Below are 57,358 nucleotides of genomic sequence, written 5' to 3' on the forward strand. Positions count from 1 at the left end.
AAGCTGCGCAGCCGTTCGGCCACCAGCGCCGAGGTGCGCGTTTCCTGGAACGCCAGTTCCGGATGGGCATGGATATCGCGCCGCAGCGCGGTCAGGTCGGCGTGGGCGCGTTCGATTTCGTCTAGGGTTTTCATGGCAGTGCTCGGTTTTCTGCGGGAAAAAGGCCTTGTATCCGGGTTTTGTAGCATACCGTCGGGAGCGCGCCCCCCGCGAAGGCGCCTTCACGCAGGTGTCAAGGCAGCGCCCGCACGGCGGTGTCAGACACCCCTTGCGGGATACTTCGCCAAGACGCAGGCCCGGGCCGGGGTGTCTGACACCTGGCACACCTGGGACGCCCGCGCACCGCTACGCGGCAGGCGGGCCGCCCATGCCCGGCTGGTCGTTCAAGTGGCAGGCGCTGGCATGGCCGGGCGCGATGTCGCGCAGCAGCGGCCGCTCGACCGAACAGCGCGGCATGGCGTGCGGGCAGCGCGGATGGAAGGCACAACCGGTGGGCGGGGCCAGCGGCGAGGGCAGCTCACCCTTGATCGGCCGGTAATCGCGCCGCCCCGGCCGCAGGTCGGGCAGCTCTTTCAGCAACGCCTGTGTATATGGGTGGTTGGCGCGCGAGAACACCGCCTCCGCAGGGGCGAGCTCGACGATGCGCCCCAGGTACATGATGGCCACGCGGTCCGAGATATGGCTCACCACGCTGAGGTTGTGGCTGATGAACAGATAGGTCAGGTCCAGCTCGCGGCGCAGGTCGGCGAACAGGTTCAGCACCTGGGCCTGGATCGACACGTCGAGCGCCGCCACCGCCTCGTCGCACACGATAACCGACGGCTTGAGCGCCAGGGCGCGGGCGATCCCGATGCGCTGCCGCTGCCCGCCCGAGAACTGGTGCGGATAGCGCTGGGCATATGCCGGGTCCAGCCCGACTTGGCGCATCAGGCCGGCCACGTAGTCCGCCTTGTCGCCCGGCCGGATCAGCCGGTGCGCCACCGGGGCCTCGCCGATGATGTCCAGCACCCGCATGCGCGGGTTCAACGACGCGTAGGGATCCTGGAAGATCATCTGCACGCCCAGTTCGTAGGCGCGCCGCTCGGCGGCCGGCAGTTGCGCCACCGGCCTGCCCTTGAAATGCACCTGCCCGCCGGTGGGCGGCAAGATGCCGGACACCATCCGCCCCAGCGTCGATTTGCCGCAGCCCGATTCGCCGACAATGCCGATCACTTCGCCCGCGCGCACGTCCAGGTCGACCCCGGCCACCGCCTGTACCACCAGCGTCTTCAGGCCGGCGCCGAACAGGTTGGCGATACGGCCGGCCAAGTCGACCGGCTGCACGAAATGCTGCTCCACCTGGCGCAGCGACAGGATCGGCGGCGCAGCGTCCTGCGGGGATGCCAGGGGCGGCGAAACAGGCGCGGCGGTCTGCACTACGGTTCTCCTGCGTGCCAGCAGCGGGCCCAATGGCCGGGGCGGTGCTCGACCGCCTCGGGCGCCTGCAAGCAGGCTTCGGTGGCGCGCGCGCAGCGCGTGCGGAAGGCGCAGCCTTGCGGCAGGTTCAGCAGCGACGGCGTCATGCCAGGGATAGGGTCCAGCGGCTGGCCCCGCGTGCGCGGCGTGGGAATCGAGGCGATCAGGCCGTGCGTGTATGGATGCAGCGGACGGCCGATCACATCGGCCGTCGTCCCGGTTTCCACCACCCGGCCGGCATACATCACCGCCACCCGATCGGCCAGCCCGGCCACCACCGCCAGGTCGTGAGTGATCCAGATCAGCCCGGTGCCGGTCTCGCGGCACAGCTTCTGCATTTCGTACAGGATCTGGCCCTGGATGGTCACATCCAGCGCCGTGCTGGGCTCGTCGGCGATGATCAGCCGCGGCGCGTTCAGCAAGGCGATGGCGATGGCCACCCGCTGGCGCATGCCGCCGGACAACTGGTGCGGATAAGCGCGCAGCCGCTCCTGCGGCGACGGGATGCCGACCTTGGTCAGCACTTCCAGCGCGCGCGCCCGCGCCTCGGCGCGCGTGGCGCGGCGGTGCGCCAGCACGGTCTCGATCATCTGGGTGTCGACGCGCAGCACCGGGTTCAGCGTCATCATCGGATCCTGGAAGATCATCGCGATATCGCTGCCCCGCAGCGCCCGCCAGCGCTGCGGCGTGGCCTGCCGCAGGTCCTCGCCATTGAGGCGGATCTCGCCTTCCACCACGCGCCCCGGCGCGTCGACCAGCCCCAGCAGCGAGAACCCGGTAATACTCTTGCCCGAGCCCGACTCGCCCACCAGGCCCAGGATCTCGCCCGGACGCAGCGCCAAGTCCACGCCGTCGACCGCCTTGACCACGCCGGCGCGGGTGAAGAAATGGGTCTTCAGCCCGCGCACCTCGAGCAGGAGCGGGGCGGCGGCCGGGGCGGAGTCGGGTCGGTCCATGAAGCGTTCCGTCACGCCGCGTTGTGCGGGTTCAGCACATCGCGCAGGTGGTCGCCCACCAGGTTGATGGCGACGATGGCCATGGCCAGCGCAATGCCGGGGAAGAACGATATCCAGTACAGGCCGGACAGCAGGTATTCGAAGCCGTTGGAGATCAGCATGCCCAGCGACGGCTCGGTCACCGGCACGCCCACGCCCAGGAACGACAGCGTGGCTTCCAGGGCGATGGCATGCGCCAGGTCGATGGTGGCGATCACGATCAGGGGCGGCATGCAATTGGGCAGCACATGGCGGAACAGCACCCGCCCCCAGCCCAGCGACATGCAGCGCGCCGCCTCGACATACTCCTTGCCGCGCTCGACCAGCGCCGCGCCGCGCGCGGCGCGCGCGAAGTACGCCCACTGCACCACCACCAGCGCGATGATCACCTTGTCCACACCCTTGCCCAGGATGGCCAGCAGGATCAGCGCCACCAGGATGGCCGGGAACGACAACTGGATATCCACCGCGCGCATCAGGAAGGCGTCGATCCTGCCGCCGAAATACGCGGCGATCAAGCCCACCGTGGCGCCAATGGCGAAGGCCGCCAGCACCGAGATCATGCCCACCATCAGGCTGGTCCGCATGCCGTAGAGAATGGCCGAGAACACGTCGCGCGCCTGCCCGTCGGTGCCCAGCCAGTAGGTCATGCTGCCGTCGCCGCTGACGCTGCCCGGCGGCAGCTTGGAATCAAGGATGTCCAGCGTGGCGATGTCGAACGGGTTCTGCGGCGCAATCCACGGCGCGAACAACGCCGCGCCCACCGTCACCAGCAGCAGCGCCACACCCAGCAACGCCAGCTTGCTGGCGCAGAAATCCGCCAGGAAGCGGCGCAGCGGCGTCTCCACGGGCGCGGCGCGCGCCGGCGACGGGGCGGCGGGAGTGGCGGGTGTAGTCATGCGCGGCGCTCCAGGCGGACCCGTGGATCGAGCACGGTGTAGATGATGTCCACCACCAGGTTGAGCATGACCAGGAAGAACACGATCAGCATCAGGTACGCGACCACCACCGGGCGGTCCAGGTTGATGATGGAGTCGATCAGCAGCTTGCCCATGCCCGGCCACGAGAACACGGTTTCGGTCACCACCGCGAAGGCGACCACCTGGCCGAATTCCAGCCCCGCCACGGTCACGATGGGAATCAGGATGTTCTTCAGCAGGTGCACGCCCAGCACGCGCTTTTCCGGCAGCCCCTTGGCGCGCGCGAACTTGATGTAATCCATGGGCAGCGACTCGCGCGTGGCCGCGCGCGTCACCCGCACGATCATGGCGCACTTGGCCAGCGCGATGGTACAGGCAGGCAGGATCAGGCTGGCCCAGCCGTCCAGCGTCAGCACGCTGAGCGGCACGCCGAACACCGGCACGGTGGCGCCGCGGCCGCTGGCCGGCAGCCAGCCCAGTGTCACCGCGAACAGCATGATCAGCATCAGGCCCACCCAGAAGTTGGGCAGCGAGAACCCCAGCACCGAGCCCGTCATGATCGCGCGCGACCCCACCGCCCTGGGCCGCAGGCCCGCCAGGATGCCGAGCGGCACGCCGATCAGCACCGACAGCAACATGGCCACGGTGGCCAGTTCCAGCGTGGCCGGCATGCGCTCCAGGATCAGGCGCATGGCCGGCTCGCCGGTCAGGAAGCTGTTGCCGAAGTTGCCCTGCACCGCGTGGCCGATGAACACCAGGTATTGCATCCACAGGGGTCTGTCCAGCCCCAGCGACACGCGGATCGCCTCGCGCTGCGCGTCGGTGGCCTCCGGGCTGGCCAGCATCGAGACCGGGTCCCCCACCAGGTAGATGCCGGCGAACACGAGCGCCGACATCACCAGCATCACGACCAGTGTCTGCAGCAGCCTGCGGATGATGGTGGCCAGCACGTCCGCGCTACCCGGGCCCTATTTGTTCAGGGTCGCGTATTGCACCAGGGTGGTCTGGTCGGGCCGGCCCTCGTAGCGGATATCGTTCTTCATGGCCCATACCGACAGCTCGAAATGCAGCGGCAGCAGGGCGTAGTCGTCCATGGCCAGGTTGCTGGCCTGCTGCAGCAGCTTGGCGCGCTGGTCGTCGTCCATGGTCGAGGCGGCTTCGCGCACCAGCTTGTCCATTTCCGGATTCGAATAGCGGCCGCGGTTGGTGGTGCCTTCGCCCGCATCGGGGTTGCGGGTCATCAGCAGCGAAGTCAGCGGGTTCGACATCTCGCCGCTGGTCGCCGACCAGCCCGCCATGTAGGCGCTGAAGCCATAGCTGTCGCGCTTCTTGAAGAACACCGGCGGCGCCAGGGCCTCCACGCTGGTCTTGACGCCGATGCGCGACCACATCGACGCCACCGCCTGCGCGATCTTCGAGTCGTTCACATAGCGGCCCGAAGGCGCGCCCAGCGTGATCGCGAACCCGTCCGGATAGCCCGCCTCTTTCAGCAGCGCCTTGGCCTTGTCGGGATCGGCCTTGGGCGCCTCGGCATGTTCTTTGGACGAGCCGAACATCGGGTACGGCAGCGCATTGCCGGCGGCCTTGGCCACCCCGCCCATCACCCGCTCGACGATGGCGTCGCGATTGATGGCCAGCGACAGCGCCTGGCGCACGCGCTTGTCCTTCAAGGGATTCTTGTCCAGGCCCGTAATGCCCGGCGTGGGCTCGGCATGCTGGTCCATGGCCACGTACATCACCCGCACCGATGGCGTTTCCTCGACGAACAGGTCCTTGTTCTTCTTCAGGTTGGGCAGGTCGTCGGTGGGAGGATCCTCGATCATGTCCACGTCGCCCGCCAGCAACGCGGCCACCCGGCCGGCGGCGTTCGACATGGGGCGGTAGATGACCTTGTCCCAGTCCGGCTTCTTGCCCCAGTAATGCTCGTTGCGGGCGAACACCAGCTCGGCGCCGCGCTTCCAGGACACGAACTTGTAGGGGCCGGTGCCGACCAGGCCATCGCCGCTGTTCAGCTCGGTGGTGGTCTTGCCCTCCGGCGCGGGGCCCGAGGCCGCCTTCTTCGAGAGGATGGGCAATTGCGCCAAGTTGATCAGCAGCAGCGGCGCCGGCGCCTTGGTGGTGATGCGCAGCGTCAGCGGATCGACCGCCTCAGCCTTGGCCACCGAGCCCAGGTAGAGCGTGAAAGGCGACGGGCTGTTCGGCACCTTGGGAATGCGGTCGTAGGTGAATACCACGTCTTCCGCCGTGAATGGCGTGCCGTCCGAGAACTTGACGTTCGGGCGCAGCTTGAAGGTCCAGACATTGCCGTCCACCGTCCAGGATTCGGCCAGCGCCGGCTGCGGCTGCAGCTTCGCGTCGGCGCGCACCAGCGGGTCGAACAGGGTCTGGGAGATCTGCGTATTGGGCGTCAGCGCATGGTATTGCGGGTCCAGCGAGCTGGGCTCGGTCTTCAGCGCCACGACCAGGTCGCGCGCCGCGGCGGGCGCCAGCGCGCCCAGCGCCAGGACCGTCGATAGCGTGCCGCCAGCCAATAAACGTAACCACTGAGATGCCATGGTGCTCTCCCGAGTCTGGTTGCTGCAGGTTGGACCGCCGGCACACCTTAACCAGCAAATGCGCGGGCACGCAACAGTTATATTCCCTTATTGCCGTCCTGATTCCGTCGAGCTCATGGCCCCTTCCACGCCCGTTCCCATCGCCGCCATCGCCACCGCCCCGGGCCGCGGCGGCATCGGCGTCGTCCGCGTCTCCGGCCCCGACCTGTCGGCCCTGGCGCGGCGCCTGTTCGGCCGCGACCTGGCGCCGCGCCACGCCCACTACCTGCCGTTCACCGCCGACGACGGCGAGCGGCTGGACGAAGGCATCGCGCTGTATTTCCGCGCCCCGCAGTCGTACACCGGCGAAGACGTGCTGGAACTGCAGGGCCACGGCGGTCCGGCTGTGCTGCGGCGCATCCTGGACCGCTGCCTGCAGGCCGGCGCCGACCTCGGCCTGCGCCTGGCCGAGCCTGGCGAATTCACCCGCCGCGCCTTCCTGAACGACCGCATGGACCTGGCCCAGGCGGAAGCCGTGGCCGACTTGATTGATGCATCATCGGTCGCCGCCGCGCGCGGCGCCATGGCCTCGCTGTCCGGCGACTTCTCCGCGCGGGTCAACGAATTGTCCGACCGCATCGTGCACCTGCGCATGCTGGTCGAGGCCACCCTCGACTTCCCCGAGGAAGAAATCGACTTCCTGGAAAAATACCAGGCGCGGCCGACCCTGCAGGCGCTGGCGGCCGACCTCGACGCGCTGATCGCCCAGGCGCGCCAGGGCGTCATCCTGCGCGAAGGCCTGCACGTGGTGCTGGCGGGCCGGCCCAACGTCGGCAAGTCCAGCCTGCTCAACGCCCTGGCCGGCGACGAAGTCGCCATCGTCACGCCCATCGCGGGCACCACCCGCGACAAGGTCGTGCAGGAAATCCACATCGACGGCGTGCCGCTGCACATCGTCGACACCGCCGGCCTGCGCGAGACCGAGGACACGGTCGAGAGCATCGGCATCGCCCGCACCTGGAAGGAAATCGAGCGCGCCGACGTGATCCTGCACCTGCAGGACGCCACCCAGCCGGGCGATGAACTGGACGCGCAGATCGTGGCGCGGCTGCCGGCGCGCACGCCGCTGCTGACGGTATTCAACAAGGTGGACCTGCTGGACCGGCCGTTCGTGGCGGAGGCCGGCCAACTGGGGATTTCCGCGCGCGAAGGCGCGGGGCTGGACGAACTGCGCGCCCGCCTGCTGGCGCTGGCCGGCTGGAACCCCGGCGCCGAATCGCCCTGGCTGGCGCGCGAGCGGCACGTGCGCGCGCTGCAGGAGGCGGCGCAGCACCTGGCGCTGGCGACCGAGCATGCGGCGCAGGACGACCGCGTGCTGGACCTCTTCGCCGAGGAACTGCGGCTGGCGCACGACAGCCTGAGCAGCATTACTGGGCGCTTCACCAGCGATGATCTGCTGGGGGAGATTTTTTCCAGTTTCTGCATCGGGAAATAGCCCGAAAGCGACGAGGGGACGGACACCCGACCGGTGTCCGTCCCCTCATGCCAGGCGCGGGCGCCGCGAAAACTACCCCGCCCCCAGCATCGCTCGCAGCCCCCGCGCCAGGGCTTCATGGAACCGCTCGGGATCCTGTATCTGCGGCGAATGCCCCAGCTCCGGAAAGCGCACCAGCCGCGCCCCCGGGATCGCCTTGGCGGTCGCCGGCCCCAGCGCCGCATAGTTGCCCAGCGTCGCGGCCACTTCCGGCGGCGCGGCGTCCTTGCCCGGCGCGGTGTTGTCCTGCTCGCCGATCAGCAGCAGGGTCGGCACGCGCAGTTGCCCGAACTCGTGCACCACCGGCTGGGTGTACAGCATGTCGTAGGTCAGCGCCTGGCTCCAGGCCACTTGTTCGCGGCCCGGCCCCTGGTACATGCCGGCGGCCATTGCCACCCAGCGGTCGTAGGCCGGCTTCCAGGTGCCGGCGTAGTAGGTGTTCTGCTGGTATTTCTTGATGCCCTCGAAGCTGGTCTTCAGCTCGCGCGCGTACCATTCGTCCACCGTGCGATACGGCACGCCCTTGGCCTTCCAGTCTTCCAGGCCGATGGGGTTGACCATCACCAGGGCATCCACCTGGTCCGGGTACATCAGCGCGTAGCGGGTGGCCAGCATGCCGCCCATGGAATGCCCCATCACGGTGGCGCGCTCGATGCCCAGCGTCTGCAACAGGGCGTGCGTGTTGGCCGCCAGCTGGTGGAAGCTGTACTGGTACCCGGCCGGCTTGCTGGATTTGCAGAAACCGATCTGGTCGGGCGCAACCACGCGGTAGCCGTCGCGCGACAGGGCGCGGATCGTGCCTTCCCAGGTGGCGCCGCAGAAATTCTTGCCGTGCAGCAGCACCACGGTGCGGCCATTGGGCTTCTCGGGCCGGATGTCCATGTAAGCCATGGACAGCGCCTGCCCCTGCGATTCCAGCTTGAAGTGGCCGACCTTGTAGGGGTAGTCGAAGCGTTCGAGCATCGGCCCGTAGTCGGGCACGCGGGCCTGGGCGTGGGCGCCGGCGGCCAGCAGCAGCGCCGAAGCGGCGAGAGCGAATCTGTACATGCGAACCTCTTTATGTTTGCGAACCGAGCGGGTCTGACATCGCCCCGGTCCGATGGTTCGGGCGCGCCGCCACGCTGCGCCCGCCGGCCAGGCCCGCTACCGGGAGCGGCCGCGCCCGACCATGGCGACGATGATGGCGCGCAGTTCGTGCTCGGCCTGGCGGGCCGATATCTGCCCCTGCGCCGCCGCGTTGGACAAGCCGTTGGCAGCGCCCAGCATGCCCCACAGCCCGGCGGCCGGCAGCTTGCCCCCGGGCGCGTGCGGCGCCAGCACCAGCCGGCATTTCTCGATGAAGGCGAGCTCGTACTCGCGCTTGACGGCTTCCAGTTCGGGCGACCCCGCCAGCGCCGCGATCACGCCCGGGATCTCGCGGCCCTGACGCAGCACGCATTCCACATATGACGCGGCGATGACGCCGGCGACTTCTTCCAGCACCGGCGGGCAGGCCTGCAGCGCCGCGTCCATCAGGGCGTTCTGGCGCGCGTCGAACGCTTTGTACAGCGCCACCAGCAAGCCCATGCGGGTACCGAAGTGGTCATAGACGACCGGCTTGGTCACCCCCGAGCGCTCGGCCAGCCGGCCCAGGCTCAGGGCTTCGCTACCCTCGTCGCCGATCAGTTGCCAGGCGGTGTCCAGCAACTGCTGGTGGCGTTCGTCGCGGGAAAGCCGGCGGCGCGGCGGGATTGCGGTCATGGGCAGCGATTCATGGAAACAGGGGCTTGACTGAACTATATACCGACAGTAACCTACCATAGGTAACTTACTAAAAGTATATTATGCTGCCCGCCGGCGGCCTTCCACGGAGCCCCTTATGCATACCCTCATCGTCGTCTCGCATCCCAACCCGACCTCGCGCACGCACGCGGTGGCCGCCGAAATCGCCGCGGGCATCGCCGAAGCCGGCGCCCACCACAGCACCGAACTGGCCGACCTGGCCGCGGAGGGCTTCGATCCGCGCTTCGGCGCGGGCGATGTCGCCCACTACCGGGAAGGGGCCGCCACGCCGCCCGACGTCGCCGCCGAGCAGGCGCGCATCGATCGCGCCGATGCACTGGTGCTGGTGTATCCGGTGTACTGGTGGTCGATGCCCGGCCTGCTCAAGGGCTGGATCGACCGTGTCTTCGCCAGCGGCTGGGCGTATGACGAACCGCCCGGCGGCGGCATCGTGAAGAAGCTGCAGCACCTGCCGGTGTACCTGGCGGCCATCGGCGGCGCGGACCTGCGCACTTATGCCCGGCACGGCTATTTCGGCGCCATGAGGACCCAGATCGACCATGGCATTTTCGATTACTGCGGCGCGCCGGTCATCCGTTCCGAGCTGCTGGTGGACTCGCACCAACCCGACGCGTCGGCGCTGCTGGCGACGGCGCGCACCCTGGGCAGGCAGGTGGCGGCGCGCGCGCCGCGCCTGGAGGCGGCCCGGGCCGCCTGATGCCCCATGGCGGTGCGCCGGCGCCCCGCGGCGGCCGCCATGCACCAACCTGGCGAACCGCCGCGCCGCGCGCGAGCTCCCAAGGCGGCGGCGGCCGGCCGGCGCGTGCCCATGGCCCGCCGGCTCCTCATGTCCGCGCCCGCGCCTGGCATGCATGTTGCTTGATCCTGGCTGACGAACTCCGTTCGGCACACAACGCGTGCAGTCCCAGGCAACGGCGCCTTTGACCTTCCCGGTCAGGGCGCCGCTTTGCTTGCCGCAACGGGATTCTCTTCCTTCTTCCCGATACAGGCAGCCGACATGTCCTACCTAGTTCCTTCCGAATTCGTCACCAAGATGGTGGACGCGGGCGAATCGAAAATCTACATGGCCACCCGCGACACTTTGATCCGCGCCTACATGGCCGGGGCGATCCTGGCGATTGCCGCGGTGTTCGCGGTGACCGTCAATGTGCAGACCGGCTCGCCCATCCTGGGCGCGGCGCTTTTCCCGGTGGGTTTCTGCATCCTGTACCTGATGGGCTTCGACCTGCTCACCGGCGTCTTCATGCTGACCCCGCTGGCCTGGATGGAGCGGCGGCCCGGCGTGACGTGGCGTGCCATCCTGAAGCACTGGGGCCTCGTGTTCGTCGGCAACTTCCTGGGCGCGCTCACGGTGGCGCTGCTGATGGCCATCGTGTTCACCTATGGCTTTTCGATCCCGCCCGGCAAGGTCGGCGAGGTGATCTCGCACATCGGCGAGAACCGCACGCTGGGCTACAAGGAGTATGGCGCGGCCGGCATGCTCACCATTTTCATCCGCGGCGTGCTGTGCAACTGGATGGTATCGCTGGGCGTGGTGGGCGCGATGATCTCCACCACGGTCAGCGGCAAGGTCATCGCCATGTGGATGCCGATCATGCTGTTCTTCTTCATGGGTTTCGAACATTCGGTGGTCAACATGTTCCTGTTCCCGTCGGCGCTGATCATGGGCGGCAACTTCTCCATCATGGACTACCTGGTGTGGAACGAGATCCCGGTGGTGCTGGGCAACCTGGTCGGCGGCATCTCGCTGACCGGCCTGACGCTCTATACCACGCACATGAAGACCGCGCCCAAGCGCCGCTTCAACTGACCGGGCCGATGGACAGGCCCGCGCACCGTCCCGCGGCCGGCGCGCTCGCGGTCGCCGTGGGACAGTATTCCGACCGCGGGCGCAAGGCGATCAACCAGGATTTCTTCGGCCTGTGCGCGCCGCAAGCGCCGCCGCTGGACGTCAAGGGCATCGCCATCGCGCTGGCCGACGGCATCAGCAGCAGCGACGTCAGCCACATCGCCAGCGAAACGGCGGTCGCCAGCTTCCTGGAGGACTACTACTGCACGCCCGAGACCTGGCCGGTGCGGAAATCCGCGCAGCGCGTGCTGAGCGCCGCCAACGCCTGGCTGCATGCGCAGACGCGCCAGAGCCGGTACCGCCATGACCAGGATCGCGGCTACGTGTGCGCGATGAGCGTGCTGATCCTGAAATCGACCACGGCGCACATCCTGCACGTCGGCGACGCGCGCATCTTCAGGCTGCGCGGCGCGACGCTGGAGCAACTGACCGAAGACCACCGGCTCTGGGTCTCGCGCGACAAAAGCTACCTCAGCCGCGCGCTGGGCCTGTCGCCGCACCTGGAAATCGACTATCACACCCGCCGGCTGGAGGCCGGCGACGTATTCATATTGGCCACCGACGGCGTCTACGAGCACGTCGACGCGGCGTCGGTGGTCGAAGCCATCGCCACGCACGCCGCCGACCTGGACCGCGCGGCCGAATCGCTGGTCGACCTGGCCTATGCCTGCGGCAGCGACGACAACCTGACCGTGCAGATCGTGCGGGTCGAATCGCTGCCCGGCCCGGATACCGGCGAGCTCGGCCGACAGGCGGCCGCCTTGCCTTGCCCGCCGCTATTGCAAGCCGGCGACGAACTGGACGGCTATCGCATCGTGGAGGAGCTGCACGCCAGCAGCCGCAGCCACGTCTATCGCGCCATCGACGGCGAAACCGGCGCCGCGGTGGCCATCAAGATTCCTTCGCTCGACTTGCGGCACGACCCCGCCTACCTGGAGCGTCTGCTGATGGAGGAATGGATCGCGCGGCGCATCGACAGCCGCCACGTCGTCAAGCCGTGGATAAACGGGCGGCCGCGCCGTTATCTGTACACCGTCAGCGAATTCCTGCAAGGCCGCACGCTGGCGTGCTGGATGCGGGCCCATCCCGCACCCGCGCTTGAAGACGTGGCGGCGATCATCGAGCAGGTGGCCCGGGGCCTGCAAGCTTTTCACCGCCAGGAAATCCTGCACCAGGACCTGCAGCCGCACAATATCCTGATCGATGCCGCGGGCACGGCCCGCATCATCGACTTCGGCGCCGCGCGCGTGGCCGGCATCGCCGAAATCGCCCTGGCCGGCCCGGCGCCGCAGGTGCCGGGCGCGGCGCCCTATGCGGCACCCGAGTATTTCCTGGGCGAGCCCGGCTCCACGCGTTCCGACATCTACTCGCTGGGCGTGCTCGCCTACCAGATGCTGACCGGCCGCCTGCCATACGGCGCCGAGGCGGCAAGGGCGGCCACCCGCGCCGCGCAGCGCCGGCTGCGCTACACCTCGGCGCTGGACGAAACGCGCGCCATTCCGGCCTGGGTCGACAAAGTGCTCGCCAAGGCCGTACACCCCGACCCCGAGGCGCGCTACCAGGAGCTGTCCGAATTCACCTACGCGCTGCGCCACCCGCAGGCCAGCGCCCACCTGGGTGAACGCCCGTCCCTGCTGGAGCGCCATCCGGTGGCCTTCTGGAAAGGGTTGTGCCTGGTGCTGGCGGCGCTGCTCATCGCGCTGCTGGCCCTGCGTTAACGCCCGGCTTACTGCCTGCGCTCGGCGGACTGGTTGTTCAGCAGCAATGCGCGGCCGGCGAACAGGCCACCGGTGACCTCCAGCTGGAAGCGCTCGGCGTCGCGGCGGCGGATGTCGTCGGCGATCTCGTCGGACGCCTCCGGCGTGGCGCCCAGGGCCAGCGTGGCCTGGCGGCCCAGCATCATGGCCGATTCGAAGGTCTCGCGGACCTGGTAATCGACATCGGCCTTGTGCAGCGCCAGGGCGTGCTCGCGATCGAACGCGCGCGCCAGCACTTTCGAATGCGGGCAGACGGCCTTGATGCGCTCGACCATCTGCGTGACCGTGGTCGTGCCGTTGGCGCACACCAGGATCGCCTGGGCATGCTTGGCCCCGGCGGCATGCAGCACGTCGGTGCGCGTGCCGTCGCCGTAATAGACCTTGAAGCCGAACTCGGCGGCGCTGCGGATCATCTCCGGGTCATTGTCGATGATGGTGATCTCGGCGCCCAGCGCCAGCATGTGCTGGCTGGCGATCTGGCCGACGCGGCCGAAGCCGATCACCAGGGCGCGGCCCACCTGGTCCTGGGGCGTCTCCAGGCCCTCGGCCGACGCGCCGGCGCGCGGCGCCCAGCGCTTGTGCGCAATGACGGCCAGCGGCGTAAGCGCCATCGACAGCACCACGATGGCGGTCATGTTGGCATTGACGGCCGGGTCGATGACGCCATTGGCCAGCGCGGCCGAAAACAGCACGAACGCGAACTCGCCGCCCTGCGCCATCAGCACGGCGCGATCCAGGGCCTCGGCCGGCGAACTCCTGGCCAGCCGGGCCGTGCCGTAGATGCACAGCGCTTTCACCGCCATCATGGCCAGCACCCCGGCCACGATCAGCGGCGCATTGCGGGTCACCACTGTCAGGTCCAGCGACATGCCCACGCTCAAGAAGAACAGGCCCAGCAACAGCCCCCGGAACGGCTCGATGTCGGCCTCCAGCTGGTGGCGGAAGGTCGATTCGGACAGCAGCACCCCGGCCAGGAATGCCCCCATGGCCATCGACAGGCCGCCCCATTGCATCAGCAGCGCGGCGCCCAGCACGACCAGCAAGGCGGCGGCGGTCATGACTTCGCGCGCCTTGGCCCGCGCCAGCAGCCGGAACAGCGGATTCAGCAGCCAGATGCCGGCCACCACCAGGGCCGCCACGGCGCCCATGCCGGTGGCGACATCCAGCCAGCGGGCCGCCGCCGAGGCGGTTTCATGCTGGCCGCCCTGCGGAGCGATGAACGCCACGATGGCCAGCAACGGCACGATCAGCAAGTCCTCCAGCAACAGGATGGAGACAATCTTCTGCCCGCGCGGCGTGGCCATGTCGCCGCGCTCGCCCAGCACCTGCATGACGATGGCGGTGGAGGTCAACACAAAACCCATGGCGCTGACGAACGATACCGCCAGCGAAAAACCGAACGCCATGCCCACGCCGGTCAGCAGCAGCCCGCACAGCAGCACCTGCAGGCTGCCCAGGCCGAAGATCTCGCCGCGCAGGTCCCACAGGTGCGAGGGCCGCATTTCCAGGCCGATGATGAACAGGAACATCACCACGCCCAGCTCGGCGGTGTGCAGAATGGCCTGTGGGTCGCGGAACAGGCCCAGGCCGAACGGCCCGATGACCAGGCCGGCGGCCAGGTAGCCCAATACCGATCCCAGCCCCAGGCGCCGGAACAGGGGCACGGCCACCACGGCCGCGCCCAGCAACACCACGACTTTGGACAATTCGCCCGCGCCGGCCTCTACCGCCATGTTTTCCCCTGGTGTCCCGGCGCCGCCGGGTTAATCGTCGGCGACCAGCCCGTGCTCGACGGCGTACACGGCGACTTGCACCCGGCTGGTCAGGTTGAGTTTCTTCAGGATATTCTGGACGTGGATCTTGACCGTGCTTTCGGCAATGTCGAGCTGCCGGGCAATGACCTTGTTGCTGGCGCCATGCGCCAGGCATTGGACGATTTCCCGCTCGCGGGCGGTCAGGCGGGTGCGTTCGCCGCCCGCCGCCGCGCCGCCGCCCTGGGCGGCCTGCTCGCGAAACCGGTCGACCAGCTTGGCCGTCATGTTGTCGGCAATGACCGGTTCGCCGCTGGCGGCGCGGCGGATCGCCGCCGTCAGCGCATCGGCGTCGATGTTCTTGACCAGGTAGCCGCTGGCCCCGTCGCGCAGGGCCTGGCTCAGCTCGTCCGCCTCTTCGGAAACGGTCAGGATCACCACGGCGCTGCCCGGCACGTCCTGCACCAGCAACTGCAAGGTTTCCAGGCCGGACAGGCCCGGCATGTTGAGGTCGAGCAGGATGACGTCCGGCAGGAACTCCTTGGCGCGCTTGACGCCTTCCAGGCCGTCGGAGGCCTCGGCCACCACCTGGAAGTCGGGCTGCCGCTGCAGCAGCAGCCGCACGCCCGAACGGAACAGGCTGTGATCGTCGATGAGCAGAATGCGTATGGCCATGGAATAGCGGAAGCTTTCAAGCCGCCCGGCGCTCGGTACGCGGCAGTACCAGCCGCACGGTGGCGCCGGCGCCCGGCCGGGACGTCAGTTTTATCACAGCGTTGAGCCGCGCGGCTCGCTCGCGCATGATGTGCAGGCCGATGTGGGATTCTCCCCGCTGCCCGACTTCCTCCGGATCGTACCCGACGCCGTCGTCGGCCACCTCCATTTCGAAATCCCGGTCGTTGCGCAGCGACACCCGCACGTGGCTCGCCTGAGCATGCTTGCGCACATTGGACAAAGCCTCCTGCAGGATGAACAGCACCTGCAACTGCTGCTCGGGAGCCAGGGGCCTATCATTGCCGTACTCGGCATCCAGCTCCACCTCGATGCCGGTCTGGCGCTGGAACCGCAGCACGGCTTCTTCGATGGCATCGGGCAATTCGCCCTGGTCCAGCTTGGTGCGGAAGTTCACCAGCAATTCGCGCACGTCCTGGTAGCTTTCCTCGACGCCGGTGCGCAGCAGCGGCACGATCTCCCGCAGGTCGGCCTGGTCGCCGCGCGCCACGGCGTCATCCAGCAGCTGCAGTTGCAGCTTGAGGAAGTTCAGGCCCTGCGCGATGCTGTCGTGCAGCCCCTGGGCCATCAGGTTGCGCTCGCGCACCACCGCCAGTTGCCGCGCCTTGGCGTCCAGGCGGCGGTTCTCCAGCGCCACGCCCAGGTGCTGCCCGAGCGTCTCGAGCAACTGGGTTTCGGCCACGGAAACCTGCCGCTCGCGGCGGAAATGCAGCGAGAACGAGCCCAGCACCTCGTCGCGGGCGACGATACGGAATACGGCCAGGCTGACGAAGCCTTCGTTGGCGCAATGCAGGGCGCCGGAAGCCGGCGCGACGCCGCGCAGGTCGCGGATGACCTGCATGCCCTGCTGCGTCGCCACCCCGCAATAACAGCCATCGGCCCGCATGCAGCGCTCGGCTTCGGCCAGCTCGGCCGACAGGCCTTCCGCCACCAGTATGCTCAGGCGCTCGTCGGAAGTGTCCAGCGCGCGCACGCTGCCCCCCTCGGCGCCGAACTGGCGCATCACGCGCTGCAGGAAACCCCGGCACATGGCTTCGATACTATTGGGCTGGTTCAGGAACGCCGCCATGTCGTACAGGGCGCCGATGTCGCGGTTCTGCGCCTCCAGCTCGGCGGTTTTCTGCCGCACCCGGTCTTCCAGGTCGCGATAGAGAGTTTCCAGCTTGTCGGCCATCAGGTTGAACCCCTGGGCCAGCAGGCCGAACTCGTCGCGCGTCTCGACCGGCAGGCGGGTGCTGAATTCGCCGGCGGTCATGCGCTGCAGCCCATCGCGCAGCCGCAGCACCGGCGAGATGATCCATAAATACAGCAGGTAGATCATCGCCACCGTGCCCACGCTGCCGATGCCGGCCAGCACCCCCTGGGACAGGCGCAGCGAGGCGGTCTTGTCGGCGTTGTCGAGCTCGATCATGCGCACCAGCTTGTCGGCCTCGGCCACGAAGACCGGCATGGCGGCCAGGTAGGCGGTCATGTCGTCATCCCGCTGCGCCCGCGCCGCGGCGGGCTTCAAGGTGTCGTTCCAGAATCGCGTGACGGTGCCCAGCTGATCGCGGATGTCGGGGTCGGCCGGCAGGAACAGCGGTCGCGACGGGTTGCCGCGCGCCAGCAGGGCCAGGGTATCGTCCTGCGCCTGCACGATGGCGTCGACGCGTTCGGCGCGGTCGGGGCCCGGCTGCATCAGTTCGACACTGACGCGATTGGCCATCATGCGCAGGCTGCCGGTGTCGTTGATGGCGGCGCCGGCGCCTTCCAGGCCCCACGACAACCAGAGCGTCCAGGCCACCATGCTCAGCACCACGGCCAGGGCAAACAGCGAACTGGCGATAATGCGGGTGGGCAAGCGGTCCCGCAGGGTGGGCAGGCCGTCCGGTCCGACGGGAAATTCAGAAGCAGTCATGGCGCGATGCCAACGAGTGGACTCCTTCAGTGTAGCTTTTTTCATGGTGCGAAAGCCGTCCGCCGGCCTGCGCCGGGCAGGAGGTCAGACCATTGGCAGAAAGGCGTCGGCGCGCGGCGAATACGCCAGCAATGTGCCCGCGTCCAGGTCGAAATACCAGCCATGCAGGCCGATGGCATCTTGTTCCATGCGGCGCTTGACGGGTCCGAACGCTTCGAGGTTGCCCAATGAAATAAGTATGGACGCCTGTTCGCAGGCGCGCCGCTGCTCGGCCTCGCTGGCATGCGGCAACTGCCGCATGACGCGTGCACGGGCCGGCTCGGCGATATTGACCCAGCGTCCGATGTAGTCTTCGGCGCCTTCGTGACCCAGGCGCTGTTCCATCAGCGCGCGGATGCCCCCGCACTGGCTGTGGCCCAGCACGATGATGCGCCCCACGTGCAGTTGCTCCACGGCGAACTGGATGGCCGCCAGGACGCCCTGCTGGCCGCCGTCGCTCCCGGACAGCGGCACCAGGTTGGCGACGTTGCGCACCGTGAAAATGTCGCCGGGATCGCAGCCCAGCAGCAGAGCCGGGTCGACGCGCGAATCGCAGCAGCCGATCAGCAGGGTGCGCGGGCATTGCCCCCGGCGCAAGCCGCGGAACAATGCGGGGGAATCGTCGAAATACTGTTGATGGAATCGCTGGAAGCCATTGATGAAGCGTTCCAGGTCATGAGTGTGGGTGGCGGGCTCCATCAGTGAAGCTCCTCTGTTGAACGCGCTAGCCTCCGGTCTGCGCCATGAACCGGACGATGCGCTCGGGCCGCGCATTGAAATCGTGTTTTTCAGGCTTGCCAGCCACGGCGGCGACAATGGCCCTGGCCAGCTCGGCGTCGCTGGCGCTCTGGCGCAGCAATGCGCCCAACGGCACGCTGGCCTCGTCCCCGAGGCACGGATACAAGGTGCCGTCGGCTCCCAGGCGCACCCGGTTGCAGGCGGCGCAGAAGTGCTGCGAGATCGGCGTGATGACGCCCAGCGTGGCCTGCCGGCCGTCGGCGCTCCAGTAGCGCGCCGGGCCCGCGCCCGGCGCCTGCAACAGCGGCACCAGGCCATGGCGGGCCGCCAGGCGTGCGCCAAGCCGGGACAAGTCCATGCCGCGCGTGCGCCGGCCGGTATCGCCCACTGGCATGGGTTCGATCAGGCGCAGGATGAACTGTCGTTCGGCGGCGTAGGCCAGCAGGCGCTCGGGCCCGGCCATGGGCGTGCCGGCCGGCACCACGGCATTGAGCTTGATAGGCGCAAAGCCGGCGGCGCGGGCCGCCTCCAGCCCGCGCAGGACATCGGCCAGGCAGTCGCGTCCGGTAATGCGGGCATAGGCCGCGGCGTCCAGGGTGTCCAGGCTGACGTTCAGCCGCTGCACGCCCGCGGCGCGCAGCGCGGCAGCGTGACGCGCCAGGCGAGTGCCGTTGGTCGACAAGGACAGGTCGGCCAGCCCCGGCAGCGCCGCCACCGCGCGCGCCAGGTCCGCCAGGCCGCCGCGCGTGAGCGGCTCGCCGCCGGTCAGGCGCAGCTTGCGCACGCCCAGGCCGGTAAATACGCCGACCAGCCGCGCCATCTCGGCATGGCTGAGCCAGCGCGCAGGCACGTCGAAACCCTTGAAGTCGGCGGGCAGGCAGTAGAAGCAGCGCAGGTCGCAGCGGTCGGTCACCGATACGCGCAGGTAATCGATGCGGCGCTGGAAACCATCGACGAGAGTGGCGGGCACGTCCATGGCGGCCTGGCTCACTGCATCAGCGCGCCGTCGGCGCCTTCGAGTTCGATGCCTTCGATACGGGCGCGCCCCACCAGCAGGCGCAGGTACTGGCGCCATGCCGTATCGCGGCTGGCCGCGCCGAGGGCCAGCGCGATGCGGCCCGCCACCTGCGGATACGGCAACGGGCGCCCGGGAACGTAGCGCCTGACGCGCACGATGTGCAGCCCGTGGCGGGTCTCCACCAGCCGCGGCAGGATGGTGCCGGCCGGCATGCCGAAGACGGCGCGCTCGAATTCCGGCACGGTGTCGCCGCGCGCCAGCTGCCCCAGGTTGCCGCCGACGGCGGCAGATGGGCAGTTCGACAGGGCCCGGGCCCGTTCGCCGAAGCGCCCGGGCTCGGCCAGGACTTCCTGCAGGACCGCTTCCGCCCGCGCGCGCAGGCGGTCGAGATCGACGTTCGGCGTCACCTGGAACAGGATGTGGTCGGCCTCCACCAGCTCGCCCGCCGAGAACTGGCCAGGGTGGGTGTCGTAGTGGCGGCGGCAGGCGGCGGCATCGGGCTCGGGCACGCTGGCCTGGGTACGGAGCAGGGCATCGATCGTGCTTTCTTCGTCCTCGCCGGCCAGCCCCAGCCGCCGCGCCTCGTCCAGCAGCACGCGGCGCAGCACCAATGCGGTAATGGCGCGCCGCTGCGGGTTGTCCGCGTCGGCATGATGAGGCAGTTCTCGTTCTAGTTCGGCATCGGTGAGTTCGACGCCGTTGACGATGACAGGCATATTGCTCTCCATGCCGCGCCGCCGGCGGGCCGGCGGCGCGGCGGTTCAACGCGGGCGCACCAATTGCCAGGCACGGCCCAGGTAGCCCAGCGAGGCGAAGCCGCTCCAGACGTGCACCAGCCGCGTGAACGGGAAGATGACGAACAGGGTCAATCCCATGAACAGGTGAGCCTTGAACAGCAGCGGGGCGTCGGCGATGTAGCTGGCGGCATCGCCCCGGAACGTGACGATGTGCTGGGCCCAGGTCATCAACAGCACCATCATGTGGCCATCCATGTGGCCGGCCGACACGACGATGGTCGACAGGCCCAGCAGCAGCGTGGCCAGCAGCCACAGCAGCAGCAGCTTGTCGCCGGGCCGCGTCACCCGCGCGATGCGCGGATGGGTCAGGCGCCGGTACAACAGGATGAGCAGCCCCGCCAGGCATATGGTCCCCATGACGCCGCCGGCAATCATGGCCACGGCCTGCTTGACGGTGTGCGAAACCCCCAGCGTGTCCCACACCACGACCGGCGTAAGCAGGCCCACCAGGTGCCCGAAGAACAGGCCCAGGATGCCCACGTGGAACAGGATATTGCCCAGCCGCAGCGAGCCGCGATACAACAGCTGCGAGCTGTCGCTCTTCCAGGTGTACTGCTCGCGCTCGAACCGGGCCAGGCTGCCGAACAGGAAAACGCTGAGCGCAATATAAGGATAGATGCCGAATAGGAACTGATGGACGGTATTCACGGACGGTCTCCCGGGCGATTAGTGGGCGCTGCGCGTGCGCGGGTGGAAATGCACGACATGCGTGCCGGCCGATGCGTGCGGCAGTAGCGGCTCGACGCCGTCGGCGCCCACTCCGTAGGCTTCCATGGCCTCGTCCATGTCGCGCACGGGAGGCTCGGTCTGTTCAAGCGGCACCACGTCCGTCATGCCGCGCAGCACGGCGAAGATCGTCGAGTACGGGCTGCCATGGCGCGCCAGCCTGGCGCCGATCGCGGCCAGCACGTGGATCGCTTCGTCGAGCAGCTGCCCGGCCTGGCGGGCATCGATCAGCCCGAGCAGTTCCAGGAACAGCGGCACGTAATCGGGCAGCTCGGCTGCGCCAGGCTCGAAACCGTGGCGCCGGTATTCCTGCAGCAGGTCCACCATGGCCTGGCCGCGGTCGCGGCTTTCGCCGTGCACGTGTTCGAACAAGTGCAGCGAATGCGACGGGTTGCGATCGAATGTCGCGACGTAGTTCTCCTGCAGCTCGATCAGGCCGTGTGTCTTGAGGTAGTCCGTCAACGGCGAGAGCTGGTCCTGCGCCTCGGGATAGGCATCCAGCCGGTCGTCGATCTCGAGCAGGGCATCGACGAGATCCTGCTCGGGGTAGGCCAGCAATGCGGAAAGAATTCGGTAAAGGCTCATGTCGGATGCTCCATGCTCAAGCCAGGGCTGATTTCTTGCGCGACTTGGGCATCTCGATGAATATCTCGCTGCCCTGCGGCTTCTTGCCGAACAGCGCGCCCTCGGACGTACCGCCCGAGCAACCATTGCCGAAGGTGAACCCGCAACTGCCCTTGTCGTTGAAGCTGTCCTCGACCATTTCCTTGTGGCTGGACGGCACGACGAAGCGGTCTTCATAGTTGGCGATCGCCAGGATGCGATACATGTCGCGCACGGTGGCCCGGTCCAGCCCGACATCGTCCAGGATGCCGTCATCGCGGTCGCCGTGCACGGCCTCGGCGCGCTGGTACGCGCGCATGGCCAGCAGGCGCTCGAGCGCCTGGCGCACCGGCGTCTCATCGCCGGCCGTCAGCAGGTTGGCCAGGTAGCGCATGGGAATGCGCAGGCTCGATACATCCGGGATCACCGCCGTCTTGCCCACGGTCTTGTGCGGCATGTTGCCCGCCTCGGCCGCCGACTGGATCGGCGACAGCGGCGGGATGTACCAGACCATCGGCAGGGTGCGGTACTCAGGATGCAGCGGAAAGGCAATCTTCCACTCGCAGGCCATTTTGTAGACCGGCGAATGGCGCGCCGCCTCGAGCCAGGACTCCGGAATGCCCTGCCGGCGCGCTTCGGCGATGACGTCGGGCGAATTCGGGTCGAGAAACAGGTCGAGCTGCGCCTGGTACAGGCCGCGCTCATCCGCCGTGGCGGCGGCGCTGTCGATGCGGTCGGCGTCGTACAGCAGCACCCCCAGGTAGCGGATGCGGCCCACGCAGGTTTCGGAGCACACGGTCGGCTGGCCGGCCTCGATGCGGGGGAAACAGAACGTGCACTTCTCGGCCTTGCCGCTCTGCCAGTTGTAGTACACCTTCTTGTAGGGGCATCCCGAGATGCACATGCGCCAGCCGCGGCATTTGTCCTGGTCGACCAGCACGATGCCGTCGTCCTCGCGCTTGTAGATCGAGCCCGACGGGCAACTGGCCACGCAGGCCGGGTTCAGGCAGTGTTCGCACAAGCGCGGCAGGTACATCATGAAGGTGTTCTCGAACGTCGAGTACATCTCCTTCTGCACGCCTTCGAACAACGCATCGCGGCTGCGCGAACTGAACTCGCCGCCCAGGTCGTCTTCCCAGTTCGGGCCCCAATGGATCTTCTCCATCTTCTTGCCGGTCAGCACGGATACAGGGCGCGCGGTGGGCGGCGTCTGGCTCAGCCTGGCCTGCTGCAAGTGCTCGTAGTCGTAGGTGAACGGTTCGTAGTAGTCGTCGATGGCCGGCAGGTTGGGATTGGCGAACAAGTTGGCCAGGATCTTCAGCTTGCCGCCCTGGCGCGGCTCGAGCCTGCCGGCGGCGTTGCGCGTCCAGCCGCCGTTCCAGCGCGACTGGTTCTCCCATTCCTTGGGGTAGCCGATGCCCGGCTTGGTTTCGACATTGTTGAACCACGCATACTCGACGCCGTCGCGGCTGGTCCACACGTTCTTGCAGGTCACGGAGCAGGTATGGCAGCCGATGCACTTGTCCAGGTTCAGCACCATACCGACTTGGGCACGGATTTTCATTTTGCGCTTCCTTCCTCGAGCTGCTGGTGGCCCAGCGGGCCTTCCATCCAATCCACTTTCTTCATCTTGCGCACCACCACGTACTCGTCGCGGTTGCTGCCGACCGTGCCGTAGTAGTTGAAGCCATAGGCCTGCTGCGCGTAGCCGCCGATCATGTGGGTAGGCTTGAGCACGGCGCGCGTCACCGAGTTGTGGATGCCGCCACGCATGCCGCTGGTCTCGGCGCCCGGCACGTTGATGATCTTTTCCTGGGCGTGGTACATCAGGCACATGCCGACCGGCACGCGCTGGCTGACCACCACGCGCGCCGTCAGCGTGCCATTCACGTTGAACACCTCGACCCAATCGTTGTCGACCAGCCCGGCCTGCTTGGCCTCGACCTCGGATACCCAGACGTGGGGGCCGCCGCGGCTGAGCGTCAGCATGCGCAGGTTGTCCGAATAGGTGCTGTGAATACCCCATTTCTGGTGCGGCGTGATCCAGTTCAGCACCAGTTCATGTTCGCCGTTCGGATAACGGCCCAGCATCGGCGCCACGGTGCGCGTGTCGATGGGCGGCTTGTAGGCGCAGAAGCCTTCGCCGAAATCGAGCATCCAGCGGTGGTCCTGGTAGAACTGCTGGCGGCCGGTCAGCGTGCGCCATGGAATCAGCTCATGCACGTTGGTGTAGCCGGCGTTGTAGCTGACCTCCTCGCTTTCCAGGCCGGACCAGGTCGGCGCCGAGATGATCTTGCGCGGCTGCACCTGGATGTCGCGGAAGCGGATCTTGTCATGCTCGCGACCTACCGCCAGGTGGGTGTGGTCGCGTCCGGTGATCTTACCCAGCGCTTGCCAAGCCTTGACCGAGACGTGCCCGTTGGTTTCCGGAGCGAAGGTCAGGATCATCTCCGCGGCGTCGATGGCCGTCTCCAGGCGCGGCCGCCCTTCGCTGATGCCGGGCTCCTCGACACGGCGGTTGAATCCCGCCAGCTCCTGCACCTCATGCTCGGTGTCCCAGGTGATGCCCTTGCCGCCATTGCCCAGCTTGTCCAGCAGCGGCCCGACCGACGTGAACTTGCGGTAGATGTCGTTGTAGTCGCGCTCGACCACCGTCATGGCGGGCGCGGTCTTGCCCGGCACCAGGTCGCATTCGCCCAGTTTCCAGTCCTTCGGCTCGAAGGCCTGCCCCAGCTCTCCCGGGGTATCGTGCAACAGCGGCGTCAGCACCAGGTCCTTGCGCTTGCCCAGGTAGGGCCCGCCGATCTCGCTGAACTTGCGCGCGATGAGCTTGTAGATTTCCCAGTCGGTCTTGCTTTCCCACAGGGGCTGGACCGCTTCGGACAGCGGATGGATGAACGGGTGCATGTCCGAGGTGTTCAGGTCGTCCTTTTCGTACCAGGTAGCCGTGGGCAGCACGATATCGCCGTACAGGCAGGTCGTGCTCATGCGGAAATCCAGCACGGTCAGCAGGTCGAGCTTGCCTTCCGCCGCTTCTTCGCGATATCGCACCTGCGCTGGCTTGATGGCGTCGGCCTCGTCGCCGAACACGGCGTTCTGCGTGCCCAGCAAGTACTTCAGGAAGTACTCGTGGCCCTTGCCGCTCGAACCCAGGATGTTGGACCGCCAGACGAACATGTTGCGCGGGAAATTGGCGGGATCATCCGGGTCGTCGCAACTCATCTGCAGCTCGCCGCGCTTCAGGCGCGCGGCCGCATACGCGACCGGATCCTCGCCGGCCGCCTCGGCCTGCGCCGTGACCTCCAGGGGGTTGGTCTGCAGCTGGGGGGCCGAGGGCAGCCAGCCCATGCGTTCGGACTTGGCGTTCAGGTCGATCATGCTGAGCCCGGCGTAGCGCGCCGCGTCCGCGGTAGGCCCCAGGATGTCGCCGACCGGCAGCTTTTCATGGCGCCACTGGCTGGTGTGCGCATAGAAAAACGACGTGCCGTTCATGTGGCGCGGCGGACGCGACCAGTCGGTGGCGAACGCCAGCGGCGCCCAGCCGAATTGCGGCCGCAGCTTTTCCTGGCCTACATAATGAGCCCAGCCGCCGCCGCTCTTGCCTACGCAGCCGCACATCATCAGCAGATTGATGATGCCGCGGTAGGTCATGTCCATGTGGTACCAGTGATTCAGCGCCGCTCCCACGATGACCATCGACTTGCCCTGGGTGTCGTGGGCGTTCTGGGCGAATTCGCGCGCCACCTGGATGACCAGGTTGCGGGGCACCGAAGTGTGCTTTTCCTGCCAGGCCGGGGTATACGGAACGTCGTCGTCGTAGGACGCGGCCACATTGGCGCCGCCCAGCCCGCGGTCGACGCCGTAACTGGCCATCTGCAGGTCGTACACGGTAGCCACGCAGGCCTGGCTGCCGTCGGCCAGCGTGATGTACCGCACGGGCACGTTGCGCACCAGCACGCTGCCGTGCTCGCCGCCGAAGTAGGGGAAGCCCACGCCGACCACGGCATCATGGCGGTCGATCAGCGACAGGGCGGGGTCCACCTTGCGGCCGCTGCCGCCATCATGGGGCTCGAGGTTCCAGCGGCCCGCCTTGGCGCCTGCGTCGACCGCGGCCTCGCCCCAGCGAAAGCCGATGCTGCCGTTGGGCACGACCAGCTCGCCGGTCTGCGCATCGACGAGCAGCGTCTTCCAGTCGGGGTTGTTGTGCTGGCCGAGCGCGTCGTCCAGCTGCGAGGCGCGCAAGAAATGGTCGGGCACCAGGCAGCCGTCGCGCTCGCTCAACTGCACCAGCATCGGCATGTCGGTGTAGCGCTTGGCATAGTCGCGGAAGTAATCCGACGCGCCGGCGTGGTGGAACTCTTTCAGGATGACATGGCCCATGGCCAGCGCCAGCGCGGCATCGGTACCCTGCTTGGGCGCCAGCCAGATATCGCCGAACTTGACCATTTCGCCGAAGTCGCTGGACACCGCCACCGTCTTGGTGCCCTTGTAGCGGACTTCGGTGTAGAAGTGCGCATCGGGCGTGCGGGTCTGCGGCACATTGGAGCCCCAGACGATCAGGTAGGTGGAGTTGTACCAATCCGCCGATTCCGGCACGTCGGTCTGTTCGCCCCAGATCTGCGGGCTGGCCGGGGGCAGGTCGCAGTACCAGTCGTAGAAGCTCAGGCAGGCGCCGCCGAGCAGGCTCAGGTAGCGCGCCCCCGCCGCGTAGCTGACCATCGACATGGCCGGGATGGGCGAGAAGCCAATCAGGCGATCGGGCCCGAAACGCTTGATGGTGTAGGCATTGGCCGCCGCGATGATCTCGGTGGCGGTGTCCCAGTCGGCGCGCACGAAGCCGCCCAGGCCGCGCACCGACTTGTAGCGCCTGGCCTTGATCGGATCCTGGCTGATGGATTCCCAGGCCGCGATGGGATCCATGGTCTTGCGCGCCTCGCGCCACATCTCCATGAGGCGGCCGCGGATCATCGGGTATTTGACGCGCTGCGCCGAATAGACGTACCAGCTATACGAAGCGCCGCGCGGACAGCCGCGCGGCTCGTGGTTGGGCAGGTCGGGACGGGTGCGCGGGTAGTCGGTCTGCTGGGTTTCCCAGGTGATCAGGCCGTTCTTGACGTAGACCTTCCACGAGCAGGAACCCGTGCAGTTGACCCCGTGCGTGGAGCGCACGACCTTGTCGTGCTGCCAGCGGCTGCGGTAGGCGTTTTCCCAGGTACGGTCTTCGTTGACCACTTCACCGTGGCCGCCCGCGAAAGTGGATTTCACCCGCGACATGAATTTCAGTCGATCGAGGAAATGGCTCATTGTGTTCTCCGTGTACGCCGATGAGGCCGGCGTGTACCAGTTACTACTCTATTGAGGGTGGGCGCCCCCCACCATTCACCGCTGGTAGAGGGTGGCCACATCAAGCGGACTAGTCCTGATGAGTCGAAATGACTAGTCATCGGAAGATCGGCTCAGCACGGCACCGGCGCATTGCGGCGCGCGTAGTACCACCAGGTTATGCACAGGCAGCTGATGTAGAAGACGATGAAGCAGTACAGCGCCGCGCTGACGCTGCCGGTCATCTCGAGCGAGGTGCCGAAGCTGCGGGGGATGAAGAAGCCGCCATAGGCGCCGATGGCGCCGGAGAAGCCCAGCACCGCCGCGGACTCCTTGCCGGCGTCCATCAGGGCCTGCTTTTCGGCCTGCGGGCCTTGCCCGCGCGCCGCCTGGGTGCGCTCATGCAGGAAGATCACCGGAATCATCCGGAAGGTGGAGCCGTTGCCCAGGCCCGTCAGGGCGAACAGGACGATGAACATGGCCAGGAAAGCCGGGAAGTTGCCGGCGCTGCCTTGGCCGGGCACGAAAGCCAGCACGCCCAGCACGGCGCCGATCATGCCGGCGAATACCAGCAAGGTGACCCGGGCGCCGCCGATCTTGTCGGAAATCCAGCCCCCCAGCGGCCGCGTCAGCGAGCCCACCAGCGGCCCCAGGAACGCGTAGGTGACCGGGTTGACGCCCGGGAACAGCGCCTTGGTCAGCATGGCGAAGCCGGCCGAAAAGCCGATGAACGACCCGAACGTGCCGATGTACAGCCAGCACATCAGCCAGTTGTGCTTGCGCTTGAAGATAACGGCCTGGTCGGCGAACGAGGCGCGGGCGTCGGCAATGTCGTTCATGCCGAACCAGGCGGCCAGCGTCGACACGAGGATGATGGGCACCCAGATGAAGCCGGCATTCTGCAGCCATATCTGGTGTTCGACGCCGTCCACGACGAAGCGTTGCGGGTCGCCGCCCAGGGCGCCGAACACGCCCATGGTGATGATGACCGGCACCACGAACTGCACCAGCGACACGCCCAGGTTGCCGATGCCGGCATTCATGCCGGTGGCGAAGCCCTTTTTCTCCTTGGGAAAGAAGAAGCTGATGTTGGCCATGCTGGAACTGAAGTTGCCGCCGCCGAAACCGCACAGCAGCGCCAGTGCCAGCAGGGTCGGGTACGACGTGGTCGGGTCGCGCAGCGCGAAGCCCATGCCGAGGGCGGGAATGAGCAGGGTGGCAGTGGAGATCGCGGTCCAGCGACGGCCGCCGAACACCGGCACCAGGAACGAATAGAAGATGCGCAACGTGGCGCCTGACAAGGCCGGCAGCGCCGTCAGCCAGAACATCTGGTTCTTGGACAACTGGAAGCCGGCCTTGTCCAGGTTGACCACGACGACGCTCCACAGCATCCAGATGCAGAATGCCAGGCTGAGCGCCGGTATGGATATCCACAGGTTGCGGTTGGCGATGCGGGCGCCGGTACTGCGCCAGAAATGCTGGTTTTCCGGTTCCCAGCGGGTCAGGACATAGCTACTGGACATGATGCTCTCGCGGGCTGGTGGGCCGGACGGCGCGCCGTCCGGCAGGGATGGGAAAATGAGTGCCGAGGGCGGTATCAGGCGGCGCGCATGGCCGGCTGGCGCATCTCGGGCCGGAAGCTGTAGTGCATCCAGATGAGCGAGACGCACACCGTGCCGTACATCAGCATGAAGGCGCTGGAACGGATGCCGGTAAGGTCGAGCAGGGCACCGAACAGGATGGGCAGCACGAATCCGCCCAGGCCGCCGGCCAGGCCGACGATGCCGGACACGGCGCCGATGTTGCTGTCGAATTCATCCGAGATGAACTTGAACACCGAGGCCTTGCCGATCGCCATGGCGATGCCGACCACGAACATCAGGATGGTGAACGTGGTGGGCCCGAGCGCCAGCGAGAATTCGCGCGCGCCGGTGTCGGTCTGGATGATGAAATGCGTCTGGGGATAGCTGAGGATGAAGAAGGCGACCCAGCACACCCACATGACCCACCAGGTGGTGCGGTAGGCGCCGTATTTGTCGGATATCCAGCCGCCCACCGCCCGCAGCACGCCGCCAGGCAGCGAGAAGCAGGCCGCCAGCAGCGCGGCGATCTTCATGTCGAAGCCGTATTCGCCGACGTAGTATTTGGTCATCCACAGGGCCAGCGCCACGTACCCGCCGAATACCACCGAGTAGTACTGGCAATAGCGCCACACGCGCGGGTCGCGCAGCATCGCGATCTGGGCCGACAGGCTCGCCCCGCCGCGCACATTGTGGGCAGGGTTGGTGGCGGAGAACAACCAGAAGAGAACGGCGGTGACCAGCAGGGCGATGGCGTAGACCTTGGGGACGATCACCCAGGCGCCGCCGGCCGCGGCGATGAGCGCCGGCGCGACGAACTTGGTGAGCGCCGAACCGGAGTTGCCGGCGCCGAAGACGCCCATGGCCAGGCCTTGCCGGCTGCGCGGGAACCAGCGCGCCACGTAGGGAGTGCCCACCGAGAACGATCCGCCGGCCAGGCCGACGAACAGGCCCAGCAGCAGGAAGTGCCAGAACTCGGTGGCATAGGCCAGCAGCCAGATCGCCGGCACCGATACCAGCATCAACAGGAAGAACACGATGCGGCCGCCGTAGCGATCGGTCCAGATGCCCAGCGGCACGCGAATGAGCGACCCGCTGAGGACCGGGGTGGCGGCCAACAGGCCAAATTCGGTTTCGGACAGCCCGAGCTGGTTCTTGATCGGGATTCCCAGCACGGCGAAGATCATCCATACCGCGAAACAGATCGTGAAAGCGAACGTGCTCGAGATCAGGACACGGGTCGCGGCTCCCGTGGAAGACTGGTTGGCCATGATTGCTTGCTCATGTCATTGGACATGCATGCAAGATAGGCTCGCGACGGGTGCATGCATATTCGCCGAGAGACCTGCCAGGCCCCTGCAATGTGACTAGTCCTTGCGGCGCCATACGGGTATGCTCGCCGCAACGACAGGCCATCAAAACCGGAGGACGCCCATCTTGAAGACGCCCCATGACGACCCGGACGCCGTAGTCCGGTTCTGGCGCGAAGCAGGTCCCGAGCGGTGGTTCCGCAAGGACGCCGCCTTCGACCAGGTTTTCCGCGAGCGCTGGCTGGATTTGCACATGGCCGCCGCGCGGCGTGAACTCGATCACTGGGAAGCCAGCGCGCCGGGCGCGCTGGCGCTGCTGATCCTGCTCGACCAGTTCCCGCGCAATGCGTTTCGCGGCACCGGGCACATGTACGCCACCGATCCGCTGGCCCGCTACTACACGCGCCGCCTCTTGAAGGCCGGCCACGATGCCCGCATCGAAACCGGCATGCGCGTATTCTGCTACCTGCCCTTGTCGCACTCGGAAAACCTGGACGACCAGCGGCAGTCGGTGGCGCTGCAACGCAAGCTGGGCGAACCGTGGCTTTACCACGCCGAAGACCACCTGCGCATCGTCGAACGTTTCGGCCGCTTCCCGCACCGCAACGCGCTGCTGGGACGAGACACCACGCCCGAAGAGCAGGCCTTCCTGGACGACGGAGGGTTTGCCGGCTAGTGCCCGGCGCGCGCGGCCTTCCACGCCGCATACGGACCCGGCAGGCAGACGGCGCACGGCCGATAGCCGGCCGCCAGGGCGGCAGCCTCATCGGCGAAGAACACCCGATAGCGCACGTAGCCGCCGCGCGCGATGGCCTGCCGGGCGGAGCGGCAATCCAGCCGTCCATAGATGCGCGTGCCGCGATGTCCGCCGAGCGCGCCGGGCCGCTCGCTGCAGTACTGCCGCCCGTCCGGGCCGGTCAACCGCCATTGCCGGGCGGGCGTGGCGGGCGCCGGGCCGCGGCTCATGCCGCGGCCTCGTCCAGGGCGTTCGCCTCCCGGCGCAACAGCTCGCGCTTGCGCTCCACCCCCCAGCGATAGCCGGAAACATCGCCGTCGCGCCGGACAATGCGATGGCATGGTATGGCCACTGCCAGCGGATTCGCCCCGCACGCCTGGGCGACTGCCCTCACGGCCTTGGGTGCGCCAATGCGGCGCGCGATATCGGTATAGCTCGCAGTCTGGCCGGGCGCGATGTCGCGCAGCGCTTGCCAGACGCGCTCCTGGAAAGCCGTGCCGCGCACATCCAGCGGCAGGTTCAGGCCCAGGGCCGGCGCCTCCACGAACCCCACCACCTGTGCAACCAGCTTCTCGAACTCCGGCTCGCCGCCACGCAGCCGGGCGCGCGGAAAGCGGTCTTGCAGGTCGCGCACCAGCCGCTCGGGATCGTCGCCCAGCCAGATCACACAGACACCGCGCTGGCTGCGTGCCACCAGGATCGAACCAAGTGAACACTCACCTACGGCGAAATCTATATCAGTATTAGGCCCGCCAGCCTTGTAGTCGGCCGGGCGCATGCCCAGCAAGCGTGCGGATGCTTCATAGAAGCGGCTGTTGGAATTGAACCCGGCGCCATAGATGGCATCGGTCACGGTACCTGGCCCGTTCAGTTCCTGGCGCAGCCGATGGGCGCGGTACGCGTCGGCATAGGCCTTCGGGGTCAGGCCAGTCTCGGCCCGGAACAAGCGGTGAAAGTGAAAGGTGCTCAAACCCGCCTGCCGGGCCAGGGCTTCCAGGCTGGGCGGCGTCTCGGCGCTCTCGATATGCCGGCAGGCTTGCTCCACCAGCGCCGTGCGACGGGCAGCGGCGCTGCCGCGGTCAGCCGCGGCGCGGCGACTGGGGCGATAGCCGGCCGCTTCCGCGGCTTGCGGCGTATCGAAGAATTCGACGTTCTCGCGGCGCGGCAGGCGGGCCGAACTGCTGGGCCGGCAATACACTCCAGTAGTACGCACGGCGTAGACGAAACGGTGGTCGGCGCGGGCATCGCGCGACTGCACGGCCGCCCAGCGGGCGTCATCGGTTTCATAGTCAGGGGCTTGCATGGCGGATCCTGGAATAGGCATATCTGCACTGTAGACCGGAATTCAATCGCAAGGATCCTGGTTCTTGCGATTGAATTCCAAATTCTGAAAGTGAGCATTCACCCCATAAAAATATGCGCCCCAGCTCCCGATACCCGCCCTGTGGATAACCTCTAAGATGCGCCGCTGTGCACAGTGTGTGGACCCTGGTTGAACAAGCCGCCCATTTCCATCCGGCCCGAAAAGTTGTTCAACTTGCGTCCTTGCGCCAAACAGAAGTCCTGCACACCCAAAAAACGTCGCAAGCACATGAAATAGAATCGCTTTTTCGAGTTGATGCAGTTATCCACAGGCCTTATTAATCATCATTCTTTATATAAAGAAGAAAAGAGGAGAAAAACATCTATGCCCACCAGCGCCATCCCCATGCCTGAATTCAACCCATGCGTATCCTGCTGATAGAAGACGAAGCCGAGCTGGCGCGCTGGCTGTCGCGCAGCCTGGCCCGCCATGCCGGCTTCGTGGTGGAATGGGCCGATGACGGGTTATTGGCGGAACGCCGCCTGGCAGTGGAAGAATTCGACGCGGTCATCCTGGACCTCGGCCTGCCGGGAATGGACGGCCATACCTTGTTGTCCAAGATTCGCGCGCGCGATGACCGTACCCCCGTGCTGGTACTGACCGCGCGCGACTCGCTGGCGGAACGGGTGGGTACGCTGCATGAGGGCGCCGATGATTTCCTGCCGAAACCGTTCGTGCTTGAAGAACTCGAAGCCCGGCTGACTGCGTTGATCCGCCGCAGTCGCGGCCGCGAACATCCGCGCTTGTCGCTGGGCAACCTGGTGCTGGACACTTCTACACAGCGTTTCACGGTGCAAGGCCAGCCTTTGCAGTTATCCCCACGCGAACATGCCGTGCTGCGCGTGCTCATCCAGCGCAGCGGCGAACCGATGAACAAGCAGCAGATCCTCGACCGTATCCAGACCGACGATTCCGACATCAACCTGGAAGCGATCGAGGTCCTGGTGCATCGCCTGCGCAAAAAACTCATCAACACCGGTGTACAAGTCGTCACGCTGCGCGGCATGGGCTACTGCCTGGAGGCCGTGGTTGAAAAATAGGCTCCGGGCGTGGCTGCAGGCGACGCCCAACCGCACTCTCAAGTCGCTGCTGTTGTGGTGGCTGATCCCGGCCCTGGTCTTCATCATGCTGATGGCGCTGTGGCTGTCGAACCACCAGCTGCGCACCCAGGTCGACCTGGCCTATGACCGTTCGCTGTCGGGCGCCCTGCGTTCCATCGACCACAACATATCCACAGCCAGCGGTGGATTAGCCATGGAACAGCCGTATTTGATGCTGGAATTCTTCGAGTTGACGGCAAATGGCAGCGTGTATTACCGGGTCGCCACCGAGGACGGCCTGGCGGAAATCGGCAGCCCAGGCCTGCCGCTGCCGGAAAAACCGCTCATTTCCGGTCAACCTCAATTCTTCTACGCCGAATACCAGGGGGAACAGGTGCGCGTGGCGGCCCTGGCCCGGCCAATGGACCCGCCGCTGTACAACGACCACGGCGGGCGCGTCATCGTGCAAGTGGCCGAAACGCTCGAATCGCGCCAGGACTTCCTGGACCGCGCGCTGCTGCGCGCGCTCGAACGCGACATCGTGGTCATCCTGATTGTCATCCTGGTGGTGGTCTGGAGCGTGTTCATGGCGGTCCGTCCCCTGGAACGCTTGCGCCAGGATGTGGAAAACCGGTCTACAGACGATTTAAGCCCCGTGAGCGCGTCGGACATCCCAGGTGAGGTCGTACCCCTGGTCGACGCGATTAATCTCCACATGGCCCGTTTTGCGGCCCAGGCGAGGCTGCAGCGGCAGTTCCTGGACGACGCATCGCATCAACTGCGGACGCCGCTGTCGGTCCTGCGCACCCAGACGGCCTATGCGTTGCGTGAAACCGACCCCGAAGAAGTCCGGGCCGTGTTGCTGGCGATGCAGGAAGGCCTGGACCGGGCGGTGCGCACCACCAACCAGATGCTGTCGCTGGCGCGCGCCAAGGACGCCACCCTGGCCGAAGGCGGGCTCGCGCCGGAACGCGTCGACCTGGCCGAAGTTGCCCAGGCGGTCATCCGCGCCCTGTTGCCCGCGGCGCGGGCGCGCCGGCTGGACCTGGGGCTGGAAGCCTCCAGCTTGCCGGTCTGCATCCAAGGGGTCGACTGGCTGCTGCGCGAGGCGCTCAGCAACCTGGTCGACAATGCCATCCGCTATACGGCGCCCGGCAGCCAGGTCACCGTGCGCGTCTATGCCGATGAACGCTACGCCCGGGTCACCGTGGAAGACAGCGGTCCCGGCATGTCGGCCGAGGACATCGCCCGGGCCAGTGTGCGGTTCCGTCGCGGCGCCGCCGGCAAGAACCGGCCCGGCGCCGGCCTGGGGCTGGCCATCGTCGGCACTATCGTCGAGATCCATGGCGGCAAGATGGTGCTCGAGAACCGCACACCGCTGGCCGGCCTGCGAGCGGCATTGGTATTTACCCTAGGTTCGTTCCGGAATGCTGCGGCGCGGCATGAAATTGCCGGGTTCTGAAAGCTTCCGGAAAGCCTGCGTTGGTTACGGTTCTGATCCGTTGGCCCTTGGTCCGCCTGCAGCGCGCCAGGCCCGCTTACGACGACATCTAAAAAGCGATTCACGGAGACCGCAAGATGCATACTTTCCTGAAAGCCCGCCTGGCGGCGATTCTGGGCGCTTGTGCGCTGTTGACAGGCATGGCCGTCCAGGCCGCCGAGGAACCCCGCCGGCCCGAATGTATCGCCCCGGCCCAGCCCGGCGGCGGTTTCGACCTGACCTGCCGCCTGGCCACCGAAGGCCTGAAGCAGAGCGGAGCCCTGAAAGAACCGATGCGCATCGTCTACATGCCGGGCGGCATCGGCGCGGTGGCCTACAACAACATCGTGGCCCAACATCCCGACGAGCCGGGCACCATCGTGGCGTTCTCGGGCGGTTCGCTCCTGAACCTGGCGCAGGGCAAGTTCGGCCGCTACAACGTCGATGACGTGCGCTGGCTGGCCGGCATCGGCACCGACTACGGCGTGGCCGTGGTGCGCGAAGATTCGCCCTACAAGACGCTGAAGGACCTGATGGATGCTTTCAAGAAGGATCCCACCAAGATCGTCCTCGGCGCCGGCGGCACCGTGGGCAGCCAGGACTGGATGAAAGCCGCGCTGACCGCCAAGGCGGCCGGCGTGGATTTCCGCAAGATGCGCTTCGTAGCCTTCGAGGGTGGCGGCGAAACGGCCACGGCACTGCGCGGCGGGCACATCCAGGCCTACATGGGCGATGCGGCCGAAGCGTTCACCATGCTGGAGGGCGGTGCGCCCATCCGCGTGCTGGCGGTGTTCAGCGACGAGCGCCTGCCCGGCAAGCTGAATTCGGTTCCCACTGCCAAGGAACAGGGCTACGACATCGAATGGCCGATCATCCGCGGCTTCTACGTCGGTCCCAAGGTCTCGGACAAGGACTACCAATTCTGGGTCGAGGCCTTCAACAAGACCATGGCCTCGCCCGAGTACGCCAAGCTGCGCGAGCAACAAGGGCTGTTCCCGTTCAACAAGACGGGTGCCGAGCTCGACGCGTACGTCAAGGAGCGCGTGAAGATGTACCGCGAATTGGCCGACAGCTTCGGGCTGATCAAGAAGTAAGACACGGGGCGGCGCCGGCCGTCCTGGTTCCATGCCGCCGCGTTCAGGCTACATGAGGCGCTCTTTGCGTCGACGGCGGCTTTGCGATCTCTGGAAACCGGATCATGAATGATCGAACCCTGGGCATACTCGCCCTGATCCTGGCCGCCTTCATGACGTGGGCGGGCTGGGACATCGAAGCTCCCTTTGCCTACGAACCGGTGGGCCCGCGCGCCTTCCCGCTGCTGGTCGCCCTCATCATCGGCCTGTGCGGCTTGCGCCTGGCCATCAAGGGCGGCAACGCGGTGGAAGTCAATTCGGCCGGGGCCAATGGCCGCATCGCGCTGATGGTCCTGTACGCCGCGGTCTATGCGTTCCTGTTCCAGTGGCTCGGCTTCGTCATCGCCACGGCGTTGATGACCGTCCTGGTGGGGCGCCTGTTCGGCGGCTCGTGGCTCAAATGCGCCATGGGCGGCGTGGTCATGGGTGTCTTCTTCTTTCTGTTGTTCGACCACGCGCTCGATGTGGTCCTGCCCACCGGTCTGCTGGGAGACCTGCTATGAGCGGCATTCTCGATCATCTCTCCATCGGTTTCGGCGTTGCGTTTTCGCTGACCAACCTGCTGGTGGCCGCCATCGGCTCGTTCATCGGCACCATGGTCGGCGTGCTGCCCGGTCTCGGGCCGATCAATGGCGTGGCCATGCTGATTCCCATCGCATTCGCGATGAACCTGCCGCCGGAAACCGCCCTCATCCTGCTCGCCGCCGTCTACGTGGGCGCGGAATATGGCGGGCGCATCACCTCCATTCTGCTGAATGTGCCGGGCGAAGCCAGCGCGATCATGACGACGCTCGACGGCTATCCGCTGGCGCGGCAGGGCATGGCCAACGTGGCGCTGTCGCTGTCGGCATGCTCGGCATTCTTCGGCGCCATCGTTTCGGTGACCGGCATCATCCTGCTGGCGCCGCTGCTGGCCAAATGGGCGCTCGCGTTCGGGCCGGCCGAGTACTTCGTGCTGATGGTGTTCGCCTTCTGCTGCCTGACCAGCCTGCTGGGCAAGCAGCCCATCAAGGGCGTGCTGGCGGCCATGATAGGCCTGGGTATTTCCACCATTGGCGTCGATTCCAATTCCGGCGTGTATCGCTACACCTTCGACTCCGTGCACCTGGCGGACGGCATCGATTTCGTGGTGGTGGTGATTGCATTGTTCGCAGTCGCCGAGATGCTGGAAATGCTGGAGAAAGTCGCCGCCGGACACAGCGTGGAAGTCAAGCCGAGCGGCCGCAAGCTGTTCAACCTGAAAGAGTTGGCGTTCACCTGGTGGAGCATCGTGCGCAGTTCGCTGGTGGGCTTTGGCGTCGGCGTCCTGCCTGGCGCCGGGGCCAGCGTGGCCGCCGCCGTGGCCTATTCGCAGGAAAAGCGCATCATCGAGAACAAGGATCCCAACGCGAAGTTCGGCAAGGGCGACATGCGCGGGCTGGTGGCGCCCGAATCGGCCGCCACGGCATCGGCCATCGGCTCGTTCGTGCCGATGCTGACGCTGGGCGTGCCGGGTTCGGGCACCACGGCCGTGATGATGGGCGCGCTGACGCTGTACAACATCACGCCCGGGCCGGTGCTGTTCGACACCAAGCCCGAGCTGGTATGGGGCCTGATCGCCTCGCTGTTCATCGCCAACGTGCTGCTGTTCCTGATGAACGTGCCCATGGTGCGGGTGTTTTCCAAAGTGCTGTCGGTGCCTGGCTGGCTGATGGTGCCCGGCATTCTCAGCATCAGCTACATCGGCGTGTATGCGATCAACGCCGGCACCTTCGACCTGCTGATGGTGGTCGGCATCGGCACCATCGGCTACTTCCTGCGCAAGTTCGGCGTGCCGATGGCGCCGCTGGTGCTGGGGGTGGTGCTGGGCGACATGATGGAGCAGAACCTGCGCCGCGCCCTGTCGATTACCAACGGCGATATTTCGGTGCTGTTCGAGAGCTCGGTATCGATCGGCCTGTGGATCGCCGCCGCCGCTGTGGTGGTCGTTCCGCAGTTGCTGCGCAAACTGCGCGAGGGGCGGCAAACGCACAAGGCGGCCGCCTGATCCCGCTTATTCGCAATAAATTAGGGCCGGAAGAGATTCTTCCGGCCCTTTTTTGTGTGGCAGCGAGCATCTATACGCGCTGCAGCCGCTCGATCGCCGCATCCAGGGTGTCGTCTTTCTTGGCGAAGCAGAAGCGCACCAAATGATGGTTGGATTGTTCGGCCTCCGGGTGCTGGTAGAAGGCCGACACCGGGATGACCGTCACACCGTGCTGCACGGTCAGCTCGCGGGCGAAGTCGGCTTCCGATTGCCTTGATATGGCGCTGTAGTCGGCCAGCATGAAGAACGTGCCGGGGCTGGGCAGCGGCTTGAAGCGCGTGCCGGCCAGGCCCGCGGCAAGACGGTCGCGCTTGGCCTGGTAGAACGTCGGCAAGCCGCTGTAAGGAGCTGGATCGCGCATGTATTCCGCCAGGGCGACTTGCATGGGCGACGATACGGTGAACACCATGAACTGGTGCACCTTGCGCAGCTCCGCGCTCAATTGCCGCGGCGCGCAGCAATAGCCCACTTTCCAGCCGGTGGTGTGGTAGGTCTTGCCGAAGGACGAGATCACGAATGCGTGTTCCGCCAACAGCGGCCGCCGTGCCAGGCTGGCGTGCGGCTTGCCATCGAACACAATGTGTTCATAGACCTCGTCGGACAGCAGCAATACGCCGGTGTCCCGCACGATGGACTCCAGCGCATCCAGGTCGCGTTCTTCCAGGACTGCGCCGGTGGGGTTGTGGGGGAAGTTCAGCATCAACAGCCGGGTGCGCGACGTAATGGCATCCCGCACGCGCTGCCAGTCGATACGGTAGTACGGGTCGTCGGCGGTGGGCGCCCGCAGCGGCACGGGCACCGCCGTGCCCCCGGCCAGCCGGATGGCCGGCAGGTATGAGTCGTAGCAGGGCTCGATCACCACGACTTCGTCGCCGCTGTTCACCACCGCGAGTACCGTGGCCATCAAGGCTTCGGTCGCGCCGCTGGTGACGGTGATTTCGGTTTCGGGGTCGTAGGCGTGGCCGTACAAGGCGTTGGTCTTGTCGGCAATGGCCTGGCGCAAAGGCGCGATGCCGGGCATGTACGGATACTGGTTGTGGCCGGCCGACATGGCGCGCGAGACCAGTTCGCACAAGCGGGGATCGGGGTCGAAATCGGGAAAGCCTTGTCCCAGGTTGATGGCCTGGTGCTCGATGGCCAGCCGGCTCATGACAGTGAAAATCGTTGTGCCGACATCGGGCAGCTTGGATCGGATCATGGCAATGAAGCAGCGTGAGAAGGAAGCGGGAAACGCGTAAGTATCCCACTAACCATGACACGGCCGGCGCATGGTGACACTCGTATGTCCACCTGGGGAGAATTGAAAAAATGCGACATAGGGGTAAACAACTATTTGTTTACCGTCGAAGCCATGAGTATGCTGAGTTTCGCAGTTGATTCAAGTGTTGCACAGGCTCCCTTTCGCGTCGGCGTCCTTGATTCACTTGCATTCTTTTTTTCATCAGGACGCTATACAAATGGTTCAGAAGGGCAAGGTCAAGTGGTTCAACGCCGATAAGGGTTTCGGCTTCATTACGCCGGACGCCGGCGGTACCGACGTATTCGCACACTTCTCGGCTATCCAGGGTCGCGGTTATCGCAGCCTGAATGAAGGCCAGGAAGTTGAATTCGAAGTCAAGGAAGGTCCGAAAGGACCGCAAGCGGCCGATATTCGCCCGCTCTGAGTCGGGAAATCCCGATTTCCCGCAAGCCAGGGTTTCCTGGCTGCAACGCCCCACCACAGTGATGTGCTGGGGCGTTGTTGTATGCGTCGCCGCCGCGCGGTGCTGCTTGCGTTGCTGCGGTTGCCGCAGATGTGGGCAAGTTGTTGGGTAAGTGTGTGGATAACTTGTGGAAGAGTCTGCTCCCAGGCGGTGGCGGCCTCTTCACTCCGGGGTCGAGGACGCAGTTTTACACAGCGGCTCTATCTCGCCGGCCAGGGCTATAGCAAATATTCTATCGATGGTCCCTCTCGGCTCCCGAGGCGAGCTGCTGCAATTTTCTCTATGTTTACGGGGGCTTATTCGCGCAGGCTGGGCGGCTTGGGATTCGTTCATGCGCTCTTGGCCAATTGGAGGCAGCACGGCCATATTGCACTGCGATGAGGCTTGAAAGGTTGTTCACAAAGATATCCCCAGGCAAATCAAGCGTCGATTGACGGGTCAATTGAGATGTTTCCCTGTGGGCATTTTTGTGGATAGCTCGTCGTGGTTGTAGGGACACTCCTGTCTGGTTGCGTTTTGGTTTTGCCAGTTATAGGGCCTCCATTCGCGGCTCTTCCCTATGCCACTGCTGCTAATTACTGATGTTTCACGTGAAACGCATGTGATCCCATTTAATGCGGCTGGACTATGGGTGGAGTTTCATGTTTCACGTGAAACATATCCCGTTTGGTCGATGCCGGCCGCTTCATACTGAATGCGCTGTCCGAAGGTTTGAATGTTTCACGTGGAACATGCGGGCTTGGGAGGTTCCATGGCCGTCGCTGTGCTGGCGCGGGTGCCGGCAGTCGTATCGATGTGCGATCAGCATCTGCAGTAGGCCGTCCTGGCTGGGGCCGTGAGAGCGGGCCGGCCACGTCGCTCGGCTCGGGCGCGCCACCAGGCGCCCTCGGCCCCCTACGGGGGCTTCCCTCGCTCCAACTGGCCGACCCGCTCTCACGGCCCCAGCCAGGACTCACATCCGCGGCATGCCCCGTCCCTCCGGCGGCAGTCATCAGGTAATACTTCGACCAGTGGCTATATCCGCTCCTCTCGCCCATGAGCGTAGTTGGAACTCGTGCTTCCGTCTATAGGGGCTGTAGCCTGCGCGTGTCAGTGGCGCCTGAGTGGCCAGTTGGAGCGAGGGAAGCCCCCGTAGGGGGCCGAGGGCGCCTGGTGGCGCGCCCGAGCCGAGCGACGTGGCCACTCAGGCGCCACTGACACGCGCAGGCGTCTCAAGAACCCAAAGACCGATGGCCGCCGTGCCTTAAACACCTGCGATATCCGGCAGAGGGCGCTCGGAAGGGCGCTTCTGTGCACCCATATCACCAGGCGGGCTAGGCGCCCCAAGGGGCAGATCCTCCCATAACAGACTGATGTTTTGTTAGCCATCGGCAGCTAGTACGTGTCGTGAAAACAGCGGCATGCTAGCAAGCTGAAGTCGCACCCCAACCAGTAAAGCAATGTGTCGGCAAGGGTAGGCAACCCATTGCTGATCTTCGTTTCAAATCCATCCCATGTTTCACGTGAAACACCGGCCGCCTCCAAACTATAATGGCAGCCATCAGCTCTTTTTTCTGCTTTTCATCATGGATTATCCGCGCGAGTTTGACGTGATTGTCGTGGGTGGCGGCCATGCCGGTAGCGAGGCAGCCCTTGCCGCGGCTCGCATCGGCGCAAAAACCTTGCTACTCACGCACAGTATCGAAACCCTGGGCCAAATGTCCTGCAATCCCTCCATTGGCGGGATCGGCAAAGGACACCTGGTCAAAGAAGTCGATGCGCTCGGCGGCGCCATGGCCATTGCCACCGATGAAGCAGGAATCCAGTTCCGTATTCTCAACGGATCAAAAGGGCCCGCCGTCCGCGCCACGCGTGCCCAGGCCGACCGCGTCCTGTACCGCAAAGCCATACGCTCCCGTCTAGAAAACCAGTCCAACCTCTGGATCTTCCAGCAGGCCGTCGACGACCTCATGGTCCAGGGCGACAAAGTCGTTGGGGCAGTCACACAGATCGGCCTGAAATTCCACGCCCGTACCGTCGTGCTCACCGCCGGGACCTTCCTGAACGGACTCATCCACGTCGGGCTGCAGAACTACTCCGGCGGCCGCGCCGGCGACCCGCCCGCCATCTCCCTGGGCCAGCGCCTCAAAGAACTCAAGCTGCCGCAGGGCCGCCTCAAGACGGGCACGCCGCCCCGCATCGACGGACGCACCATCAACTACAGCGTGCTCGAAGAGCAGCCGGGCGACCTGGATCCCATACCCGTATTTTCATTCCTGGGTACGGCCGCCATGCACCCCCGGCAGTTGCCCTGCTGGATCACCCACACCAACGCGCGCACCCACGACATCATCCGTGGCGGCCTGGATCGCTCGCCCATGTACAGTGGCGTCATCGAAGGCGTGGGGCCGCGCTACTGCCCGTCCATCGAAGACAAGATCCACCGCTTCGCCGACAAGGCCTCGCACCAGGTATTCCTGGAACCCGAAGGGCTCGATACCCACGAGGTCTACCCCAATGGTGTCTCGACCAGCCTGCCGTTCGATGTGCAATGGGAGCTTATCCATTCCTTGCCCGGCCTGGAAAATGCCCATATCTTGCGGCCTGGCTACGCCATCGAATACGACTACTTCGACCCGCGGGCCTTGAAGACCACGCTCGAGACCAAAGCCATCGGCGGCCTGTTCTTCGCCGGCCAGATCAACGGCACCACCGGCTATGAAGAAGCCGCTGCCCAAGGCCTGTTGGCCGGCGCCAATGCCGCCCTGCAGGCGCTGCAACGCGACGCCTGGACCCCGCGCCGCGACGAAGCCTATCTGGGCGTGCTGGTCGACGACCTGGTCACGCGCGGCGTGACCGAGCCGTATCGCATGTTCACTTCCCGCGCCGAATACCGCTTGAGCCTGCGCGAAGACAACGCCGACCTGCGCCTGACCGAAATCGGCCGCAAGCTGGGCCTGGTAGACGACGCGCGCTGGGATGCTTTCAGCCGCAAGCGCGATGCCGTGGCGGCCGAAGTCGAGCGCTTGAAATCGACCTGGGTCAATCCGCGCAGCTTTCCGGCCGAGGCGGCCGAGCCGCTGCTGGGCAAGGCGATTGAACGTGAGTACTCACTATCAGACTTGCTGAAGCGCCCCAACGTGTCATATGCCACTCTCATGGCTGCCCGCAATGCCGACGGCACCTTGCTGGCGGGCCCTGGCGTGCAGGACGACCCGATCCTGGCCGAGCAGGTGGAGATCCAGGTCAAGTACGCCGGCTATATCGCCCGGCAGCAGGACGAGGTGCAGAAGCACCTGGCCCATGAACAACAGCGCATCCCGGCCGATATCGACTATGACGCCGTCAGCAGCCTGTCGTTCGAAGTGCGCCAGAAACTCAAGGACCATCGCCCCGAAACCATCGGGCAGGCGGCGCGCATTTCCGGCGTGACGCCAGCGGCCATTTCCCTACTGCTTATTCACCTGAAGCGCCTGCACTACGGCACGCGCAAGCAAGCCGCATGAGCGCCGCGCCCGACGACGGCCTGGCAAGCCGGCTGGCGCGCGCATGCGACCAGCTGGCGCTGCCGATCGCGGCCGCGCAGGCCGACCAGTTGCTGGCCTATCTGGCGCAGATGCAGCGCTGGAATCGCACCTACAACCTCACCGCCATCCGCGACCCGGGACAGATGCTGGTGCAGCACCTGTTCGACAGCCTCAGCATCGTCAACCCGCTTGCCGGGGCGCTGGATACGGCGCAAGCCAGCCTGTACGACATCGGCTCGGGCGGCGGCCTGCCCGGCGTCGTGCTGGCCATCATGCAGGCTGGCTGGCAAGTGACGTGCGTCGACGCCGTCGAGAAAAAAACCGCCTTCGTGCGACAGATGTCGGGCGTGCTCGGCCTGCCCAACCTGCAGGCGGTCCACGCGCGCGTCGAGGACCTGCCGCCTGCCGGCCGCGATATCGTCGTATCGCGCGCTTTTGCTTCACTCAATGATTTTGCTTCGCTGGCCGGCCGCCACGTCGGCAACGATGGTACCCTCGTCGCCATGAAAGGGAAGGTGCCGGAAGACGAGATCGACGTCCTGCACCGGCAGGGCGAGTGGCGCGTGGAAGACATCCAGGCGCTGCACGTGCCGGAACTGGATGCGCAACGCTGCCTCATCTGGATGCGCCGCAGTCAAGGAACTCTATGAACAATACCCCGCCCAGCAAATCCGCCCGTGTTTTTTGCATCGCCAACCAGAAGGGCGGCGTCGGCAAGACCACCACCGCCATCAACCTCGCGGCGGGCCTGGCCACCCACGGCAAGCGGGTGCTGTTGGTCGACCTGGATCCCCAAGGCAACGCCACGATGGGCAGCGGCATCGACAAGAGCACCCTGGAGTCCAACCTCTACCAGGTGCTGATCGGCGACGCTTCCATCAGCGAGGCCAGCGTGCGCTCGGAAGCGGGCGGTTATGACGTGCTGCCGGCCAATCGCGAACTCTCCGGCGCCGAGATCGACCTGGTCAATATGGACGCCCGCGAACGCCAGCTCAAGATGGCGATCGACAGCGTCGCCGGCCAGTACGATTTCATCCTGATCGATTGCCCTCCCACGCTGTCGCTCCTGACGCTCAACGGGCTGGCCGCGGCGCACGGGGTGATCATCCCGATGCAATGCGAATACTTCGCCCTGGAAGGCCTGTCCGACCTGGTCAACACCATCAAGCGGGTGCATCGCAATATCAACGGCGACCTGCGCCTCATCGGCCTGCTGCGCGTGATGTTCGATCCGCGCATGACCCTGCAGCAACAGGTCTCGGCCCAGCTCGAGTCGCATTTCGGCGACAAGGTATTTTCGACCGTCATCCCACGCAATGTCCGCCTGGCCGAAGCACCCAGCTACGGCCTGCCCGGCGTGGTATACGACCGCGCCTCGCGCGGCGCCCAGGCGTACATCTCGTTCGGCGCCGAAATGGTCAAGCGCGTCGAAACCATGGATTGAAGCGTCGGCACAACCTGAAAGCTAAAACAAAGGATTGATTCGACATGGCCACCAAGAAACCCAAAGGTCTCGGTCGCGGACTTGACGCGCTGCTCGGCGCGGACGGCCCGGCCATCGACACCATCGGCAAAGCCGCCGCGGCCAAGCCCGACGGCCCGCCGTCCACGTTGCCCGTTGGCAAGATGCGCGCCGGCAAGTACCAGCCGCGCACCCGCATGGACGAAGGCGCGCTGAACGAACTGGCCGACTCCATCCGCACGCAGGGCATCATGCAGCCCATCCTGGTGCGCGCCCTCGGCGACGATCCCGGTCATTACGAGATCATCGCGGGCGAACGCCGCTTTCGCGCCGCCCAGCTGGCAGGGCTGAAGGAAGTTCCCGTGCTGGTGCGCGAAGTCGCCGACGAGAACGCCGCGGTGATGGCGTTGATCGAGAACATCCAGCGCGAAGACCTGAACCCGCTCGAGGAAGCCCAGGGCGTACGCCGCCTGCTCGACGAATTCGGGCTCACCCACGAACAGGCCGCCCAGGCCATCGGCCGCTCGCGTTCGGCCACCAGCAACCTGCTGCGGCTCATGAACCTCGCCAGCCCGGTGCAGACCATGCTGCTGGCCGGCGACATCGACATGGGGCATGCGCGCGCGCTGCTGGCGGTGGACGCCGCCATGCAGATCCAGCTGGCCAACCAGATCATCGCGCGGCGCCTGTCGGTGCGCGAGGCGGAAAAGCTGGTCGCCAAGGCCGCCAAGGAATCGGATACCGCGCCGCGCAAGAAAACCAACGGCGCTTCACGCGACGTCGCGCGCCTCGAAGAGGCGCTTTCCGACCACCTCGGCACGAAGGTCGCCCTGAAAGTCGGAGCCCGCGAAAAGGGCCAGATCGTCATCGACTTCCACGGCTGGGAGCACTTGAATTCCCTGCTCGAACGCCAGGGCCTGTCCGGGGTGCTGGATGCCTGAGCGCCCGCCGGCGATCGCGCTGCTGGCCACCGGGGGCACCATCGCCGGCGCCCAGTCGGGGGGCGCGGCCCATGCCTACCGCGCCGGCGCCGTGCCGGTGGACCAGCTGCTGGCCGCCGTGCCGGGCCTGGAGCGGCTGGCCCGTATCCAGGCCGAACAGGTCGCCAGCGTCGGCAGCCAGAACATGACGCATGCCGTCTGGGCGGCGCTGGCGCGGCGCATCGAGGCGCTGTGCCGCGACCCGGCGGTCGACGGCATCGTGGTGACCCACGGCACCGACACGCTCGAGGAAACCGCGTATTTCCTCAGCCTGGTCATCCGCCACGACAAGCCCCTGGTCCTGGTAGGCGCCATGCGGCCGGCCACCGCGCCGGGCGCCGACGGCCCGGCGAACCTGTTTCACGCCGTGGCCCTGGCCGGCTGCGCGGCGGCGAAAGGCCGCGGGCCGCTGGTCGTCATGAACGAAGATATCCATTACGCCCGCGAAGTCCAGAAAATCGCCTGCGCGGGCGTCAACGCCTTTGCCTCGCCCAATCGCGGCCGGGCGGGAGTCATGCGGGGCAGCACCGCCAGCTTTTTCTCCCGTAACGACACACTCCATTCCAGCGCCAGCGCGTTTTCGCTGCAGGCGCTCGAGGCCGCCGGCTGGCCTCGCGTCGACGTCCTCCACGCAGGGGTAGGGCTGGATGGCGAGCTGGTCGATTTCCTGGCCGCCCGCTCGCGCGGCATCGTGCTGGCCGGGGTGGGCGACGGCAATGCCACGGACCTGGCCTTGCAGGCCCTGCAGCGGGCCGCCGGGGCGGGGGTGGCCGTGGTGCGGGCCAGCCGCACCGGCAGCGGCCGGGTGGCCCGCAACGTCGAAGTGGACGACGATGCCCTGGGTTTCATAGCGGCCGGCGAGCTCAGCCCGCAAAAGGCCCGCATCCTGCTCATGCTGGGCCTGTCCCTGACGCGCGACCCGGCCGTCCTGCAGGAGTTCTTCGACCGCTATTGAGCCTGCGGATCGCGAAGCAGGGTGATTTGACTTTCAAAATGAAAGTGTTCATAATCCCTAGTTCTCCGCTGGAGGGGTGCCCGAGTGGTTAAAGGGGGCAGACTGTAAATCTGTTGGCCTTGCGCCTACGTTGGTTCGAATCCAACCTCCTCCACCAGAGACCCATATTCCAAATCCAGGCGTACAGCCTGGATTTGCAGTGTAAGGCCCTTGGTTTTTCCGTGCGGTTGCGTGCGGCGGGCGTTGCGGAATAGGGGCCGAGTGGTGAAAGGTATGCCCGCGGGTGTAGCTCAATGGTAGAGCAGAAGCCTTCCAAGCTTACGACGAGGGTTCGATTCCCTTCACCCGCTCCAGAATTTGCCCATGTGGCTCAGTGGTAGAGCACTCCCTTGGTAAGGGAGAGGTCACGCGTTCGATCCGCGTCATGGGCACCACTACTTTTTGTTCTCTTCTTAGTCAGAAGCTTCAATCCAGGTCAGGAGTCAGCCATGGCAAAAGGCAAGTTTGAACGTACCAAGCCGCACGTGAACGTGGGTACGATTGGTCACGTTGACCACGGCAAAACGACGTTGACGGCGGCGATCACGACGGTGCTGTCGACGAAGTTCGGCGGGGAAGCCCGCGGCTACGACCAGATCGATGCGGCGCCGGAAGAGAAGGCGCGTGGTATCACGATCAACACGGCGCACGTGGAATACGAGACGGAGAACCGTCACTACGCGCACGTTGACTGCCCGGGGCACGCGGACTACGTGAAGAACATGATCACGGGCGCGGCGCAGATGGACGGTGCGATCCTGGTGTGCTCGGCCGCAGACGGCCCGATGCCGCAGACGCGCGAGCACATTCTGCTCTCGCGCCAGGTTGGCGTGCCGTACATCATCGTGTTCCTGAACAAGGCGGACATGGTCGATGACGCGGAGCTGCTGGAGCTGGTGGAAATGGAAGTCCGCGAGCTGCTGTCGAAGTACGACTTCCCGGGCGACGACACGCCGATCATCAAGGGTTCGGCCAAGCTGGCGCTCGAAGGCGACAAGGGCGAGCTGGGCGAGCAGGCGATCCTGAAGCTGGCCGAGGCGCTGGACACGTACATCCCGACGCCGGAGCGCGCGGTTGATGGGGCGTTCCTGATGCCGGTGGAAGACGTGTTCTCGATCTCGGGTCGCGGCACGGTGGTCACGGGTCGTGTCGAGCGCGGCGTGATCAAGGTTGGCGAGGAAATCGAAATCGTGGGCATCAAGCCGACGGTGAAGACGACCTGCACGGGCGTGGAGATGTTCCGCAAGCTGCTGGACCAGGGCCAGGCGGGCGACAACGTGGGTATTCTGCTGCGCGGCACCAAGCGCGAGGAAGTCGAGCGTGGCCAGGTGCTGGCCAAGCCGGGTTCGATCACGCCGCACACGGAGTTCACGGCCGAGGTGTACATTCTGTCCAAGGAAGAAGGCGGGCGTCATACGCCGTTCTTCAACGGCTACCGTCCGCAGTTCTACTTCCGCACGACGGACGTGACGGGCTCGATCGAGCTGCCCAAGGACAAGGAAATGGTGCTGCCGGGCGACAACGTGTCGATGACGGTCAAGCTGCTGGCGCCGATCGCCATGGAAGAAGGCCTGCGCTTCGCCATCCGTGAAGGCGGTCGCACCGTCGGCGCCGGCGTCGTCGCCAAAATCATCGCCTAAGCCAGGCGTTTTGCATGGGGAAGCCGGCCCTTCTGGGCCCGCTTCCCATGTTTGTCGGAAAAGTAGTACTATGTATGGTTCCGCAAGTCGCCATACATACTCGCAAGAGGTTTTAGGGGTATAGCTCAATTGGCAGAGCGTCGGTCTCCAAAACCGAAGGTTGTAGGTTCGATTCCTACTGCCCCTGCCATCCTGTTTGGCCGCCATCGCGGCCGAAACCATGGCCCAGTTCGTTGTCAACCCCGCTCGCTCTTAAACCCGCCGGGAGATCACCGCAAGTCGCGCATTCAAGGCGGGCTCGCGTCGCAAAATGTCTAATACCAGCGTAGAAACCGTAACCAGTACTGCCGACCGGATCAAGCTCGGGCTGGCGGTGCTTGTTGTTATTGCTGGCATCGTCGGGTTTTCGGTGCTCAGCGCCCAGCCCATGGCTGCCCGCATCGGCGTGTTCGTCGGCGGCCTGGTGCTTGCCGCCCTGATCGCCTGGTTCAGCGAGCCCGGCCGTCGCACCCTGAGCTTCGCCAGCGAGTCGTTCAACGAGGCCAAGCGCGTTTCCTGGCCGACCCGCAAGGAAACGACCCAGATGACCGGGATCGTGTTCGCCTTCGTCGCGGTCATGGGCTTGCTCATGTGGGTGCTCGACAAGGGCATCGAATGGATACTCTACGGCCTGTTGCTGGGCTGGAAATAAGGACGCCGAATGAGTAAACGTTGGTATGTCGTCCATGTGTACTCGGGCATGGAGAAAAGCGTCCACAAGGCCCTGAACGAGCGCATCGAGCGCGCGGGCCTGCAGACGTCGTTCGGCCGCATCCTGGTGCCTTCGGAAGAAGTCGTCGAAATGAAGGGCGGCCAGAAGTCCATCAGCGAGCGCCGCATTTTCCCGGGGTACGTGCTGGTCGAGATGGATCTCACCGACGAAACCTGGCACCTGGTGAAGAACACCAACCGCGTCACCGGCTTCCTGGGTGGCTCGGGCAATCGCCCCACGCCGATTTCCGAAAAGGAAGTCGAGAAGATCCTCTCCCAGATGGAAGAGGGCGTCGAGAAACCCCGCCCCAAGATCCTGTTCGAAGTGGGCGAGATGGTTCGCGTGAAGGAAGGTCCGTTTGCAGACTTCAACGGCAACGTCGAGGAAGTCAATTACGAAAAGAGCAAGGTGCGCGTGTCTGTCACCATTTTTGGCCGCGCCACGCCCGTCGAGCTCGATTTCAGCCAGGTCGAGAAGACCTGATTTTCAACCCCGGGGAGCTCGCCGCGTCTGGCGGCGGGCGATTGAACCCGCAAGGAGCAAAGCATGGCGAAGAAGATCGTCGGCTTTATCAAGCTGCAAGTGCCGGCTGGTAAGGCAAACCCCTCTCCCCCGATTGGCCCGGCGCTGGGTCAGCGTGGCCTGAACATCATGGAATTCTGCAAGGCGTTCAACGCCAAGACCCAGGGCATGGAGCCCGGTCTGCCGATTCCGGTGGTGATCACCGCCTTCGCGGACAAGAGCTTCACCTTCATCATGAAGACCCCGCCCGCGACGGTCCTCATCAAGAAGGCTGCCGGCGTGCAGAAGGGCTCGTCCAAGCCGCATACCGACAAGGTCGGCAAGCTGACTCGCGCCCAGGCCGAGGAAATTGCCAAGACCAAGGAACCCGATCTGACCGCGGCCGACCTCGAAGCCGCCGTTCGCACGATCGCTGGCAGCGCCCGCAGCATGGGCATCACGGTTGAGGGGATCTGATCATGGCCAAACTGTCCAAGCGCGCCGCCGCCATCGCCAAGAAAATCGACCGCACCAAGCTGTATCCCGTGGCCGAAGCCCTGACCCTGGTCAAGGAAACCGCCACCGCCAAGTTCGATGAATCCATCGACGTGGCCGTGCAGCTCGGCATCGACCCCAAGAAGTCCGACCAGCTGGTCCGTGGCTCCGTGGTGCTGCCCGCCGGTACCGGCAAGGCCGTCCGCGTGGCCGTGTTCGCCCAGGGCGACAAGGCCGAGGCCGCCCGTGCGGCCGGCGCCGACATCGTCGGCCTGGAAGACCTGGCCGAGCGCATCAAGGGTGGCCAGATCGATTTCGACGTGGTCATCGCCTCGCCCGACACGATGCGTGTCGTGGGCGCCCTGGGCCAGGTCCTGGGCCCGCGCGGCCTGATGCCGAACCCCAAGGTCGGCACCGTGACCCCGGACGTCGCCACGGCGGTGAAGAACGCCAAGGCCGGCCAGGTCCAGTATCGCACCGACAAGGCGGGCATCATTCACGCCACCATCGGCCGCGCCTCGTTCGGCGTGGAACAGTTGCAAACCAACCTGGCCGCGCTGGTCGACGCCCTGCAGAAGGCCCGTCCCGCCGCCGCCAAGGGTATTTATCTGCGCAAGCTCGCCGTGTCGTCCACCATGGGCGGCGGTGCGCGCGTGGAAGTGGCATCGCTGTCGGCCAACTGATCGGCCGCGGCAAAAACGAACTTTGGGCTGCATCCGGGTCATACCGGATGTTGCTGTCAAAGACCGCTGGAGCAGGGCACAGGCAGCCGCATCGCAGGTGCCCCGCTTAATCCCGGAGCCAACCGGGTCCGGATCCAGCGTAGACGGCGTCCCCAGGAAGATTTCTTTACCCGAAGAACTCAACCAGGCGCCGCATTCGGTTGACGCGCAAGGCCAAGGCCCCAGGCGTCTTTTGATGGAGTGTTCAAACCGTGAGTCTCAATCGTCAAGAGAAAGCGGTGGTGATCGAGGAAGTCTCGGCAGCTGTTGCCAAGGCCCAGTCGATCGTTATCGCCGAGTACCGTGGTCTGGACGTCGCCTCTGTCACCGTACTGCGCAAGACTGCGCGTGAATCGGGCGTGTACCTGCGTGTTCTCAAGAACACGCTGGCCCGTCGTGCGGTTGCCGGCACGGCTTTCGAGCCGCTGTCCGAGCAACTGACCGGTCCGCTGATCTACGGGATCAGCAACGATCCGGTTTCGGCGGCCAAGGTCCTGGCAGATTTCGCGAAGAGCAACGACAAGCTGGTCATCAAGGCGGGCTCGCTGCCCAACAACCTGTTGAACCAAGAAGGCGTGAAGGCCCTGGCCACCATGCCCTCGCGCGAAGAGTTGCTGTCGAAACTGCTGGGCACCATGCAAGCCCCCATCGCGCAATTCGTACGTACGCTCAACGAAGTTCCGACCAAGTTCGCCCGCGGCCTGGCTGCCGTGCGCGACCAGAAGGCGGCGGCGTAAGCCACCGTCCGCGGAATTCGCTGAACGACCGAGCGACACCCAACCTGGCATTTATCCAATTTTGGAGTTCTGAAAAATGGCACTTAGCAAAGCTGAAATCCTTGACGCCATCGCTGGCATGACCGTGCTCGAGCTGTCCGAGCTGATCAAGGAAATGGAAGAGAAGTTTGGCGTGTCGGCAGCCGCCGCCGCCGTGGCCGTGGCTGCCCCCGCTGCCGGTGGTGGCGCCGCCGCCGCCGAAGAGCAGACCGAATTCACCGTTGTGCTGGCCGAAGCCGGCGCCAACAAGGTGAGCGTCATCAAGGCCGTGCGCGAACTGACCGGCCTGGGTCTGAAGGAAGCCAAGGACCTGGTCGACGGCGCGCCGAAGCCCGTCAAGGAAGGCATCGCCAAGGCTGACGCCGAAGCCGCCAAGAAGAAGCTGGAAGAAGCCGGCGCCAAGGTCGAACTCAAGTAAGACTTTGCGTCGACGCCCGGGGACAGCGCAATTTGCCGTCCCCGGGCTTTTGCGTTTCCAGGAAACCCCTACTGCCGGGGTGTCCTTTGCAGAGAGGTTTCCTGGAGTCGTATCACCTGGGGCCGTGGTTGACGGCCCATGCAACCTCGAGTCGGAGTGCTCATGCCTTACTCGTACACCGAAAAAAAGCGCATCCGCAAAAGCTTCGCCAAGCGTGAAGACGTTCAGAACGTACCCTTCCTGCTTGCCACGCAGCTTCAATCCTACCTAACTTTCCTGCAGGCGGATACTCCCCCCGCTGATCGTGCCAACGATGGTCTGCAGGCGGCGTTCTCGTCGATTTTCCCGATTGTCAGCCATAACGGGATGGCGCGCTTGGAGTTCGTCAGCTACGTGCTGGGCGAGCCGGTGTTTGATGTCAAGGAATGTCAGCAGCGTGGCCTGACCTACGCGTCGCCGCTGCGCGCCAAGGTGCGCCTGGTGCTGCTCGACCGCGAAGTCAGCAAGCCGACCATCAAGGAAGTGAAAGAACAGGAAGTCTACATGGGCGAAATTCCGCTCATGACTGGCACCGGTTCGTTCGTCATCAACGGCACCGAGCGTGTCATCGTCTCGCAGCTGCACCGTTCGCCCGGCGTGTTCTTCGAACACGACCGCGGCAAGACCCACAGCTCGGGCAAGCTGCTGTTCTCGGCCCGCGTGATTCCCTACCGCGGTTCGTGGCTCGACTTCGAGTTCGATCCCAAGGACGTGCTGTTCTTCCGGGTCGACCGTCGTCGCAAGATGCCCGTGACGATCCTGCTCAAGGCCATCGGCATGACGCCGGAATCGATTCTGGCGCACTTCTTCGACTTCGATAATTTCGAGCTCAAGAGCGAAGGCGGCATGATCGAGTTCGTGCCCGAGCGCTGGAAGGGCGAGATGGCGCGTTTCGACATCTCCGACCGCGATGGCAAGGTCATCGTCGAGAAAGACAAGCGCATCAACGCCAAGCACCTGCGCGACATGGCTGCCGCCGGCATCCAGCGCATCTCGGTGCCGGAAGAGTTCCTGTACGGCCGCGTGCTGGCCAAGAACATCGTCGACGCCGAGACCGGCGAAGTGGTGGCGCATGCCAACGACGAGATCACCGAAAGCGTGCTGGGCGCGCTGCGGGCGGCCAACGTGCGCGAAATCCAGACGCTGTATACCAACGACCTGGACCGCGGTCCGTACATCTCGCAGACGCTGCGCACCGACGAAACCGCCGACCAGATGGCCGCGCGCGTGGCCATCTACCGCATGATGCGCCCCGGCGAGCCGCCCACCGAAGACGCGGTCGAAGCGTTGTTCCAGCGCCTGTTCTACAGCGAGGAAACCTACGACCTGTCGCGCGTGGGCCGCATGAAGGTCAACAGCCGCCTGGGCCGTGGTGAGGACATCACCGGCCCCATGACGCTGACCAACGAGGACATCCTCGAGACCATCAAGGTGCTGGTCGAGCTGCGCAACGGCCGCGGCCAGATCGACGATATCGATCACCTGGGCAACCGTCGTGTGCGTTGCGTCGGCGAACTGGCCGAGAACCAGTTCCGCGCCGGCCTGGTGCGCGTCGAGCGCGCCGTCAAGGAACGCCTGGGCCAGGCCGAGACCGAAAACCTGATGCCGCACGACCTGATCAACTCCAAGCCGATCTCGGCTGCCATCAAGGAGTTCTTCGGCTCGAGCCAGCTGTCGCAGTTCATGGACCAGACCAACCCCTTGTCGGAGATCACGCACAAGCGCCGTGTCTCCGCCCTGGGCCCGGGCGGCCTGACCCGCGAGCGCGCCGGCTTCGAAGTGCGCGACGTGCATCCCACGCACTATGGCCGCGTCTGCCCGATCGAAACGCCGGAAGGCCCGAACATCGGCCTGATCAACTCCATGGCGCTGTATGCCCGCCTGAACGAGTACGGCTTCCTGGAAACGCCTTACCGCAAGATCATCGACGGCAAGGTCAGCGACCAGATCGACTACCTGTCGGCCATTGAAGAAAGCAACTACGTCATCGCGCAGGCCAACGCCGCGCTCGATGACGAAGGCCGCTTCGTCGACGACCTGGTGGCGTGCCGTGAAGCCGGCGAAACCATGCTGACCGCGCCGGCCAACGTGCACTACATGGACGTGGCCCCGTCGCAGATCGTCTCGGTGGCGGCTTCGCTGATTCCGTTCCTGGAGCACGACGACGCCAACCGCGCGCTGATGGGCGCCAACATGCAGCGCCAGGCCGTGCCCTGCCTGCGTCCCGAGAAACCGGTGGTCGGCACCGGCATCGAGCGCACCGTGGCGGTCGACTCCGGCACCACCGTGCAGGCGCTGCGCGGCGGCGTGGTCGACCACGTCGACGCCGAGCGTGTCGTGATCCGCGTCAACGACGAAGAAAACGTCGCGGGCGAAGTCGGTGTCGACATCTACAACCTGATCAAGTACACCCGTTCCAACCAGAACACCAACATCAACCAGCGTCCCATCGTCAAGCGCGGCGACAAGGTCGCCAAGGGCGACGTGCTGGCCGACGGCGCTTCCACCGACCTGGGCGAACTGGCGCTGGGGCAGAACATGCTCATCGCGTTCATGCCCTGGAACGGCTACAACTTCGAAGACTCGATCCTGATCTCGGAAAAGGTCGTGGCCGACGACCGCTACACCTCGATCCACATCGAGGAACTGACGGTGGTGGCGCGCGACACCAAGCTCGGGCCCGAGGAAATCACCCGCGACATCAGCAACCTGGCCGAAACCCAGCTGAACCGCCTGGATGATTCCGGCATCGTCTACATCGGCGCCGAAGTCACCGCCGACGACGTGCTGGTGGGCAAGGTCACGCCCAAGGGAGAGACCCAGCTGACGCCGGAAGAGAAGCTGCTGCGCGCCATCTTTGGCGAAAAAGCGTCCGACGTGAAGGACACCTCGCTGCGCGTGCCCTCGGGCATGGTCGGCACCGTCATCGACGTGCAGGTGTTCACGCGTGAAGGCATCGTGCGCGACAAGCGCGCCCAGTCCATCATCGACGACGAACTGCGCCGCTATCGCCAGGACCTGAACGACCAGTTGCGCATCGTCGAGAACGACCAGTTCGATCGTATCGAGAAGATGCTGATCGGCAAGACGGTCAATGGCGGCCCGCGCAAGCTGGCCAAGGGCGCCACGATCACCAAGGCCTACCTGGCGGACCTGGACCGCTGGCAGTGGTTCGACATCCGGCTGGCCGACGAGCCGCACGCCGTGGTGCTGGAACAGGCCAAGGAATCGCTCGAGCAGAAGCGCCACCAGTTCGACCTGGCCTTCGAAGAGAAGCGCAAGAAGCTGACGCAAGGCGACGAGCTGCCCCCGGGCGTGCTCAAGATGATCAAGGTCTACCTGGCCGTCAAGCGTCGCCTGCAGCCCGGCGACAAGATGGCCGGCCGCCACGGCAACAAGGGCGTGGTCTCGCGCATCACGCCGGTCGAGGACATGCCCCACATGGCCGACGGCACCCCCGCCGACATCGTGCTGAACCCATTGGGCGTGCCCTCGCGGATGAACGTCGGCCAGGTGCTGGAAGTGCACCTGGGCTGGGCCGCCAAGGGCGTGGGCCATCGCATCGCCGACATGCTGCGCGACGAGCGCACGGCGCAGGTGAAGAACGTGCGCGCCTACCTGGACAAGGTCTACAACACCACCGGCACCGGCGCGCAGATCGACACCCTGACCGATGACGAAGTCATGGAACTGGCGCAGAACCTCAAGAACGGCGTGCCGTTCGCGACGCCGGTGTTCGACGGCGCCACCGAGGAAGAAATCGGCAAGATGCTCGAGCTGGCCTATCCCGACGAGGTCGCCCAGCGCATGCAACTGACCGAATCGCGCACGCAGGCATGGCTGTTCGACGGCCGCACCGGCGAGAAATTCGAGCGTCCGGTCACGGTGGGCTACATGCACTACCTGAAGCTGCACCACCTGGTCGACGACAAGATGCACGCCCGTTCCACCGGTCCGTACTCGCTCGTTACCCAGCAGCCGCTGGGCGGCAAGGCGCAGTTCGGCGGCCAGCGTTTCGGGGAAATGGAAGTGTGGGCGCTGGAAGCCTACGGCGCCGCCTACACCCTGCAGGAAATGCTGACGGTGAAGTCCGACGATATCACCGGCCGTACCAAGGTTTACGAAAACATCGTCAAGGGCGACCACGTCATCGATGCCGGCATGCCGGAATCGTTCAACGTGCTGGTCAAGGAAATCCGCTCGTTGGCCCTCGACATGGATCTGGAGCGTAACTAATGAAAGCGCTACTCGACCTCTTCAAGCAAGTCTCGCAAGACGAGCAGTTCGATGCCATCAAGATCGGCATCGCCTCGCCCGAGAAAATCCGTTCGTGGTCCTACGGCGAAGTCCGCAAACCCGAAACCATCAACTACCGCACGTTCAAGCCCGAGCGCGACGGCCTGTTCTGCTCGAAGATCTTCGGGCCGATCAAGGACTACGAGTGCTTGTGCGGCAAGTACAAGCGCCTGAAGCACCGCGGCGTGATCTGCGAGAAGTGCGGCGTCGAAGTGACGGTGGCCAAGGTGCGCCGCGAGCGCATGGGCCACATCGAGCTGGCCAGCCCGGTCGCGCACATCTGGTTCCTCAAGAGCCTGCCCTCGCGCCTGGGCATGGTGCTGGACATGACGCTGCGCGACATCGAGCGCGTGCTCTACTTCGAGGCCTGGTGCGTCATCGAGCCCGGCATGACGCCGCTCAAGCGCGGCCAGATCATGTCCGACGACGACTTCCTGGCCAAGACCGAAGAGTACGGTGACGACTTCCGCGCCCTGATGGGCGCCGAGGCTGTGCGCGAGCTGCTGCGCACCATCGACATCGACCGCGAAGTGGAAACGCTGCGCGGCGAGCTCAAGGCCACCAGCTCGGAAGCCAAGATCAAGAAGATCTCCAAGCGCCTGAAGGTGCTGGAAGGCTTCCAGAAGTCGGGCATCAAGGCCGAGTGGATGGTCATGGAAGTGCTGCCCGTGCTGCCGCCGGACCTGCGTCCGCTGGTGCCGCTCGATGGCGGCCGCTTCGCTACGTCCGACCTGAACGACCTGTACCGCCGGGTCATCAACCGCAACAACCGCCTCAAGCGCCTGCTCGAACTGAAGGCGCCCGAAATCATCCTGCGCAACGAAAAGCGCATGCTGCAAGAGGCCGTCGATTCGCTGCTGGACAACGGCCGCCGCGGCAAGGCCATGACTGGCGCCAACAAGCGCCAGCTGAAGTCGCTGGCCGACATGATCAAGGGCAAGAGCGGCCGCTTCCGCCAGAACCTGCTGGGCAAGCGCGTCGACTATTCTGGCCGTTCGGTCATCGTGGTGGGCCCGCAGCTCAAGCTGCACCAGTGCGGCCTGCCGAAGCTGATGGCGCTGGAGCTGTTCAAGCCCTTCATTTTCAATCGTCTCGAAATGATGGGCCTGGCGACCACCATCAAGGCCGCCAAGAAGCTGGTCGAAAGCCAGGAACCGGTGGTCTGGGACATCCTCGAGGAAGTCATCCGCGAACACCCGGTCATGCTGAACCGGGCGCCGACCCTGCACCGCCTGGGCATCCAGGCGTTCGAGCCGGTGCTGATCGAAGGCAAGGCGATCCAGCTGCACCCGCTGGTCTGCGCGGCCTTCAACGCCGACTTCGACGGCGACCAGATGGCCGTCCACGTGCCGCTCTCGCTGGAAGCCCAGCTGGAAGCGCGCACGCTGATGCTGGCCTCGAACAACGTGTTGTTCCCCGCCAACGGCGAGCCCTCGATCGTGCCGTCGCAGGACATCGTGCTGGGCCTGTACTACACGACCCGCGAGCGCATCAACGGCAAGGGCGAAGGCATCTTCTTCACCGACGTGGCCGAAGTGCAGCGCGCCTACGACAACGGCGAAGTCGAGCTGCAGTCGCGCATCACCGTGCGCCTGACCGAGTACGAACGTGACGACAACGGCGAATTCCAGCCGGTGCTCCGCCGCCACGAAACGACCGTCGGCCGCGCCCTGCTGTCCGAGATCCTGCCCAAGGGCCTGCCGTTCTCGGTGCTGAACAAGGCCCTGAAGAAGAAGGAAATCTCGCGCCTGATCAACCAGTCGTTCCGCCGCTGCGGCCTGCGCGACACGGTGATCTTCGCCGACAAGCTGATGCAGTCGGGCTTCCGCCTGGCCACCCGTGGCGGCATTTCGATCGCCATGGGCGACATGCTGATTCCCAAGGCCAAGGAAGGCATCCTGGCCGAGGCCAGCCGCGAG

At 65.7% G+C, this 57,358-nt stretch carries 48 protein-coding genes and 4 tRNA genes (2 of these 52 cut by a window edge); 29 read left to right on the forward strand and 23 right to left on the reverse strand.

What is annotated here, in order from left to right; translation table 11 throughout:
- The 6 genes from ACKTT0_RS08555 to ACKTT0_RS08580 all read right to left on the reverse strand — a co-directional run.
- On the reverse strand, positions 1-134 hold the 5' end (the start) of the coding sequence (locus ACKTT0_RS08555) for a M20 aminoacylase family protein (RefSeq protein ID WP_407849513.1). It extends 1,066 nt beyond the left edge of the window; 134 of the gene's 1,200 nt are visible here — the first part of the coding sequence; it begins with the start codon at positions 132-134; the stop codon falls past the left edge of the window.
- 211 nt (positions 135-345) lie between these two features.
- Entirely contained in the window at positions 346-1,416 is a 1,071-nt protein-coding gene (locus ACKTT0_RS08560; protein WP_407849514.1) for an ABC transporter ATP-binding protein, read from the reverse strand.
- Positions 1,416-2,411 carry an ABC transporter ATP-binding protein gene (locus ACKTT0_RS08565; RefSeq protein ID WP_407849515.1) on the reverse strand — a complete coding sequence of 332 codons (996 nt, stop codon included), beginning with the start codon at positions 2,409-2,411 and terminating at the stop codon, positions 1,416-1,418. The genes ACKTT0_RS08560 and ACKTT0_RS08565 overlap by 1 nt, the downstream gene beginning before the upstream one ends.
- Positions 2,412-2,422: 11 nt before the next feature.
- A complete protein-coding gene (locus tag ACKTT0_RS08570) occupies positions 2,423-3,349 on the reverse strand; it encodes an ABC transporter permease (protein WP_407849516.1) in 927 nt (308 codons plus the stop codon).
- The gene (locus tag ACKTT0_RS08575; RefSeq protein ID WP_407849517.1) at positions 3,346-4,320 is read right to left on the reverse strand and encodes an ABC transporter permease; all 975 of its coding nucleotides are present in this window, start codon (positions 4,318-4,320) and stop codon (positions 3,346-3,348) included. The genes ACKTT0_RS08570 and ACKTT0_RS08575 overlap by 4 nt, the downstream gene beginning before the upstream one ends.
- 18 nt (positions 4,321-4,338) lie before the next feature.
- Positions 4,339-5,925, reverse strand: coding sequence for an ABC transporter substrate-binding protein (locus tag ACKTT0_RS08580; protein ID WP_407849518.1), 1,587 nt, complete (start codon positions 5,923-5,925; stop codon positions 4,339-4,341).
- 115 nt (positions 5,926-6,040) lie between these two features.
- Between ACKTT0_RS08580 and mnmE the strand changes: the two genes are divergently transcribed.
- A complete protein-coding gene (gene mnmE, locus ACKTT0_RS08585; protein ID WP_407849519.1) occupies positions 6,041-7,399 on the forward strand; it encodes a tRNA uridine-5-carboxymethylaminomethyl(34) synthesis GTPase MnmE in 1,359 nt (452 codons plus the stop codon).
- 72 nt (positions 7,400-7,471) lie between these two features.
- Here mnmE and ACKTT0_RS08590 read toward each other — a convergent pair whose 3' ends face one another.
- Together ACKTT0_RS08590 and ACKTT0_RS08595 are read right to left on the reverse strand one after the other, a co-directional pair.
- A complete protein-coding gene (locus ACKTT0_RS08590) occupies positions 7,472-8,485 on the reverse strand; it encodes an alpha/beta fold hydrolase (RefSeq protein ID WP_407849520.1) in 1,014 nt (337 codons plus the stop codon).
- 96 nt (positions 8,486-8,581) lie between these two features.
- Positions 8,582-9,178, reverse strand: a complete 597-nt coding sequence (locus tag ACKTT0_RS08595; RefSeq protein WP_407849521.1) for a TetR/AcrR family transcriptional regulator — start codon at positions 9,176-9,178, stop codon at positions 8,582-8,584.
- 118 nt (positions 9,179-9,296) lie between these two features.
- On the opposite strand from ACKTT0_RS08595, the gene ACKTT0_RS08600 reads away from it, so the two are divergent.
- The 3 genes from ACKTT0_RS08600 (at position 9,297) to ACKTT0_RS08610 (ending at position 12,787) form a co-directional block, all read left to right on the forward strand.
- A complete protein-coding gene (locus ACKTT0_RS08600; protein ID WP_407849522.1) occupies positions 9,297-9,917 on the forward strand; it encodes an NAD(P)H-dependent oxidoreductase in 621 nt (206 codons plus the stop codon).
- 300 nt (positions 9,918-10,217) lie between these two features.
- Positions 10,218-11,030 (forward strand): formate/nitrite transporter family protein, encoded by an 813-nt coding sequence (locus tag ACKTT0_RS08605; protein WP_407849523.1) that lies wholly within the window; start codon positions 10,218-10,220, stop codon positions 11,028-11,030.
- 8 nt (positions 11,031-11,038) lie between these two features.
- Positions 11,039-12,787 (forward strand): bifunctional protein-serine/threonine kinase/phosphatase, encoded by a 1,749-nt coding sequence (locus tag ACKTT0_RS08610; protein ID WP_407849524.1) that lies wholly within the window; start codon positions 11,039-11,041, stop codon positions 12,785-12,787.
- A gap of 8 nt (positions 12,788-12,795) precedes the next feature.
- Here ACKTT0_RS08610 and ACKTT0_RS08615 read toward each other — a convergent pair whose 3' ends face one another.
- From ACKTT0_RS08615 to ACKTT0_RS08670, 12 genes are all read right to left on the reverse strand, one after another.
- Positions 12,796-14,559 (reverse strand): monovalent cation:proton antiporter-2 (CPA2) family protein, encoded by a 1,764-nt coding sequence (locus ACKTT0_RS08615; RefSeq protein WP_407849525.1) that lies wholly within the window; start codon positions 14,557-14,559, stop codon positions 12,796-12,798.
- Between the two features lie 30 nt (positions 14,560-14,589).
- Positions 14,590-15,252 carry a response regulator gene (locus ACKTT0_RS08620; protein ID WP_407849526.1) on the reverse strand — a complete coding sequence of 221 codons (663 nt, stop codon included), beginning with the start codon at positions 15,250-15,252 and terminating at the stop codon, positions 14,590-14,592.
- A 16-nt stretch (positions 15,253-15,268) separates the two neighbouring features.
- Positions 15,269-17,206 (reverse strand): type IV pili methyl-accepting chemotaxis transducer N-terminal domain-containing protein, encoded by a 1,938-nt coding sequence (locus ACKTT0_RS08625; protein ID WP_407849527.1) that lies wholly within the window; start codon positions 17,204-17,206, stop codon positions 15,269-15,271.
- Positions 17,207-17,290: 84 nt separating this feature from the next.
- Positions 17,291-17,944: a carbonic anhydrase gene (locus ACKTT0_RS08630; protein ID WP_407849528.1), complete on the reverse strand. Its 654-nt coding sequence runs from the start codon at positions 17,942-17,944 to the stop codon at positions 17,291-17,293.
- 25 nt (positions 17,945-17,969) lie between these two features.
- Positions 17,970-18,959: a GTP 3',8-cyclase MoaA gene (moaA, locus tag ACKTT0_RS08635; RefSeq protein ID WP_407852397.1), complete on the reverse strand. Its 990-nt coding sequence runs from the start codon at positions 18,957-18,959 to the stop codon at positions 17,970-17,972.
- Positions 18,960-18,970: 11 nt separating this feature from the next.
- A complete protein-coding gene (locus ACKTT0_RS08640; RefSeq protein ID WP_407849529.1) occupies positions 18,971-19,717 on the reverse strand; it encodes a peptidylprolyl isomerase in 747 nt (248 codons plus the stop codon).
- Between the two features lie 45 nt (positions 19,718-19,762).
- A complete protein-coding gene (gene narI, locus ACKTT0_RS08645; RefSeq protein WP_407849530.1) occupies positions 19,763-20,446 on the reverse strand; it encodes a respiratory nitrate reductase subunit gamma in 684 nt (227 codons plus the stop codon).
- An 18-nt stretch (positions 20,447-20,464) separates the two neighbouring features.
- The gene (gene narJ, locus ACKTT0_RS08650) at positions 20,465-21,109 is read right to left on the reverse strand and encodes a nitrate reductase molybdenum cofactor assembly chaperone (RefSeq protein ID WP_407849531.1); all 645 of its coding nucleotides are present in this window, start codon (positions 21,107-21,109) and stop codon (positions 20,465-20,467) included.
- A 16-nt stretch (positions 21,110-21,125) separates the two neighbouring features.
- Complete coding sequence (gene narH, locus ACKTT0_RS08655; RefSeq protein ID WP_407849532.1) at positions 21,126-22,691, reverse strand: nitrate reductase subunit beta; 1,566 nt, start codon at positions 22,689-22,691, stop codon at positions 21,126-21,128.
- The gene (locus tag ACKTT0_RS08660; RefSeq protein WP_407849533.1) at positions 22,688-26,431 is read right to left on the reverse strand and encodes a nitrate reductase subunit alpha; all 3,744 of its coding nucleotides are present in this window, start codon (positions 26,429-26,431) and stop codon (positions 22,688-22,690) included. Before ACKTT0_RS08660 ends, narH begins: the two co-directional genes overlap by 4 nt.
- Before the next feature lie 152 nt (positions 26,432-26,583).
- Complete coding sequence (locus tag ACKTT0_RS08665; RefSeq protein WP_407849534.1) at positions 26,584-27,972, reverse strand: NarK family nitrate/nitrite MFS transporter; 1,389 nt, start codon at positions 27,970-27,972, stop codon at positions 26,584-26,586.
- Between the two features lie 74 nt (positions 27,973-28,046).
- Positions 28,047-29,300 (reverse strand): MFS transporter, encoded by a 1,254-nt coding sequence (locus ACKTT0_RS08670; RefSeq protein WP_407849535.1) that lies wholly within the window; start codon positions 29,298-29,300, stop codon positions 28,047-28,049.
- A 166-nt stretch (positions 29,301-29,466) separates the two neighbouring features.
- On the opposite strand from ACKTT0_RS08670, the gene ACKTT0_RS08675 reads away from it, so the two are divergent.
- Positions 29,467-30,015 (forward strand): DUF924 family protein, encoded by a 549-nt coding sequence (locus ACKTT0_RS08675; protein WP_407849536.1) that lies wholly within the window; start codon positions 29,467-29,469, stop codon positions 30,013-30,015.
- On the opposite strand, the gene ACKTT0_RS08680 is transcribed toward ACKTT0_RS08675, so the two are convergent.
- Both ACKTT0_RS08680 and ada read right to left on the reverse strand, forming a co-directional pair.
- Positions 30,012-30,305 (reverse strand): Ada metal-binding domain-containing protein, encoded by a 294-nt coding sequence (locus ACKTT0_RS08680; RefSeq protein WP_407849537.1) that lies wholly within the window; start codon positions 30,303-30,305, stop codon positions 30,012-30,014. The two genes, ACKTT0_RS08675 and ACKTT0_RS08680, sit on opposite strands and share 4 nt — an antisense overlap.
- Positions 30,302-31,378 carry a bifunctional DNA-binding transcriptional regulator/O6-methylguanine-DNA methyltransferase Ada gene (ada, locus tag ACKTT0_RS08685; RefSeq protein WP_407849538.1) on the reverse strand — a complete coding sequence of 359 codons (1,077 nt, stop codon included), beginning with the start codon at positions 31,376-31,378 and terminating at the stop codon, positions 30,302-30,304. Before ada ends, ACKTT0_RS08680 begins: the two co-directional genes overlap by 4 nt.
- 422 nt (positions 31,379-31,800) lie before the next feature.
- On the opposite strand from ada, the gene ACKTT0_RS08690 reads away from it, so the two are divergent.
- The 5 genes from ACKTT0_RS08690 (at position 31,801) to ACKTT0_RS08710 (ending at position 37,117) form a co-directional block, all read left to right on the forward strand.
- Positions 31,801-32,478 (forward strand): response regulator, encoded by a 678-nt coding sequence (locus ACKTT0_RS08690; RefSeq protein WP_407849539.1) that lies wholly within the window; start codon positions 31,801-31,803, stop codon positions 32,476-32,478.
- 85 nt (positions 32,479-32,563) lie between these two features.
- On the forward strand, positions 32,564-33,940 hold the full coding sequence (locus tag ACKTT0_RS08695) for a sensor histidine kinase (protein ID WP_407852398.1): 1,377 nt from the start codon (positions 32,564-32,566) through the stop codon (positions 33,938-33,940).
- A 116-nt stretch (positions 33,941-34,056) separates the two neighbouring features.
- A complete protein-coding gene (locus tag ACKTT0_RS08700; protein ID WP_407849540.1) occupies positions 34,057-35,052 on the forward strand; it encodes a Bug family tripartite tricarboxylate transporter substrate binding protein in 996 nt (331 codons plus the stop codon).
- Between the two features lie 104 nt (positions 35,053-35,156).
- Positions 35,157-35,594 (forward strand): tripartite tricarboxylate transporter TctB family protein, encoded by a 438-nt coding sequence (locus ACKTT0_RS08705; RefSeq protein ID WP_407849541.1) that lies wholly within the window; start codon positions 35,157-35,159, stop codon positions 35,592-35,594.
- Positions 35,591-37,117 carry a tripartite tricarboxylate transporter permease gene (locus tag ACKTT0_RS08710; protein WP_407849542.1) on the forward strand — a complete coding sequence of 509 codons (1,527 nt, stop codon included), beginning with the start codon at positions 35,591-35,593 and terminating at the stop codon, positions 37,115-37,117. The genes ACKTT0_RS08705 and ACKTT0_RS08710 overlap by 4 nt, the downstream gene beginning before the upstream one ends.
- 70 nt (positions 37,118-37,187) lie before the next feature.
- Here ACKTT0_RS08710 and ACKTT0_RS08715 read toward each other — a convergent pair whose 3' ends face one another.
- Positions 37,188-38,354: a pyridoxal phosphate-dependent aminotransferase gene (locus tag ACKTT0_RS08715; protein WP_407849543.1), complete on the reverse strand. Its 1,167-nt coding sequence runs from the start codon at positions 38,352-38,354 to the stop codon at positions 37,188-37,190.
- A gap of 259 nt (positions 38,355-38,613) precedes the next feature.
- Between ACKTT0_RS08715 and ACKTT0_RS08720 the strand changes: the two genes are divergently transcribed.
- The 19 genes from ACKTT0_RS08720 to rpoC form a co-directional block, all read left to right on the forward strand.
- Entirely contained in the window at positions 38,614-38,820 is a 207-nt protein-coding gene (locus ACKTT0_RS08720) for a cold-shock protein (protein WP_026640535.1), read from the forward strand.
- 1,604 nt (positions 38,821-40,424) lie between these two features.
- Positions 40,425-42,344, forward strand: a complete 1,920-nt coding sequence (gene mnmG, locus ACKTT0_RS08725; protein ID WP_407849544.1) for a tRNA uridine-5-carboxymethylaminomethyl(34) synthesis enzyme MnmG — start codon at positions 40,425-40,427, stop codon at positions 42,342-42,344.
- Positions 42,341-43,015, forward strand: coding sequence for a 16S rRNA (guanine(527)-N(7))-methyltransferase RsmG (rsmG, locus tag ACKTT0_RS08730; protein WP_407849545.1), 675 nt, complete (start codon positions 42,341-42,343; stop codon positions 43,013-43,015). Before mnmG ends, rsmG begins: the two co-directional genes overlap by 4 nt.
- Positions 43,012-43,809 (forward strand): ParA family protein, encoded by a 798-nt coding sequence (locus ACKTT0_RS08735; RefSeq protein ID WP_407849546.1) that lies wholly within the window; start codon positions 43,012-43,014, stop codon positions 43,807-43,809. The genes rsmG and ACKTT0_RS08735 overlap by 4 nt, the downstream gene beginning before the upstream one ends.
- A gap of 44 nt (positions 43,810-43,853) precedes the next feature.
- Entirely contained in the window at positions 43,854-44,768 is a 915-nt protein-coding gene (locus ACKTT0_RS08740; protein WP_407849547.1) for a ParB/RepB/Spo0J family partition protein, read from the forward strand.
- Positions 44,761-45,762, forward strand: a complete 1,002-nt coding sequence (locus ACKTT0_RS08745) for an asparaginase (protein WP_407849548.1) — start codon at positions 44,761-44,763, stop codon at positions 45,760-45,762. Before ACKTT0_RS08740 ends, ACKTT0_RS08745 begins: the two co-directional genes overlap by 8 nt.
- Positions 45,763-45,832: 70 nt before the next feature.
- Positions 45,833-45,919 (forward strand) — tRNA-Tyr (locus ACKTT0_RS08750).
- A gap of 122 nt (positions 45,920-46,041) precedes the next feature.
- Positions 46,042-46,115 (forward strand) — tRNA-Gly (locus ACKTT0_RS08755).
- 6 nt (positions 46,116-46,121) lie between these two features.
- Positions 46,122-46,196, forward strand: a tRNA-Thr gene (locus tag ACKTT0_RS08760).
- Positions 46,197-46,250: 54 nt separating this feature from the next.
- Positions 46,251-47,441, forward strand: coding sequence for an elongation factor Tu (tuf, locus tag ACKTT0_RS08765; RefSeq protein WP_094808077.1), 1,191 nt, complete (start codon positions 46,251-46,253; stop codon positions 47,439-47,441).
- Positions 47,442-47,555: 114 nt separating this feature from the next.
- Positions 47,556-47,631: transfer RNA gene (locus tag ACKTT0_RS08770), tRNA-Trp, on the forward strand.
- Between the two features lie 120 nt (positions 47,632-47,751).
- Entirely contained in the window at positions 47,752-48,132 is a 381-nt protein-coding gene (gene secE / locus ACKTT0_RS08775) for a preprotein translocase subunit SecE (protein WP_407849549.1), read from the forward strand.
- Between the two features lie 9 nt (positions 48,133-48,141).
- Positions 48,142-48,675 (forward strand): transcription termination/antitermination protein NusG, encoded by a 534-nt coding sequence (gene nusG / locus ACKTT0_RS08780; RefSeq protein ID WP_012251787.1) that lies wholly within the window; start codon positions 48,142-48,144, stop codon positions 48,673-48,675.
- 63 nt (positions 48,676-48,738) lie between these two features.
- Positions 48,739-49,170 carry a 50S ribosomal protein L11 gene (rplK, locus tag ACKTT0_RS08785; RefSeq protein ID WP_028355600.1) on the forward strand — a complete coding sequence of 144 codons (432 nt, stop codon included), beginning with the start codon at positions 48,739-48,741 and terminating at the stop codon, positions 49,168-49,170.
- Positions 49,171-49,172: 2 nt separating this feature from the next.
- Positions 49,173-49,871: a 50S ribosomal protein L1 gene (rplA, locus tag ACKTT0_RS08790; RefSeq protein ID WP_028355601.1), complete on the forward strand. Its 699-nt coding sequence runs from the start codon at positions 49,173-49,175 to the stop codon at positions 49,869-49,871.
- A 251-nt stretch (positions 49,872-50,122) separates the two neighbouring features.
- Positions 50,123-50,647 (forward strand): 50S ribosomal protein L10, encoded by a 525-nt coding sequence (gene rplJ, locus ACKTT0_RS08795; protein WP_028355602.1) that lies wholly within the window; start codon positions 50,123-50,125, stop codon positions 50,645-50,647.
- Between the two features lie 76 nt (positions 50,648-50,723).
- Positions 50,724-51,104, forward strand: a complete 381-nt coding sequence (gene rplL / locus ACKTT0_RS08800) for a 50S ribosomal protein L7/L12 (protein WP_407849550.1) — start codon at positions 50,724-50,726, stop codon at positions 51,102-51,104.
- A gap of 162 nt (positions 51,105-51,266) precedes the next feature.
- A complete protein-coding gene (gene rpoB, locus ACKTT0_RS08805; RefSeq protein ID WP_407849551.1) occupies positions 51,267-55,379 on the forward strand; it encodes a DNA-directed RNA polymerase subunit beta in 4,113 nt (1,370 codons plus the stop codon).
- Positions 55,379-57,358 carry the start of a DNA-directed RNA polymerase subunit beta' gene (gene rpoC / locus ACKTT0_RS08810; RefSeq protein WP_407849552.1) on the forward strand. The gene runs 2,262 nt beyond the window's last position, so only the first 1,980 of its 4,242 coding nucleotides appear in the window; it begins with the start codon at positions 55,379-55,381; its stop codon lies beyond the right edge, outside the window. Before rpoB ends, rpoC begins: the two co-directional genes overlap by 1 nt.

This window comes from Bordetella saccharivorans (genome assembly GCF_045862855.1).
GTDB classification, from domain to species: domain Bacteria; phylum Pseudomonadota; class Gammaproteobacteria; order Burkholderiales; family Burkholderiaceae_B; genus Bordetella_A; species Bordetella_A petrii_F.

Excerpts from the sequence above, each read along its gene's own strand:
- ACKTT0_RS08595 (WP_407849521.1), bottom strand. The coding sequence starts at position 9,178 with ATGACCGCAATCCCGCCGCGCCGCCGGCTTTCCCGCGACGAACGCCAC.
- ACKTT0_RS08705 (WP_407849541.1), top strand. The coding sequence starts at position 35,157 with ATGAATGATCGAACCCTGGGCATACTCGCCCTGATCCTGGCCGCCTTC.
- ACKTT0_RS08720 (WP_026640535.1), top strand. The coding sequence starts at position 38,614 with ATGGTTCAGAAGGGCAAGGTCAAGTGGTTCAACGCCGATAAGGGTTTC.
- secE (WP_407849549.1), top strand. The coding sequence starts at position 47,752 with ATGTCTAATACCAGCGTAGAAACCGTAACCAGTACTGCCGACCGGATC.
- ACKTT0_RS08580 (WP_407849518.1), bottom strand. The coding sequence starts at position 5,925 with ATGGCATCTCAGTGGTTACGTTTATTGGCTGGCGGCACGCTATCGACG.
- ACKTT0_RS08715 (WP_407849543.1), bottom strand. The coding sequence starts at position 38,354 with ATGATCCGATCCAAGCTGCCCGATGTCGGCACAACGATTTTCACTGTC.
- ACKTT0_RS08610 (WP_407849524.1), top strand. The coding sequence starts at position 11,039 with ATGGACAGGCCCGCGCACCGTCCCGCGGCCGGCGCGCTCGCGGTCGCC.
- ACKTT0_RS08745 (WP_407849548.1), top strand. The coding sequence starts at position 44,761 with ATGCCTGAGCGCCCGCCGGCGATCGCGCTGCTGGCCACCGGGGGCACC.
- ACKTT0_RS08735 (WP_407849546.1), top strand. The coding sequence starts at position 43,012 with ATGAACAATACCCCGCCCAGCAAATCCGCCCGTGTTTTTTGCATCGCC.
- ACKTT0_RS08620 (WP_407849526.1), bottom strand. The coding sequence starts at position 15,252 with ATGGCCATACGCATTCTGCTCATCGACGATCACAGCCTGTTCCGTTCG.
- narH (WP_407849532.1), bottom strand. The coding sequence starts at position 22,691 with ATGAAAATCCGTGCCCAAGTCGGTATGGTGCTGAACCTGGACAAGTGC.
- ACKTT0_RS08680 (WP_407849537.1), bottom strand. The coding sequence starts at position 30,305 with ATGAGCCGCGGCCCGGCGCCCGCCACGCCCGCCCGGCAATGGCGGTTG.
- ACKTT0_RS08630 (WP_407849528.1), bottom strand. The coding sequence starts at position 17,944 with ATGGAGCCCGCCACCCACACTCATGACCTGGAACGCTTCATCAATGGC.
- ACKTT0_RS08665 (WP_407849534.1), bottom strand. The coding sequence starts at position 27,972 with ATGTCCAGTAGCTATGTCCTGACCCGCTGGGAACCGGAAAACCAGCAT.
- tuf (WP_094808077.1), top strand. The coding sequence starts at position 46,251 with ATGGCAAAAGGCAAGTTTGAACGTACCAAGCCGCACGTGAACGTGGGT.
- ACKTT0_RS08695 (WP_407852398.1), top strand. The coding sequence starts at position 32,564 with ATGCTGATGGCGCTGTGGCTGTCGAACCACCAGCTGCGCACCCAGGTC.
- mnmE (WP_407849519.1), top strand. The coding sequence starts at position 6,041 with ATGGCCCCTTCCACGCCCGTTCCCATCGCCGCCATCGCCACCGCCCCG.
- ada (WP_407849538.1), bottom strand. The coding sequence starts at position 31,378 with ATGCAAGCCCCTGACTATGAAACCGATGACGCCCGCTGGGCGGCCGTG.
- ACKTT0_RS08640 (WP_407849529.1), bottom strand. The coding sequence starts at position 19,717 with ATGCCTGTCATCGTCAACGGCGTCGAACTCACCGATGCCGAACTAGAA.
- ACKTT0_RS08700 (WP_407849540.1), top strand. The coding sequence starts at position 34,057 with ATGCATACTTTCCTGAAAGCCCGCCTGGCGGCGATTCTGGGCGCTTGT.
- ACKTT0_RS08660 (WP_407849533.1), bottom strand. The coding sequence starts at position 26,431 with ATGAGCCATTTCCTCGATCGACTGAAATTCATGTCGCGGGTGAAATCC.
- ACKTT0_RS08710 (WP_407849542.1), top strand. The coding sequence starts at position 35,591 with ATGAGCGGCATTCTCGATCATCTCTCCATCGGTTTCGGCGTTGCGTTT.
- ACKTT0_RS08590 (WP_407849520.1), bottom strand. The coding sequence starts at position 8,485 with ATGTACAGATTCGCTCTCGCCGCTTCGGCGCTGCTGCTGGCCGCCGGC.
- ACKTT0_RS08670 (WP_407849535.1), bottom strand. The coding sequence starts at position 29,300 with ATGGCCAACCAGTCTTCCACGGGAGCCGCGACCCGTGTCCTGATCTCG.
- ACKTT0_RS08615 (WP_407849525.1), bottom strand. The coding sequence starts at position 14,559 with ATGGCGGTAGAGGCCGGCGCGGGCGAATTGTCCAAAGTCGTGGTGTTG.
- nusG (WP_012251787.1), top strand. The coding sequence starts at position 48,142 with ATGAGTAAACGTTGGTATGTCGTCCATGTGTACTCGGGCATGGAGAAA.
- ACKTT0_RS08625 (WP_407849527.1), bottom strand. The coding sequence starts at position 17,206 with ATGACTGCTTCTGAATTTCCCGTCGGACCGGACGGCCTGCCCACCCTG.
- ACKTT0_RS08565 (WP_407849515.1), bottom strand. The coding sequence starts at position 2,411 with ATGGACCGACCCGACTCCGCCCCGGCCGCCGCCCCGCTCCTGCTCGAG.
- ACKTT0_RS08690 (WP_407849539.1), top strand. The coding sequence starts at position 31,801 with ATGCGTATCCTGCTGATAGAAGACGAAGCCGAGCTGGCGCGCTGGCTG.
- moaA (WP_407852397.1), bottom strand. The coding sequence starts at position 18,959 with ATGGACGTGCCCGCCACTCTCGTCGATGGTTTCCAGCGCCGCATCGAT.
- ACKTT0_RS08600 (WP_407849522.1), top strand. The coding sequence starts at position 9,297 with ATGCATACCCTCATCGTCGTCTCGCATCCCAACCCGACCTCGCGCACG.
- rplL (WP_407849550.1), top strand. The coding sequence starts at position 50,724 with ATGGCACTTAGCAAAGCTGAAATCCTTGACGCCATCGCTGGCATGACC.
- rplK (WP_028355600.1), top strand. The coding sequence starts at position 48,739 with ATGGCGAAGAAGATCGTCGGCTTTATCAAGCTGCAAGTGCCGGCTGGT.
- rplA (WP_028355601.1), top strand. The coding sequence starts at position 49,173 with ATGGCCAAACTGTCCAAGCGCGCCGCCGCCATCGCCAAGAAAATCGAC.
- mnmG (WP_407849544.1), top strand. The coding sequence starts at position 40,425 with ATGGATTATCCGCGCGAGTTTGACGTGATTGTCGTGGGTGGCGGCCAT.
- narJ (WP_407849531.1), bottom strand. The coding sequence starts at position 21,109 with ATGAGCCTTTACCGAATTCTTTCCGCATTGCTGGCCTACCCCGAGCAG.
- rpoB (WP_407849551.1), top strand. The coding sequence starts at position 51,267 with ATGCCTTACTCGTACACCGAAAAAAAGCGCATCCGCAAAAGCTTCGCC.
- rsmG (WP_407849545.1), top strand. The coding sequence starts at position 42,341 with ATGAGCGCCGCGCCCGACGACGGCCTGGCAAGCCGGCTGGCGCGCGCA.
- ACKTT0_RS08740 (WP_407849547.1), top strand. The coding sequence starts at position 43,854 with ATGGCCACCAAGAAACCCAAAGGTCTCGGTCGCGGACTTGACGCGCTG.
- ACKTT0_RS08570 (WP_407849516.1), bottom strand. The coding sequence starts at position 3,349 with ATGACTACACCCGCCACTCCCGCCGCCCCGTCGCCGGCGCGCGCCGCG.
- ACKTT0_RS08605 (WP_407849523.1), top strand. The coding sequence starts at position 10,218 with ATGTCCTACCTAGTTCCTTCCGAATTCGTCACCAAGATGGTGGACGCG.